The organism is Mycoplasma sp. 4079 (genome assembly GCF_047785185.1).
Taxonomy (GTDB): Bacteria; Bacillota_I; Bacilli_A; order Mycoplasmatales; family Metamycoplasmataceae; genus Mycoplasmopsis.
This window is the reverse complement of the sequence record NZ_JBLNNG010000004.1, coordinates 1-57671: the sequence shown is the minus strand read 5'-3', so window position 1 is coordinate 57671 and position 57671 is coordinate 1. Positions and strand designations below refer to the sequence as shown.

Sequence of the window (57671 nt, the reverse complement as noted above, 5' to 3'; positions counted from 1 at the left end):
TGCAAAGCAAATTGGATCCATAACAATTTGTGAAACACCACTTTCTTCTTTTACATAAAACTTATAGACAATGTTTGAAAATGCGACATAAAATTCATGGTATCCCGGTTTAATTCTTGATTCAGTTACATTTGAAAAACTTGTTGGTCACATATTTCCAACTGGTTTGATTTCATTTGTTATATATGTATAGTGTGTATGTCCTGAAGTTGCATTAACTTCTGAGAAACTATTAACTTGGTTAATTGAATAGTGTAAATACTCATCTGAATGTCTTGGCTTTGAATCATCTTCAAAGTTAAATGATAATAAACCATAATCATAAAACACAGTGTTAAAGTAGTAAATGTATTGTAAGAAGATGTAAATGTTTTCAGATAGCAATTGCGACATTTGTTCTAATGCAGCAGCAAATTCAGGTTTTTGCACACCTTCGTTATCCTTTTTAAGTTTTAAAACTGTGTCTTTAAGTGTTGCTAATTTGCTTCTTAACTTAGTTAAATCTTCATTTGTGAAGTTATCTAATTTTTCTTTGTATTTAGGATCTAATGTAATGTTTTGTTCTTTTAAAAATTCATCAAATTTAGTTACTACGTAAGGTTTAGCTATTTTGTATTGATTGCCACCTGTTAAATCAATGCAAGCTACAGAACCAATTGGTAATGCCGAGAAACTAAGCAAAGAAAGTGAGAATAATAATTTTTTCATAATGAATGTTAATTAACATCTACAAATGTATATGTTAATTTTACCCCTCCATAATTGTCTATAAATAAAATTTCATTGGTGTTACCTTTGTTAGAGTTATCTACACCGAATGGAGCAAATAACTGCACATATTTGTTTAAATCAAAAATGTCTAATATATAGTCATTATTGATAATATTTGGAAATGTTTTTACATATCCGTGTAATTTAGGTTTGAGTAATTCAGGATTTTCTCAATCCTTTTCAATTCCAATTTCTAAGATAAATCCATTTTTAGATAACAAGTAATATAAATTATCAAGTGTTTCATCACTGTTTTTTGCATAAACATAATCAATGAATTGATTTGAACTTATTTTTGCATAGTTTGAATAAATTTTTTCAGGATCATTAGATGCGACATCTAAGTTTTCATTATCTAATAATGTTGATTTAATTAAATCAAATTGAGTAATTGTAAATAGTGCATATAGTCAATTTGTTGATAATAATTGATCTATTTGAGCAGTTGATTGTTTTACTATAAATGGTTTTATTCTTGAGAATGTTCCTCAATCAAATTCTCCTTGAATAAATGATTGAGTCATGTTGTTCCCGAATACAAATGCGTTTTTAATTTGCTGTTTGTAATCAGGATTGCTTAGTAATTCAAATTGTGAGTCAATGTAAGCTTGTTTTTGGGTTTCATCTTTATATACGATGTTAAGTAAGTTTCAAATTGAATCTTGTTTAATAAAGTTATTTCATTCAAGTTTTAAAGCATTTTCTTGTTCGCTAGTTTCATCTGTTTTCGATACTGTGCTAGGTGTAAAAGATAAAGTTGCTAAAGGTAAACTTAATGGTGATATCATTAAAATCTTTTTAAATAATTTACTAATTTTCATTAGTCCCCTTTCATAAGAAGAAAACATTAGCAGGTTCTCCGTAACTTAGATCTTTAACCATACTTTTTTCAAATTGAACTAATCCCGTTTCGTATCCGTGAATAAATCTTGAGTGAACAATATTAGAAATTAAATTAAGTGATATTTTGTTATTTTTTAAATCTCCAAAGTATCAGTTTAACGGTTCTAATTTTAAATTAGAAACAGGTTGCAAAATGTTGTTGATAGTAATTCTGAAAACTAGTTTATTTTTCTTTAAATAATAAACTCTAGCATCAGACATTTCGCCTGATTCATCACCTAATTTGATGTCGTCAATGTATGTGTTTGGTACGTTGTAGTTTTTGTATTCACTTTTTGTTTTTAATGATTGTTGGTATTCGTCTGATAGTGTATAACCGTTTCCGATTGGATCTAACAATCAAGATACGAATGTGAAGTCAAATTTATCTAAATTATTTAAGATAAAGTATCAGTTTTCCGAAATAAAATCTGAGAAACTATTAGCGAATTTTTCTTTTTTAGCAGGTGTATTATGTTCTTTAATTTCATTAATTTTTGCTGTTAATTCAGTTATTTTGTTTTCTGCTTCTGTTCTTTCATCACCTGAAAAGTAGACTAAGAGATCTTGTAGTCTGCTTTTTTCAGCAAGAGAATCATTTAATTCATCAGATCTAAATTCTTGTTTGTAACTTGTTGTTATTTCTTTGAATTTTTGAATGATTGATGATGTGTCTTGTTCTTGATTGTATACATATAAACTGCGTTCTCTTTGACTTTCTGGTTTGTAAACGTTGTTTAAAAGAGTTTCGATAATCTTTTTATGATTAACTTGCTGCAAGTTTTCAACTTTAGGGTTAATTTGTGTTGAGTTATCTATGTATGCTTCTAATTTATTTGAAGATGTGTAATTAGCACAAGAAATTGCGACTCCACTAATAAGAGGTAAACTAATTAAACTTAACATTTTTTTAATTTTAATCATTTTGTACTCCTACTAATGTGTATCTAATAATTTTCCAGTTATCTTGATTAATTTCTTCTAACGCTAAGTACAAGCTTTGAAAGTAATTGTATGAATTAAATAACATAATAAATTTAGCATAATCAAAGTTCTTATATACAAATGATAAATCTTCAACATTTATACTTTTACTGTATTCAATCTCATCATTTAATAGTTTATTGTGTGCAGCAACTAATTTGCTATGTAAATTATCAATTGTTGCATCAATGTTATCTGTAGAGACAACTTTTAATATTTCAGCAGATGCTTTTAAATGTGTTTTGCCTTCTTGTGAATATTTAAATACAGGTAGTATTAAATTTTCGTTTAGGACAATGTAAATCACATCTAAACTTTGAAGTGTTGAGTTGCTATCCAACTGAATATTTTTAACAACATATTTATTCAATTTGTAATTATGTAAATCAATATTTGACTTAATACCATCTTGCGTTGCTTTTGTGTATTTTGCTAATGTTAAATTCACACCATCATCATTTTTTTTATCTTTGAAACTTGATGGATAAAAGTTTAAATAGTAATTGAATTTATTTAGATTACTTAAGTATCAAAATCAGTTATCTCTAAATAGCATTTCTAATGTTTTTGATGCTTTTAACGTATCTTGAATTTGAGTGTTGTTTTCTAAAATTGGATTGTTTAATATTTGCGCATATACCAATGATGATTGAATTTCTTTAATAAATTCATCTGGAATATTGTTTTGTGCATTTATATATAAATTCAAATCTCTTGAATTATTTATAAATTCAGAAGATCCTAATTTCTTTAGAAATGCTTGATGTGGTCTTTTTTCTTTTGAAACTTGTGGAGTAGTGTTTTCTGTTTTATTAGTACAAGAGAGTGCTATTGTTGGTAAGAACAATAAAGGTGCAAGAAGCTTAATTTTGAATAATCTTTTCATAATAGATATCTTCAAGACTTCTATGTTTTTGTCCTGATGAAACCAATTTACCTTTATGAATAAGTGTGTATGAAGTTGCGTACTTATCAATCTCACTTAAAATGTGAGAACTGATAATTATTGTCTTACCTTGTTTATTTAATTCAGATAATATTTCAAACAATCTAAATCTAGCTGTTGGGTCTAAGTTAGCAGCAGGTTCATCAAGAATGATTAAATCAGGGTCATTTAATAATGCTTGAATTAATAAAACTTTTTTCTTTTGACCTGATGATAAGTTGTTAGGTTTGTTTTTCTTCAAATCAGAGATTTCAAACTTTTCTAAAAAGTTATTGATTTTGTCTTTTAATTGTTGTTTGTCTTTGTTTCCAAATAAAGAAACAATGTATAAATATTCAAATACATTTAATTCTTTAGGGAAAATTGCATTTTCAGGAACATAACCAAGTTTTGCTTTTGATTCAGGATTTGAGTTAATAATTCCATTAATGTAAATTTGTCCACTAAAGTTTGTGTATGAACCAATGATTGATTTGATTGTTGTTGTTTTCCCTGAACCATTTTCTCCAATAAATGCGTGGAAAGAACCTTTAGGTACTTCAAAACTTAAATCAAATACTCCTTTTTTCTCATTAGAGTTATGATTATAAATCTTTGTTAAATTTTGAACTTTAATACTTGTGTTATTCATTATTTATAATCCTTTCTAATGTATAAAAGTGTATTTGCAGCTAATAGAGAAGCTCCTAAGATTATTCAAATCACAACAAAGATTGATTTGTTAACAACTTTTTTGTTTCTTTGAATTGAATAAATTTGATCTGTTGTAGCAAATAAATAGTTATTTGATTTTGTTAAATCGTATCTGATGACAATTTGGTCATTGATGATTTGTTGTTTTGGTACATATGCTTCAAATCCACCGATTTGATAATTGTAATCATCTAATCTAACTTTGAATTGAGATGGCGCATATGTATCTGTGTAGTCATCATTTACTAAAAGAGCATTTAAGTAAATTGAATCATTGTAAGTAAAGTAAATGTAGTAAATAAGTGATGAATATAAATAAATTTGTTTTTCAACTTTTGATTTAACTAATTTATTTTTAATAGCATTTTCATCAAGAACATTTGTGTTGTTATCAATTAAATTGTTTAATTCAGAGTTCTCATCATTTAAGTTTCTTTGAATATCGCTTAAGATGAAGTTTTTAATTGAAACTAAATCATTGTTTTTTACATATTCTTGTAATTCTTCTGAATTAAATAATTGAGCAAAGTATTTGTTTGTAAAACTATTAAATACATTTGATTTTAATAGTTGTTGTATGTTTTCTCATTTTAGTTTTCCGACTAAGTTTTCAGATGTAACAAAGTTGTATTTGTCTTCTGGGTAAATAATGTTAAAGTCTGAAGCGCCATCTCTTACATAGATGATATCTGTGTTGATGATATTTGTAATAGATGATTGATTTTTAAGTGCACCTGGAACTATATATTGTTCTTTACCTTCACTTATTTGATACTTACGTAGGTTCGGTTGTTTCTCGAGAATATATGAATATACTTGAGAATCAGTGTTCTTGTAATATAAGTAATCACTTAAATTATTAGTGTTCTGATTATTTAGTTTATTAAATATATCTTCATTATTAATGTTGAATATTTCTAACATTTGATAAGGAATTGCTAAATAAGAATAAACACTTCACGAAGTAGATGAGTTTTTTGAAATCTCGTATGCCTCTGATAAGTATGCATCTTGTTTTTGACTAAAACTCGTTGCATCATATCCGTTAGGAATGATGTAGTAATTATCTTTATTGTTATCTAAATAAAAGTAATTAGTATTTGAATCATTACCTGATGGTTGATTAGGGTTTTTAGAATTTAAATAGTAAGCAAAGTTATTAGCTGTTGATGTTGAGTTTGATGAGATAAATCCTCCAGCTAAAAACATCGGAATACTGAATAACAGTGGAACTGTTATAGCAATCTTTGAATTAAGTTTATAGCTTATTAACGAAGCAATTGAACCAAAGAAGATAAATGCTAAAAATATTGTGATTAGCGTGATAAATACGAATGCTACAAAGTAACTAGCATCTAATTTTAAAGTTAATCCTAATATTAAATTAAATAAAGAACAAAATAATGCTCAATATAACCCCATTAATAAAAACATTAACATTTTACTTATAAAAATAGTTTTTCTGGATATGGGCTTAGAAAATGTAATTATTTCTAAACCTTCTTCCTCTAAATCTTTATATAAGTTAATTGACTTTAATGAAGAAAAGAAGATAGTTATAAATAACAATCCAAAACTAGCACAATAAATAACTAGCGATTTGTTTTGTATATTCAAAATTGAAATAATAATTGAAAGAACAATCATTATTGTTCCAACTAAAGCAGGTAAGATTCAACTGCTTTTTTTCTTTAAAATTACCTTATGAAGAAAGTAGACATAGTTTTTTATTTGTGTCATTATTAACTCCTTTTTGCACTTTCATATTACTTTAATATTATTAATAATTTGATAATATTATACATTAATTAAATAACCTGATGGTTATATTCTTTATATTTTTTTTAAAAATAAATAGGTAAAATATATCTTATGAACGATGATTTAAGAATAAGCAGAATAAAAGAGAAGATTAAAAAAACTCCACATAAGAGTGGAATTTACTTATGAAAAAACGAATTAGATCAAGTCATTTACATCGGTAAAGCTATTGATTTAAACAATAGATTAAATCAATATTTAAACAATTCAATTAACTCTTATAAGACATACAAAATGATTGATGAAATCTATGATTTTGATTTTGTTACATACAATACAGATCAAGAAGCTTTTTTAGCCGAAAAGAACTATATTGAAAAATATCAGCCCAAATATAACATCAAGTTACTTGATGATAAGAGATATCCATATTTAAAATTGAATATAAATACTAAAGACCAATTGGAAATATACAGAAACTATGTATATTCTAAAACAACAGATACAACATTTTCATATGGTCCTTTTTCAAATCAACACGAGTTTAAACATTTGTTAAAGGTTTTAACTAGATTCTTTATGTATGAAAATGGATTACCAATTAAAAATCAAGCTTATTCTGTGTCAAAATACAAATTTGACAAAATCATTGAAATTTTAAAATTTCAAAATAATGACTTTTTAGATAAATTAATTTCTTTAAGAGATAAAGCAAGTGAAAATTGAGATTTTGAACTTGCTAAAGAATATAATGATTCTTATCATTTATTGAAAAGAATCAAAGATACACAATTAGTTGAACTTCAAAACATCAAAAACATTGATGTGCATACATTCATTGTTAAAGATGAACACATATCTATACAAAGTTTATTTTATAGATATGGAGTCCAAACTGCACACAATAATGAAATCAATAAATTAAATAACTATTACATTGAAAATGTAATTGATTATGTATCTGATTATTTAGAAAGATACTATTCAGATAAAGATTATCCAGATCACATTATTCTACAAAGTGAATATGAACAAATTCAACTTAATACAAAACTGAATAATAAAATCATCTTTCCCAAAAAAGGATTATTCTTAGAAATCTTGAATTTATCATTGTTAAATAACAATGAATATTTAAAGATTAATATTAATGATGCAATTTTAAAAGAAGAAATCAATATTAAAACTCAAAAAGAATTAGAAAATATTTTAAATGCTGAAAATAAAATTAAAAATATTTATTTGTTTGATAATTCACATTGATATTTAGAAAATCCAATAGGAGTTTCAGTTTGCTTTTCAAGCGGTAAAAAAATTCATGAGAATTATAGATTTTTTAATCATGAAGAAGAATTTAAACAAATGAGCAAACATTCTGATTTAGAACTTATGTATCTAACTGTTTTTAAATTTGTTAAAACGTTTGCAAAACCTTTAAATATTGACGAAAATGATATTTTTATTGTTGATGGTTCGTTTGAACAATTAAAAGAAGCAAAATATGCATTAAAAGAATTAGAATTTGAAAATATAAAAGTTTTTGGTCTTGTTAAAAATTCAAAACACAAAACTGAAAAATTGATTAATGATAAAAATCAAATAATTAATATTTCACAAGATGCTTTATTTTTGTTTACAAGAATGCAAAATGAAGTTGACAGGTATGCTAAAAGTAAAATGAAACATAAATATTTAAATAAATTCAGAGAATCAGATTTAAACTCAATACCAGGGATTGGTGATGCAACTGTCAAAAAACTTCTAGATTATTTTAAGACATTTGAAAATGTTAAAAATGCATCAATAGAAGAATTAAACAACGTTATTGATAAAAAGAAATCTAAAATTATTTTCGAAACATATTCAAAATAAAATGTTTAAGTTTTAAAATGGGTCACGAAATATGGATTGTCCATATTTTGTGACCCATTTTACTTTTTTAATCTTTTTATAAAATTTTATAAATACTAAAATTTAATTGTATAGACAAAGGAGAGAAAATGAAACTATTACCGTCTAATATTTCAAGACATTTAGAAACAATGTTCGCAAATGATATTAACCAAATCATTGCTTTGATTAACAATTGGTGGTTAATTAATTACAACCAACCGTTTGGTTTAATTGAAATGGATGCCATTAGATTTGGTAATAGTATTAGTCTAAAGAAAGAAACCACCGAAGAAAAATGATATAACGGATGTTTAATTAATTGAGGACTAAAAGCGATATTGAGATTAGTTTTTGATTTACAAACAACTAAACCCATTGCACTTGATAATGCTAACCGCATTCTTAATACTAACCTTTTTAGCACAACTTATTATCGTATTCTTGAAGAATTAAGGAGATTAAAAAGAAACAATTATGAAATATAAAGGTTATTCTAAACAATTAGTTTAAGTAATAATAGTTTTGTCTTTTTATTTATGAATTAAATTCATTACAGTAATTATGAGATTTATTAATTAACATTTTTATTTATAAATATTTATTAATTGTTGTTAATTAATTAAAAAACGCTTATTTTAACGATTAAAAATAAAAACATTATAATTTGCCTATGAAAAAATTTAAAAGAAAACTATTTTGTGCAATTGCCCCATTATCGGTTATTCCTACAGCATTGCTAGCTTCATGTGCGAAAAAAACAAAAGATCCTTGAACAAATAACACAAATTCAAAAAATTTAACTGAATTACAAAATAGTTCATCAAAAATTAAATTATTAAATCCAGAAGTTGCCCCAGGAGCTGATTTTAGAGATTTTTATGCTGATTTAAAAGACTCGGCAGATAATTCATATCCAACGGTTGTTCTTTCTAGAAACGCATCACAAGTATTTTTATCATCATTTATGCAAATTGTTGGTCATTTAAACGCGGCCAACAATGAAAAACAACCTTACAACGATGTTGTTTATTTAATTGATCAAGATGTTTGGGACATTGACAAAACTAATGAAAATTCAGAAAGTCAAAGGTTTAATTTTAAGTATTTATTAAACAAATTTACACCTGTACTAAATACAGAAACAGGCGAAATGAATGTTAAAGATGGAAAATTATTGGTTTTAGACAACTTGAAATATGCAACTAACAATCAAAAAGATAAAGCTTATTCAGTAACACCAACAACTTTAGAAGAATTAACAACTTATTTACAACCATATCTAGAAGCTGGAATTGATAAATTTGATTTTTATATACCTGATGTATCTTTAATAGCTTTATCGGATGAAGATCGCGTTGTTGTAAGAGATTGAATTTTTAAACATGCCAATAAAATAGTTATTTTGAGTGATGGTAATTCTCAACCCTATGATTTTATTGAGAATTATTATTTAAATTTTGCTCTAAAAGCAGGTAAATCATACACTCAAGCAGAATTGCTTAAACACTGAAATGATTTACAAGCAGATGAATATATTAAAATGCCTATTGATTGTCGTTATTTCTTTACTTTACAAGAGAAAGTTAAAATTTACAACTTAGAAAACACATACATTAATGCTTTTAATCAAAGATTGGAAAACGCAGGTAAAGCTTGAGCCAAATTAAACATTAAGTCATATCCAATTAATCCATTTATGTATAAGGATTACATGCAATTTGCCGAAAACATTGATTATCAAGGTGACTTCGAACGCTTAAATCAAATTTATAGCAAGAGCTTTTTAGATCTTATTGTTGAAGGCAAAAACAATTATTCTCCAAACAAAAAGAATTTAATCTTTATGGGTTCTTCATTATTTAAAAAAATGACAAAGGCTGAAGATTGAATCAAAATGAAAATGCTTACAATGAAGTCAAGGCTTATTTCGCCAAAATTAAAGTGTTATATCCTGCAGATCAATATAATTACTTCTTTAAATTGCATCCAAGTTATAGTGCTCAAGATGCTGTTGAATACATTAAATTGCTCGTTGGCGAAAAAGAATATGCTAATACAATTACATTAAATCCTACAATTGCTTGAGAAAATATGTTGGCAATTGATTATCATAACATTGAAAAGGGCACATCAGTATTATTTGATCGAAATAATAATTCAAGAACTCAATTATATGGCTTACAAGGTACAACAACAGTGCTTTTAACCACAATGACATTCCTAAAACAAACATTCGGTTGAGATTTAGAAAAAATGAAAAGCTTTGTCAATATACAAAACTTCCCATTAGCAAATACCTTTAACATTTTATCTCGTGATACTTATTATACTGACCACAAAAAAGGTTATCAAGCTAACATATCTAAAATGGATCAAGTTTATAAATACTTTGTTGACACTGGTGCTTTCTACCCGAAAAATGAATGAATTGATATGGATACTTTTCTTGCAAAAACCAATCTTAATTAACCTAAAAAACATATAAAAAAGACAAAATTATTTAAACCAGAACACAAAATATGGACAAAACTGTATTTAAACTGGGACACGAAATATGGACAATCCATATTTCGTGTTTTTTGTATAGGAGAATATATGAGACAACTTAATCAGCATGAATGACTTGAACTTTTTTCAGATTATGATGATTTTAAAAAGGGTCTAATGTCAAAAAATAATTTTAAAAACAATTTTGTTTTTTGTCAATTCACATTGACCACAAAACTAAATTTATTGTAAATTACAATTTGTCCAAAATAAATGATTTAGATTTAGTTATGAAATACATGTCAAAATAAAATTAAACAAACAATGAATAGCACATTTAGACCATTGTTTCCAATATTTAACTAAAGATTATTTGCAAACAATATCTAAAAATAATGGCATTGTTTCAATGGAGAGAGTTAGCAACTCGCCATACAACATAGAAGCAGAATATTTATTTTCGATTTTAGAATCTGAATGTTTAAAACTAATTTATATAACCAAGATAACTTTTGATGATCTTAGCAAAATAATTAATGAGTTTATTTTTGATACATCAACGAAAGTATTCAATCAAAATCAGATTGAAAAACACCCCGACAACGTTGAGATGATATTATGTCTAATTAACCCTTCTATCCACCTTTAGTGTGTCTGTTTATTTATTTTGTTTAGAATTTTCACAAGAGGCAACAAATTCCACAAGAATTAACGTCATATCTGAAATTGATTTAATTTTCAAAAAAGTTTGAATTTTTTCATAATTCTCTTAGTAATTCTGATACAATTGACACTTATATTACATATATACATATATATATATATATAGAATAGGAGATATGTATGAAAAATAAAGCATTAAAAAGGAGCCTTTTAATTATTCCTGCATCAGTACCATTAGCAGGACTTGTTTTGACTCTTTCATCGACTACAAGCTCAACCAATGTGACAAGTAAAACTACTTCAGGCACTAATTGAACTTTTGATAAAGTTAATATTGATTTACAGGATAATCTTTGAAAGAACTATAATTCACTTCCAACTTCAAATCATAATGCCAGATATGCACCATATAGATATATAAATATTTTTAATTCAAACGGTAATCAGAATTTCAACGACACCAATGCTAATTGACAATATCGAGCAGTTGGAGATTCATGATTTAGATTATTTGATGCCTCAAATCCAGGTTTTCCAAACAACGTAAATGTTTCCGATTGAACAGGTACTAATTATGCAACAGAAAGTGGAACACTTTATTCTTGACAAGTAGATGGTTTTAGAGACAAAGGTGTAGATCATGGACCGTGATGAAATGGGAATGGATATAATCCAAGTACTGATACCAAAAGATTTAAAATAGGTTACAACTTAGTTAATAAACCATTACATGGTTCTGCAACTCAAGGTGCGCAATCAACATTCTATACAGGAGCATTTTATTTTTCAAATGATATGAAAATAGCAAGTGATATTAAAATTCACTTGTATATTAAAGTTGATGATAGAAATAATTCAAATGTTTTACAACAAAAAACTTATACTATCAAATTAAAAGAAGAAAAAAATGCTAACTTATCTGATTATGATATTTCACCTTGAATTGGAAAAGTACAAAGAGTAAATAAAGATCCTCTTCGTGCTTCTCAAGCTGGAGATACTTTAGAAGCATGATTAACTAATTATGCATACTTGCCTTATTACAAAAACACTCCAACATCATATACAAATGGGTTGAGTGCTGATTTGCTTAGTCAAAAAAGAACTTGAGACAATTATAGATCTTCAGATAAGCATAACGGAATGTATGATATTTTAGTATCTACTCCAACCAATATGTCAGATATTAGATCAAGAGGATTTCAGTTATCAAATAGCAGTGGTTCATATGTAAATTTTGGTTTATTCCAAAAAAATCTTATTAATAATGATAGACCGGCTGACATTATATATAACAATCAAGGTGGTTTATTTGTCTTCAATATAGAAATGGATAAAAAGCTTGATTATTTAGTTGCCGGAGCAGTAGCAGAAGTAGAATTTGAGCCATATAATGATGTGGCTAACGCAAGCACTACAACATTTTTTGGTAATACCGGTTCATCAACAACCAATAAATCTTTCTTTGGATCAGCTGAATATCGTCAAAAAGATGATGACGATAATCAAAGAATTGTTTCTGGATTTTGAAAAATAGCTGATAGATCTGAATCTCAACGTAAAAAATTCTATACTTTAGAACTTGTTGATTCAGAACTTGGTTCTGATCTTTATGATCCTAAGAGTGATGCATTTCCGGAAACGACTTTAAGAATTGCTGAAAATGGAAATTCAAATATTAATTATGAGATTAATAAAGATGGAATTAATAGAAACAAAAAAACAATTAGTACCAAAAGTGTTTATCAAGATACAAAAGCAGTAAATAGTAGAAATTCTTTACGTTTAACAAGTACAATTAATAGTAGAGATGCTAAAAAATGAAAAGTTAAAAACGGCAGTTCATTAACCGCTAGCCCATTACCATCAAGTAGATTTGATAGTGATGGAATTGAATTCAATCCAATTACTTATACATATACTGATCTTGAATTAGCTAAGAAATATGTTGATAATAAACAATGATTAAACAAAGGTCAAAAAGATTATTTAAAAATGGTATTAGATAATGAATCAGGATTTGAAGCAAGTAAGCAATATTCAGATAGTACTATTTTAACTAAATGAAAAGAGAAAATTGATACTCTTGATAAACAACAAGAAACAATTGAAAAAAAATATAAAGAAATTCGTGATTTCCCTCTTAGTAATGATGTTTATGATTCAACTTACAATGAAAATATAACTAACAAAATCATTTATGCTTTAGCTACAAAATCATCTAAAGATTCTTTAGATTCAATAATAAGTAGAAACATTAACAAAATTAATTTCCGTTCAACTGAATACAATACCGAAACTGGTGCAATCGATAGAACTACTTCTACAGAATATTCAATTTCTACTCCAAGTGGTGCATCATATAATAATTTAAAAACTTCAATGGATTCAGTCTACAATGCACTTAATAATTATTTAACTGCTGTAATAAATAGTGGTAAAACTGAAATTGAAAAATATTTTGCAAAATTAGCAGATTATCCAATTACTGAACAAAATTCTTCAACTTATAGTGGAAATTACAATAAAGCTAAAAACCTTATTATCAATACAATTAAAGCTCAAGTTAAAAACCTTAGTTTAAAAAGCCAACTAAATCCATTTGCTAATTTAGATGCTACAAACGAGCAAATTAAAGCAATTATTGAGTTAATTAGTAAAGTTAATAAATTAAATAAAGACAAAAATTCAGTTAAGTCACAAATTGAAATTTATAAACAATCAGAAAATGACTTTAATAATTTAGGTTCTTTTGAATTTGCAAGTTCTAAAAGTCAGATTGATTTAAAAGCTCTTGATGCATTTGATAAAAACTTAAAAAATGCTTCTGATAAAACTATTCAAAATATTTTTGAATCAACTGATATTCTTACTAAGTTTTATAATGATAATAATGACATTTTTGCTAAACAATGAATAGAAAAAGCAAAAGGTCTTGATGGTGCAATTAATGAATTTAATACCGAAATAGATAATTTTAACTATTTAGATGCAAATCAAAAAACAACTGCTAAAAATGATTTAAAAAGTGCTTTGAGTACATTCAATATTTTTTCTTATAATGAAAATACAGTCACACTTAGTGTAAATAGTGAATTTATTAAAAAAATAAACGGACAAATGGCTAGTGCTTTTGTGACTGCAAAAACAACAGCTAAAACTCAAATTTCAGCATTAAATGAATTAATAGAAACAGAACAAAATAAAGTTAAACAAGAAATAGAAAATGCCACTCTTTACAAAGACAATTATGATGCAAATCAACCATTTACTGACAAAATTTTAATAGGTTCAGACAAAAATATTAAAGCAATTGTAGAAAAATGAACTGATATTAATAATGAAAGAGGCAGAATTAAAGACTATACTGCTACTTTTGATTATCCAAATAAAAATATTGAACCTACAACTGCTGACAAAAAATTAGTTTCTCAACTAAGCATTTCTCCTGATGCCGGTGGTTTAGAAACTGAAGTTATTTCTATTAGCGGTAATAATGACACAGGAACTTTAACTGTTACTTATAGAGTAGTAAAATCAAGTGATAAAACTAATGTTTATACTCAAGATAAAACCTATGATATTACTGGTTTTGCTAATGAAGAAAATAGAGTTAATAAATTAAATGCTACTCCAGATTATAAAGATGCGAGTGAAAAACCAAATATTCAAGCTTCATCTGTTGTAAAAAGAGATAATAATACTGAAGATATTGCTTGAGTATTGCCAACAAAAACACAAATTTATGCAGATAGTGTTAGATATCTTGGTTATAACGATATAACCGGAAAAATTAAAATTGCATATAAATTACAGTCAACTGTTAATGCAAGTGCAATTTCTGATGAAAAAACTGCAGAAATTACTGGTTTTGAAACAGAATCTACTAGATTAAATAATTTAGTCAAACAAGACACAGATACTAATCAAAATACAATTCTTAACATCACTGCAGACCCTATTAAACGTGCTTCAGATTCAACTTTAAATACTGATTACACAATTGCTTTAGCAGATAATTATGGAACTACTAATCAAGTTGAATTAACTGATTTATCATCTCCTACACCAAATGATACTGATGGTTCAGTTTCATATACATATAAATTAAAAACTACAAGAACTAAAGAAGATTTAGTAACAATTACTGATGAAGCACTTGACAACAATGATATTTATAGTGATGTTTCAGCATTGCAAACAAGAACTGGCTTTTTAACTCAAGCTGAATATGAAAAAAATCAAAAAGATGCAAAGAAAAAAGCAATTGATAATCATCAATATTTAAATGATGCACAAAAAACAGCACTTAAAAATAAAATTGATCAAGCTAATCTAAATCAATTAGATCAAATTGCACAAGATGCAAGTGATTTAAATGAAGCAATGGAAGCTTACAACGATGCAACTAATAATATTGAAACAATTAAAGAAGGCACAGATTATACTCAAGCAGATAATAATAATAAGAGTGCTTTAGATAACGCAGTAAATCAACAAAAAACCGATGTTGATAAAACTAAAGGATCTAATTTATCATTAGAAGAAGTTAAAAAGAGAACTAAAGCAATTCAAGACGCAATTAGTAATTTAAATGGTGATGAAAAATTACAAGAAGCTAAAGATGAAGCGATTAGAAAAATTAATTCTGATTATTCATCATTAACTGATAAACAAAAAGAAAAAGCAATTGCTTTAATTAATGAACAAACAACAATTGATGGTGTTACTAGTCAAGATGCAGCTAATAGTGCATTAAATTCTTCAATGGAAACCTTGAACGATTACATAGCAGATCAAGATGCTGTAACAGCAGGCAATAATTATACTTATACTACTAACGCCTTAAGAGAAGCCTATGATGGAAATCCAACTAAAGATGGTAATCAAAAAGGTGGAGTGATTAAAGAAGCAGAAGATTTAGTAGCTGCTTTAAATACTGAAAATAATTCTGATTTAATGAATAAAGAAACAATTGATGCTTTAAACAAAAAAATTAAAAGCGCAATTGATGCTTTAAACGGTCAACAACGTTATGATGAAGAAGTTGCAAGATTAAATGATTTATCTCTTGCTTTAGCTAAAGTTAAAGATGCAAATCGAGCTACAGATACAGCGAGTGAAATTACAACTGATGAAATTGAATTTAACGATTCTACAATCCCTGCAGATGTTAAACCAGTTGATTTAGTTATTTCAAATCCAAATGAATTAACAGGTAAATTAGACTTAAGTTACAAATATCAATCAACTAAAGAAAATCTTGAAAATGTTAAATCAACCAAAGTTTATACATTAAATAACAATAATGCCTTAAGCACTTTAACTGAACAAGAAAGAGTGGACGCTATTTTAGCTGATTCAAACATTCCATTTACTATTAATGAAAATGATACTAACGCAATTAACAGAAATCAATTGGCAAGTGAAGTTGCTAAAGAAGCTATTAAAGCGTTTAACAACCCGGCAGACTTAAATGTTGAAGGTTATTTAAACAGCATTGAATTATCTCCAAACAATGATAATGGTACATTAGATATAAAATTCAAAATTGCTTCAACCAAAGCAATATTGAATTCAAATAATGATCCACAAAATCCAGTAGTTGTTTCAACTAACACAAGAACAATTACTTTAACAGGCTTTAAAACAACTTTACAAGTTGAAAAAGAAAAAGTTACCCAATACATTAATAACAATGTTCCTGAAGAACAAAAACAAGCTTTATTAGATGAATTAGCAAACGCTAATACTCTTGATGAAGTAGCTAAAGTTCAACTTAAAGCAGAAATTGAAAAAGCTATTGCAGATGCAACAAATAATTACCCTTATTTAAACAACAATCAATTAGATGCTTATAAAGCAGATTTAAAATCAGCTACTTCAACTGAAGCAATTCAAGCTCGTAGCACAACAGCGAACACATTAAATGCTAAAATGAAAGAATTAAGTGATGCTGTTAAAGCTGAATTAACTGCTTTAACCAATAAAGTTGTTGAAGATAATCAAAACAACGATGCTAAAACAGCTATTGTTTATACTTTAGCAGATGCTGATAAAAAACAAGATTATGATAATGCTCTATCAACAGCTCAAGAATTACTTAGTGAAACTGATGGTGCTAACTCAGAATTGAGTGCTGTTGAAACAGTATTAAGTAATTTACAAACTGCTTATAGTGAGTTAAATGGTGATCAAAACCAAAATGCATTAAACGAAAGAATTGATGCTTTAAACAATTTAACTGATGATCAAAAAGCACAATTAAAAGAAAATATTGCTAACGCCGACGCTCAAGCAGATGCTGAAACTATTGTAGAAGCAGCAGAAACATTAGATGCCAAAATTGCCGATGTTAAAGAACAATTAGACGAATTAAATGATTACAAAAACAATGATGTTTATAAATTAGATAAAGAAAATAAAGACGCTTATGATACAGCACTTAAAAATCTTCAAAATGCTTTAGATGAATTAAGCAACAAAGACTTAACTTCTGTAAGCGCTGACGATCTTAACAGTGAAGCTACTAATTTAGACGCCAAAGTAAATGAAGCAAATCAAGCTAAAGGCCTATTAGATGGTATTAGAAGCGATCTTAAAGATAAATTAAACAATTTTGATAACTTAACTCCTGACAACAAGCAAGCATTAATCAATTTAATTAATGCCGATGACAAAGAGTTAAGTGCTGAGAAAGTGGCTGATTATCTAAACCAAGCATTAAACTTAACTAAAACTAACATTAATGATGAAATAGACAAATTAACACATTTAACACAAGCAGAAAAACAAGCTTATAAAGATACCGTTAAAGAGGCTGAATTAAACACTGCAGACGGTGAAAAATATGACAAAAATATTAATGACATCTTAACCCAAGCCAAAGCTGATGATGAGGCCAAAAAAGCTTTAATTAAAGCTATTAATGACAAGCAATATTTAAACGATGCTCAAAAAGCGGCTTTAATTGACAAAGTTTATAAAACTCCATTAGCTGAACTTAATGAATTTGAAAAAGATGCTAAATCATTAGATGACGCAATGAAAACATATAGCGAAATTGCCTCTGTTGATAAAGATAGCATCAAATATAAAGAAGCATTCGAAGATAGACAAGCCGAATACAACAATCAAATTACTAATCGTGACAATGCTTTAAATAAAGTTGATGGTGCTAATTTATCATTAGACCAAGTTAATGAAGCAATCAAAAAATTAAATAAAGCAATCAACGATTTAAACGGTGAAGAAAGATTACAAAGAGCTAAAAATGAAGCGATTGCTAAAATCAATGGTGATAATCCAACTTACACTGATTTAACAGATGCTCAAAAAACAGCTTTAATTAATCAAATCAATGCTCAAACATCAATTGCCGATGTTAATACAGTTGATGCTAAGAACAAGCAAATTAACGATTTAACCAAAATGCTTAAAGACAATATTGATGGTGAAAGTGGTATTAAAGACTCAATTCATTACACAGGTTCAGAACATGATGTAAAAGGGAATTATGACGAAGCCATTGATGCAGCTAAAGAATTATTAGCTAAATTAAATCAGCCAAATTCAGATACTAATAATATTGTTGATTTAGATAGAATTAAAAACCAAAACCAAGCAGTTCATGATGCAATTGCTGCCTTAAATGGTGAACAAAACATTAAAAAACGTAGAGAAGAAGCTTTAGCTAAATTAGAAGAATTAGAACACATTAATAATTTACAAAAAGCAGGTTTAACTACTCAAATCGATAATGCAACATCACCAGAAGAAATTGACGAAATTGTTGCTAATGCAACTAATTTAAATGACCAAATGGGCTTATTGAAAGAGGAATTAGCAAATCAAGCACCAGTTAAAGACACACCTAAATACTTAAATGCTGATGAAGATCCTCGCAATAAATATGATGATTTATTAAATGAAGCTACATTTTTAGTTGACAAAGAAAATGGTGGTGCTCAACTAAGTCCAGAAGCAGTTGCTGACTTAATTAATAACATCAAAGTTGCTGAACAAGCTCTAGATGGTAATGAGAAATTTGATGAAGTAAAACAACAAATTATTGCTGATATCGATGCTTTAGAACATTTAAATGATGCTCAAAAAGCAGCTCTTAAAGAATCATTAAATGAGAAAAAATTAATTGCCGACCTTAAACAAGTTGGGGAAGATGCTAAACTTCTTGATAACGCAATGGCTGAAATTAAAGCTAAAGCTCAAGAAATAGCTAATGATTTAGCCCAAGAAGGTAATTATAAATATGTAGCAGCAACAGAAGAGCCAAAAACAAATTATGATAATGTTAAAGGCAAAGTTGATGCGTTAGTTGCTCCTAGTGGTAATAACTTAAACTTGAAAGAAGTTCAAGACTTACAAAAAGCCTTAATAGCGGCTGAAAAAGCACTTGATGGAGAAACTAACTATGATTACTTTAGAAATAAAGCAATTGAAAAAATTCAAAGCAATCCTAATTTAACAGATGAAGAAAAAACAGCCTTAATTGACCAATTAAATAATGTTGAATCTCCTAACGACAATGAAGCAATTACTAAAGAAGAATTTTTAAATAATTTAGACAAAATTGTTAATAAAACAAAATTAATTGAAACAATTAAGAATGATGACAATTTAACTCCAGAACAAAAAGCAGACTTGATTGATGACATTGTTAAAGCAGATTCAACACAAGCAAACTATGATGATGTGCTTGGTAAAATCAAAGCTAAAGAAGATGCATATAAAACATTAAATAATGACGATTCATTAACAGAAGACGATAAGGCTAAATTAAGCGAAAACATAGCCAACATCGAGCCTAATAGTCCTAAATTTAATGAAGAGTTAAACAATGAAAAAATCAAACAAGATGCTATTAAAGAAATTAGAAACGATAATAATTTACCTGAAACAACAAAGAACAATTTAGCTAATGAAATTGCTGAATTAGAAAATAAACAAGCTAAACCAGCATTAAATCACCAAATTGATAAGGTTAAAGAAAAACAAAAATTAATAGACGAAATTCAAGCTTCAAATCTACCAAATGAACAAAAAGAAGCTTTAATTAATGAAATAAATTCATTCAAAGGAAACGATGACAAAGCTCCAGTAATTCTTGACAAAATTCGTGATCAATTCAATAAATTGAAAGAAATTCAAGAAGATCCAAACTTAAGCCAAGAAGACAAAGCTCAATTAGTTGAAGATGTTTTAGCTAACGATCCAAAAGACGAAAAATACAATGAAATAGCTAAAAACATTAACAAGAAACAAGAAGCAATTGATCAAATTAGACAAAATCCAAACTTGACACAAGAACAAAAAAATTCAATTTCTCAAAACATTACAGAATTAGATGAAACAAGCGAAGAATTTACTAATAAATTAGCCAATGAAAAAGCTAGATTAGACTTAATTGATCAATTACATCAAGAAGCTAAAGACAACAAAATTTCTGATGAAACCAGAGATAAATTAATTAGCGAAACACTGGATTTAGTTAAAGATTCAAGCTTTGTAAATAACTTAAATAATGTTAAAGTTAAAGACAAATTAATTCAACAAGTTAAAGAGAGCGACGTGCTTAATGACACAACCAAAACAACATTAATCAATAACATTTTAGATAATAATGCTACAAGCACAGAATTTGATAATAAACATAATCAAATTGCTCAATTATATGTTGATGCTGAAGAATTGGCTAAAGCTAAAAATGATTTAGTAGATTTAACGAAATCTAAGAAATTTGAAAAATTATCTAAAGATAAACAAGATGCAATTAATAAAGCAATTGCCGATTCAGATGAAATTTTAAATAATCTTAACTCTTATAACAATGAAGATGTAGTTAAACAAACAACTATTGATAAAAAATTAAAAGCAACATCGCCAATCTTAATCTGACCATACTTTGTAGCTGCTTCATTTGTATCTTGATTAATTGGTATGTTAATCTTTGTATTTGGTAGAAAGAAAAAATAAGAAGTTAATTAACAATTAATAAACAATCAAAATCAATCAGTACTAGATAAAATAGTGCTGATTTTTTTGTATTTTTTTAAAAACCAAAAAATTTCACAAAAATCACTTAAAAATTTAATAAATGTGAAACTTTAAGGGTGAAAATATGTAAAAAATTACATTTTTTGTAAAAAAAAAAAAAAAGTTGCCTCAAATATGATTTTTATGCTATATATAAGTATATTTAATATGAATATTTGACTTATAAAAAAGAATAAAATAAGTGCTTTTCTAGCTTAAAAATTGATGTTTTTAGCTTCTTTAAGTATTTGTTGAAAAAGGAAATTTTATGAATTTAAAAAACAAGAAAAAATGAATTCTTTTACCATTAAGCGCAGGAGTTACAGCTCCACTTGCTTTACTTACAACAGTAAGTGCATCTGCAAATAATGAACCCCGTGAAGTGAGTTTATCACCAACAGGTAGATGAGATGAGGGTATTCAAAATTGAACAGGTAGAGAGAATATAGGAACATTCCATCCAAGTCAGACAGATTATGTATGAGAAGATTGTGATGAATATGGAACATACTATTATAAACATTGATCATGGAGTCACATAAAAGAGTTTCCTGAGTCCAAAGTAAGAGAATCTATGCAAATAGATAAAGTCGTAAATGAAGATGGTACAATTGATTGGACACTTCAGTATTTTAAACCTTTTGGTTTCGTAGAAATAGAAGGTATTGATAGTGAACAAAAAGCATATTTTGCTTTCTTTCTTACTAAAGACATACAATTAAGTTCACCTGTCGAAATTAAGAGATTCGAAAAAGATGGTTCTGATAGACTAATCACTAGTTCAGTTACGTTACAACCAGGACATGAATTATCTTCAAGTCAATTAAAACAAGTTGGTCTTGGTGGTTCTTGACATCACTATGGTACAAATGATGAACTAACTAGATCTTCACTGGCTAAAGTTGAGTGATATAACCTTCAGAATAAACCAAGCGATAGTTCTAATCATAGGGATAATCTTCTATTTTCGACATGAAATACAAACGATATTAATGATCCAGGTGGTAAATTTATTGATGGTAAGAAAACATCAATTAGAGATTTTACTTACGATTATGAATTTCAAACCGCTGGATGAGATCATTCAAAATATGAGATTAAATTTAAAACAGCACCTATTCCAGGGGCACAAAAAGGTTATTTTTCAGGAGTTATGACATCTGAAAGATCACGGCAAGATGATGGTACGTACTCTAGAGTTCTTTTAAATGGTGTTAGAAAGAAAGAAACAAAGAAATTTGAAAGATATCCTGTTATTGTAGAACAAGTGTTTGAGGACATTTATGACACTACAAATATACCTGCAACCAATTCAACATTAACAAAGACTATTACATCTCCAGTGGATTGATCATATAAAACATTCACTAAAGATGTTCAAATTCCTGCGCAAAGATTAACTCCAACATCAGGTAATGCATCTTATACAGTGAAAAATGAATATTTAATAAATGATATTATTCCTGCTAGTTTAAATGGACTTTCAAATGAGCAGAAAGCGAACTCTATTTCATTTAATCCTACTGCAATACCTGGATTTGATATTGTTTCAACAAATAAGAATGTATATAGAAAAAAACTTAATAATTCATTTCTAGAAGATGCTGTAGTAGTGCAAATTGTATACAGAAAAAAAGCCGATAAAACAAAACTTGAAGAAGAAATTAATTGTTCGAAAGGCGATTTCTTTAATCAGCATCCATATCTTGATGCAGATAATGATTTAAAAAATGCTTACAATGCAGCTTTAACAGAAGCTAAAAAAGTATTTGAAAATGCTAGTGCAAGACAACCTCAAGTTAACGCGGCATATCAAAGTTTAAATCAAGCAAGATTGAAATTAAATGGAAAGATAAACTTCGATAATTTCAAAGAGAAAGCTAGAAAAGTCCTTTTTGAAAGTAATCCTACTTGAGAAGAAGATGGAACTACTGTATCATTAATACCTCTAAATAAATTATTGACACTTCAAAGAGATAAAGCTTGAAATTTAATTAGTAATGCAAAAAGTATTTCAGATGCTACTCCTATTCGAACTTGAGCAGAAGAGCTTAATGATTTAAGAAAAGAATTAGAGCTATCTAAGGATATTAAAGAAAACCAAGATAATAATAATCATAGTAATTACACAGAAGCTACAACAGGTGCAAAAGAACCGAGTGATAATAAAAAAGATAATTTTGATAAAGCGATCAAAGTTGCTGAAAACTTAAAAGATATTTCAACCTACTCATCAGAATCTATTAATACAATTAAATCTGCTAAAGATGCATTAGTAAAAACTCGTAAAGCACTTAACGGATTTGATAATGTGAATGCTGCTAAAGCTGCTGCTCAACAAACTATTAATTCACTTCCAAACTTGAGTGGAACAGAAAAAAATAATGCTAATAATCAAGTTGAAAGTCAATCTACAATTGCTGGCGTTAATGATAAATTATTTGAAGCACAAAAACTTGATGCTAAAAATAAAATTCATCAATTAAGTAACTTGACAAATACTCAAAGAGATGCTGCTAAACGTTTAATTGACTCAAAATCATCTAAAGATCAAATTGATGCCATTGTTAATAATGCAACATCTGTCAATAATGAAGTTCCAAAACTTACTGCTGCTAAAGCAATTGAAACAAATAATGAAATAAGATATACAGAAGCATCACCGACTCCAAATAAATCAAACTTTGATAATGCTATTTCAGCATTAAATGATTTAACTACATATACAGACTTTGATACAGCATATCCAAACTTACAAACTAGGTTAACTGATTTATCGAATGCAACAGATAATCTTAATGGAGTTACAAATTTAAACACAGCTAAAACAAATGCTATTGCTGCAGTTAAAGGTTTAAATTTAAGTGACACACAAAAAGATGAAGCTGAAAAACAAATTAATCAACAAACAACAATTAATTCAGTTAATGCAGTGAAAACAAATGTTGAAGGTTTATCAAATGCTAGAGCTAAATATGATGAAGCTCTTGCAGAAAAAGCTAAACCAAACTATATTGAAGCAACACCGAATCCAAATAAATCAAACTTGGATAATGCATTTGAAGCTCTTAATGGAGTAAAAGATAATACAAACTTTACTACTCCAATTAGTGATTTAAGCACTTTAGTTTCAAATATGACTAGTGCTATTCGTGATTTAAATGGAAATACAAATTTATCTACATCTAAATCAAACGCTTTAATTGAAATTGGCAAATTGACTTTCTTATCACCATCTCAAACACAACTTGCTAAAAGTCAAGTAAATGAGGCAGATACAAACTCAAGCGCTAAAGTTGATGAAATTGTTTCAAATGCAAGAAAATTAAATGCTGCACGTGAACAATTACAAATTGCTAATAACAATCATCTTAATCAACCTAACCATACAGAAGCCTCAACAACACCAAAAAATAAAAAAGTTGCTTTTGAATCAGCAAGAAATGCTGTTGATGCTATAAAAGATACAAGCGACTTTAAAACTGCTATTCCAAATATTGATAGCTTAACTACTGATTTACAAAATGCTATTAGAAATCTAGATGGAACTACAAACTTAAATAATGCAAAAACAGCTGCTAAAAATACTATTGATGGATTTAGCTCTGACACGTGAACTACAACACAAAAACAAACTGCTAAAAATGAAATTGATTCACAAAATACAATTGCTAGTGTTAATGATAAATTATTAGAAGCACAAAAACAATATGCTTTTGATCAAATTGATAATTTAACAAACTTATCAAAAGAGCAAAAACTTAAAGCAAAAGAATTAATTAGTTCAAAATCAACAAATGAAGAATTTAAAGATTTAGTAGCAGCATATAAATTAGTCAATAGTGCTCTTGCTATTCTTAATGATGCTAAAACAGCAAAGAATTCACCTAAATATACAGAAGCTTCAACAACACCAACAAACCTAAAAACAGCTTTTGATACATCATTAGGTAAAATAAATGCTTACAACTTAGAAACAGAGACAAACTTTGAATCACTTGTAAACAAAACAACACAAAGTCAATTTAATGCAGCTGCAATTGACCTTAAGAGAAAAACAACTGCTCTTGATGGGGATACAAACTTAGCAAAAGCTAAAGAGAATGCTATCAGAGATATCCAGTCATATACTAAATTAGATGAACAATCACAAAGAAATCTTGCAATAGCTACTGTAGAAAAAGAAGCAACAAACACAATTGCTAAAGTACAATCAATTAAAGCTAATGCTGAAAAACTTAATGCTGCTTTAGCTGCATTAGAAACTGCAAATGCTCAATGACAAACACCAAACCATTTACAAGCAGATACAGACATAAAAAAAGCATATGAAACTGCCAGAGGAAAAGTAGATGCAATTAAATCACAAAATAATTTCGAATATGAAACACCAAATATCCAAACATTAACAAGTGATTTAAATACTAAAACAGCTGCTCTTAACGGAAATGATAGATTAACAAAAGCTAAAGAAGCTGCTATTGCTAAAATCAATAATGCTGCTCAAACACCTCATTTATTAGAGGTTCAAAAAACAAAAGCTATTGAAGCTATTAATAATGCACAAACTTTCGCATTAATAGATTCTATTTCAGCAAATGTAAGAGATTTAAATAATGCTATTGGTCAGCTTAAGAATAATGAAGCTGTTAAACAAACAGATGATTACAAACAATCTGAAGACGATCCACAAAGAAACTTTGATTCAGTTGTTGGAGAATTAGAATCTTGAAAATCAGTAACAGAGTTTACACAACCAACTCCTAACTTATCTACAGATTTACAAAGATTAAAAACTACAAGAGAAGCTCTTAATGGAGATGAAAGATTACAAACTGCAAGACAAGAAGCGCTTGCTGCTATTGATGCTGCATCACACTTAACTGAAGAACAAATTACAGCTGCAAGAAATGCTGTTAATGGTTCAAATGTAGTTGCAACAATTGATGCTATTAAAGCAAATGTAAAAAATCTTGACGCTGCTAAAGCTCAATTAAAAAGAGCATTAGAAGCAGAAAAAACCGCAAACTATAAACAAGCTTCAGATGATAAAAAGCAATCATTTATTAATGCTAAAAATGCAGTTAACAACATTAAAGATCAAACAGACTTTACTCAACCAGTTAATGCTCAATTAGCTAAAAACTTAGAAAATGCTATTGCAAGTCTTAATGGTCAAGGTAGATTAACCACAGCTCAAATAGCAGCTAAAACCGCTATTGAAGGAATGTCTAATTTATCAGATGCTCAAAAAACAGCTGCTAAAGCCGCTGTTCAAGCTGCAGATAATCTTGGCTCAATCGAATCAATTAAAAACAATGCATCTAAATTAAATGATGCTTTAGGTGTTTTAAAAGAGGCTGTCGCAACAGAAACTACACCAAACTACACACAAGCTTCAAATCAACAAGCATTTGATGATGCTAAAAAAGCAGTTGCTGCATATAGCAATCACACTGACTTTAACAATCCAATTTCAAATATTGATAATTTAAAACAAGCATTAACTAATGCTAAAGGTGCTCTTGATGGAGAAGAAAGACTTAGAACTGAAAGAGCAAAAGCTAAATCTATTATTGATAATTTACAAAACATAACATCAACTCAAGTAACAGCTGCCAACAATTTAGTTGCAAATTCAAATGATTTAGAACAAATAAAAGGTATTGCTAAAAATGCTCAAGATATTGATTCTGCTTTAGCACAAGCTAAAGAAGATGCTAAAGTTAAACAACAAGTTAAATATACAGAAGCAAAAGGAAGTTTACAAACTGCATTTGACAATGCGCTTGATAAAGTTACTGACTTAAAACAAAAAGTTGACTTCCAAAATGCAGACGAACAGTTAAAAACTAAATTAACAAACTTAACTAATGCTAAAAATGCTCTTAATGGAGAAACAGAACTTCAAAGTAAAAAAGATGCTGCTAAAGCTCAAATTGATAAGTTATCTCCATTAGATGAACAAATCAAAAACAAAATTAAAGATCAAATTCAAAAAGCTGCAAATTCACAAGTTGTAGAAAGCATTAAAAATAATGCTAATGACTTAAAAGAATTAGCACAAAAACTTGAAGAAGCTAAAGAAATTATTAATTCTCCAAAATACACACAATCAACACCTGAGGAGCAACAACAATTCAATGACGCTAAAAAAGCGATTGAAAATGCTATTGCTGCAAAATCAGATGGAACACAACAAGTTGATAATAAACAAGAATTAATTAATAATTTAAATAACGCAAAAGATGGTTTATCTGGAGCAAACAAATTAAAAGATGCTCAAGATGCTGCTCTTAGAGAAATTGAAAACTTACAATACTTATCAAAAACTCAAAAAGATAAAGCAAAACAATTAGTAAATGCTGCTACAACAGTTCAAGAAGCAAAAGACATTGCTACAAACGCAACAAATGTCAATGCTGCTATCGAACAAATTCAAAGATTTAATGACGTTAAATCAAAACCACAATTCACAGAAGCATCAACAACACCTACAGATAAAAAACAAGCTGCTCAAACAGCGTTTGATAACTTATCAGATGTTGAAACAGTAACAGACTTTACAACAAGTCCTATTGCTGACATCGCAGAGAAAACAGAAGCTCTTAAAAACGCAATCAACTCACTTGATGGTCAACAAAACTTAGATGACGCAAAAGTCGCTGCTAAAGCTAAAATCGAAGGATTACAACACTTATCAGAAACTCAAAAAGATAAAGCAAAACAATTAGTAAATGCTGCTATAACAGTTCAAGAAGCAAAAGACATTGCAACAAACGCAACAAACGTTGATGTTGCTATCGAACAAGTTCAAAGATTTAATGATGTTAAATCAAAACCACAATTTACAGAAGCTGATTCAGATAAAAAACAAGCTGCTCAAACAGCGTTTGATAAATTACCAGGTGTTGAATCAATTATGGACTTTAGAACAAGTCAAATTGATCAAATTACAAACAAAACAGAAGAACTTAAAAACGCAATTGATTCACTCGATGGTCAGCGAAACTTAGATGCTGCAAAAGTCGCTGCTAAAGCTGAAATAGAAGGATTAGTAAACTTATCAGATACACAAAAACAAGCTGCTAAAGTTGAAGTTGAGAAAAAACAAACAATTGCCGATGTTCAAGCAACTCTTGAAAATGCTAAAAAGTTAAATGTTGCTAAAGGAGCATTAAACGCAGCAAATGAAGTTGAAAAAACAAAAGCATACATTGATGCTTCAAAAACTGCTAAAGATGCATTTAATGATGCAAAAGACAAAGTTAATGCAATTAAAGATGTTGAAGACTTCTCACAACCTATTGCAAACATCGACACATTAACATCTAACTTAAATAATTCAATCAGCAACTTAGATGGAGCTAGAAACTTAAAAGAAGCTCAGGATGATGCTATTGCTAAGATTGATGCTTTAGTAAACTTAACAACAGATCAAAAAGTCGCTGCTAAGGATGCAATCAGAAACGCTACAACTAAAGATCAAGTAGCTAACGTGCTTTCAAATGCTCAAAAAGTTGATAAAGCTATCGCTAAATCAAATGAAGCTGCTGATAAACAAAACACACCAGCTTATGTAGAAGCTTCAGATGAACCAAAAGAAAACTTTAACAAAGCTAAAGAAGCACTTGATGCAATCAAGAACACAACAAACTTTGAAGTATTAAGTAATGATCCTGATGCACTTATTAGTGCTTTAGATGCTAAATCTGAATTGCTTGATGGTTTAGCTAACTTAGCGACAGCAAAAGAAGAAGCTAAGAAAACAGTTGATGGAATTGAAGGATTATCTCAAGGTAAAAAAGATTTAATTAAAGCTGCTATTGAAGATGAATCAACAAATTCAAGACAATTAATTGATCAAATCCTTGATAATGCTGCTAAATTAAAAGAATTAGTTGATGCATTAGATGATGCTAAATCAAAACAAACAACTCCTGATTACACAGAAGCTGATAAAGATAGACAAACTGCATTTGCTAATGCTAAAGACGCTATCAAAGATGCTATTGCAAGCTTTACAGATCCAAAGCAACCAATTGCTAACGCAGATAACTTATTATCAGATATGACATTAGCAACTGGAAAATTAAATGGAGATCATAAATTAGCTACAGCTAAAACTGAAGCAATTAAAGAAATTGATAAATTAACCAACTTATCAAAAACTCAAAAAGATGCCGCTAAAGATTCAATTAAATCTGAAGACACGAACACACTTGCAAAAGTACAAGACATTATTAATAATGCAAAATTATTAAACAATGCATTAGCTACACTTAAATCAGCTAACGAAAAATTAGATAAAGTGGATTACACACAAGCTTCAGATGCTGCTAAAGATGCATTTGATAAAGCTAAAGACGCTGTAAATGCAATCAAAGATACAATGAACTTTGAAAACAAAGTACAAGACATTGAATTATTAACAAGCAAATTAGCAAATGCTATTAGTAACCTTGATGGTAAAGATAGATTAGCTAAAGCTAAAGAAAAAGCTAATAAAGATATTGATGCATTACAAAACATCTCAGAAACACAAAAAGATGCTGCTAAAGCTAAAGTTGAAAAACAAAACACAATTGACAATGTAAATAACATTGTTTCAAATACAGAAGCAGTTGATGCTGCTCTAGGAACAATTAAAGACATTGCTCCAGTTAAAGAAAAAGCTCAATTCAAAGAAGCTGATGCAGACAAACAAAATGCATTAACTACAGCATTAGATAATTTAAATTCATTAGAAAGTAAAGAAGACTTCGAGAACGCTGTAGAAAACTTACAATATAAAGTGCAAACTCTTAAAGATGCTCACAAAGCATTGAATGGAGATTCAAACTTAACAAAAGCACAAGCAGATGCTATTGATGCTATTGATAAGTTAAGTTACTTATCAGAAGCGCAAAAAGATACTGCTAAAGCTGATATTAATGCTAAAGAAGCTATTGTAGATGTAAATAACATTGTAAACAATGCTACTTTAATGAATAATGCTTTAGAAGCTCTAGATAAAGCTTCTAAAGCACAAAAAACACTTGCTTACACAGAAGCTTCAGACCAACCAAAAGCTAACTTTGATGCGGCTAAAGCTAATGTAGAAGCAATTAAAGATATTACTAACTTTAATCAGTCAGTAGATAATATCGTTGATTTAACAAATAAATTAAACAATGCAACTGCTGCTCTTGATGGAAGTGCAAGCTTAGACGCTGCTAAAGAAGAAGCTCTTAAAGAAGTTGCTAAACTTTTATACTTATCAGATGAACCAAATTCATCAGATTCAGAAAAATCCAAAGCTTCTGAAGCTATTAAAAACGCTACAGATGCTGAATCATTAGAAAAAGCTATTGAAGATGCTAAAGCTTTAAACAAAGCTAACTACGATAAAAAAGTAGATGAATTAAATGATTTAACAAACCAATACTTACAAAGCACATATGGAACAGATGCTTCAAACAAACATAGGGAAAATGTTGTTAAAGCAATTAATGAATTTAATTCAAAAGCATTCTCAGATGCAAATGGAGAAGCTGCTATTGCTAAAGCTCAAAACTTACTTGATTTAGTTGATTCAATCACAACAAACAAATCAAGAAATAATTTTGAAGCATTAGCTGACGCTTCAGACCTTGCTAATATCGATACTTTAGCAAACGCTGTAATTAAACACAATTACTTTGAAACATCTACAAAAACTAAGAATAAACTTAACTCAACAGACGTTAAGAACATTAAACAATTAGTTTCTAAGGCTGGAGATATTCAAGGATTAAACGTGCTTACAACAGCTATTAATAAAGCATTAAAAGACAACTCACCAATGGTGGTTTGACTATACTTTATAGCAGCTTCAGTTGCAACTTGATTAATTGGTATGTTAATCTTTGTATTCGGTAGAAAGAAATAAGAAGTTAATAAACAATCAAAATCAATCAGTACTAGATAAAGATAGTGCTGATTTTTTTGCATTTTTTAAAAACCAAAAAATTTCATAAATGTGAAACCACCCCAACAACATTGAGGTGTTATTATGTCTAATTAACCTTTCTGTCCACTTTTAGTGTCCCTGTTTATTTCTTTTGTTTAGAATTTTCACAAGAAGCAACAAATGTCACAGGAATTAATGTCATACCTGAAATTGATATAATTTTCAAAAAAGTTTTAATGTTTTCATAATTCTACAATTAATATATAATGAATCTATATATATATATATATATATTACAGAATAGTTATATATATAGAATAGGAGATATGTATGAAAAACAAAGCATTTAAAAAGGGTCTTTTAATTGTGCCTGCATCAGCACCATTAATAGGACTTACTTTGACTCTTTCAGCAAATCATTCAAAACAAGATGTGAATGTTGCAATCAATAATGATAATTATGTGTTTGATAAAGTTAATTCTAATATTTCAGATGATATTTGAACAGGTTATGATAATTATAGTAATGGCACAGTCCATAGGTGATACAACTCTTTAGATGCAAATGGAGTAACTAATTTAAGCCAAACTGGAAATAATAAGCTTAAATGAAGTGCAACTGGCGATGCATGGTATAGATTATTCGATGCTTCAACCCCAGGTTTACCATCAAATATTAATCAAACTAATTGAAACGGTGAGGGTTTTGCTAATGAAATTGGTAATATGTATTCTTGAGAAAGAGATGGTGCTTCATCATCATTACCTGATAACACTGGTTCTTGATGAAATGGAAATGGATATAATCCATTAACTAATACTAAAAAAGTTAAAGTTGGTGTTAACTTAACTAATGCTGATACAAATAATGACTTTTTTACTGCTGGAATTTACTTTTCTGACGATATTAGATTAGTTGGTGATATCAAGATTCACTTATTTGTTAAAGAAGATAGTAGCAGTGTTAATATTGATCAAACTGAAGGTAAATTAACTACATATACTATAAATATCAATGATAATCCAAAAGCCAATATTGGCAAAATGGAAATAAGCCCATGAATAGGTAAAACGCAACAATTAACTAGCGCAGATAAATCAGTTAGTACAACCATAAATGGTAAGTCAAAAATGGCTTACATTAGTGACTATGCTTATTTACCATATTATGATCATATTCCTGATGAGTACAAAAATAATATGTCAGATGTAAATAAAAATCAAAGAAACTGATGACAAAACACTAGACAACAAGGAAGTAATGAACTTTATGATGTTTTAATTAGAGGTTATACTCCACAAGCGGTAAGAAATTCTAAATTTACTTTCACAACCGATAAATACAATAAAGTTGCTTTTGGTTTATTTCAACACTCAATAATTAGGGATAAGACTCCTGTTATTACTAAAAATAATATAACTCAAAATCAAGGAGGTTTATTTGTTTTTAGAGTTAATACAAGTACATCACATAATGAAATTGTTGCAGGAGCTGTAGTTGAATTAGAAATGAAACCATTCAATAATTCAACTGAACCTTTTAATCAATTATATGCTGGTAATACTGGTTCAACCACTGAAAAGAAAACATATTTTGGAGTTTCAGAATATAGAAATTTAAATAATAGAGATGAACACAAGGTTATTGGTGGATTTATTAAAATGGCTGATCGGAAACAGTCATATTTAAAGAAATTTAATACTGAAGAAAAAATTCAAAATGATCTTGAATTTTACGATCAAGTAACTGATGGAATTCCACAAGCTAATTTATCTATTTCTGAAAACGGAAATAGTGCTTTTGCATACAATATAGATAAAAATGGTGTTTCTTATGACAATAAAAATGTAATTAGAACCAGAAATATTTATCAAGATTATAAAAAATACAATAACTTGGATAATTTACGTCTAAATGCTTCTTTTGTTCCAGGTACAGATACCAAAAAATGAAGAATGATTACTAAATCCTCAACTGCTTCTGCGTCAACTACTTTTGGAAGAGAGTATCTTGATTTTGCACCGATTGAATACACATTTACAGATTTAGAATATCTTAAAAGATATATTCAATCTAAAAAATGATTAACTAAAGGTGAAAAAGATGCTTTAACTAGATATGTTGAAGCTGATACTTCTTTTAATGTTGATAATGAATTTACAGATACAGATGCTAAAAATAGTTGAAAAAACAAAATTGATACAATTGATGATTTACAAAAATCAATAGAAGAAAAATATAAAGAGGTTTGTGAATTTCCACTTAATACTGAAATTTATGATAGTGATTGAAATACAATTGCCACAAACAAAATGCTTTATGCTTTAGCTGATATCTCAGTTAAAGAAAGTTTAGAAGATTTTATTGACACAAATTCTAGCATTATTAAACTTAAATCTGATGAATATAATGATGATCCAAAAGCACAAGATAGAAGTAATTCAAGTAAATATAGTACATTAGAATCATTTGATTTTTTAAGTCGAATTTTACAAACAATTAAAAAAGTTTTAGGCGATAGACTTGATGCAATTCTAACTTCTGGTAAAAATAATTTAAATTCTCTATATAGCAAATTGAATGATTACGAAATTACAAAAGCTAATTCTCAAACTTATTCAACAAATAATACAAGAGCAACTAATTTGTTAACTAATAATCTTATTCAAAATGTTATTAATACTTTAACAACTGAAGAACAAGTTAAAACATTTGACTCAACAAAATCAAAGCCTTATGAATCTAATATTAAGAATGTTTTAGATACTATTGCAAATTTAAATTCTCTTGTCACAGAAAAAAATAATTTAAAAACTCAAATTTTAGAGCAACAAAAACCTCAAAATGATTTTAAAAATTATGCTGTTTTTACAAAATCAACCAATTCTATTAATTTAAATTCTTTTGATACTTTTGATGCAAATTTAAAAGATGCAAATAATAAGACAATTCCAAACATTTTTGAATCAACTAGCATGTTAACCACTTTTTACACTAATGGAAAAAATACTTTACAACAAAATTGAATCAATAAATTAACTGGTGATGAACTTAATGGAGCTGTTGAAGAATTTAAAAAAGAAATCAACAATTTTACTTTCTTAAATGGAAATGAAACTATTGGTGAAAAATTCTATATCATTAATTCTCTAGAAGGAAAATTGGGATGAAAAGGTCCTTTTACCTATAATGCTCAAACTAAAACTTTAGCAATTAATGCAAATTATTATTCAATTATTAATGATGAAATGCAAATTGCATTTGATATGGCAATAGAAAATGCCAAAGATCAAATTAATAGTCTTACTTATTTAAGTAAAGATGAAAAAGATAATGTTAAACAATTAATTGGACAAGCTCAATTGTATAAAGATACTTATGTAGCTGATGAAGACTATTCTAATAAAGTTCTAATCGGTTCAGATAAAAATATCAAAACTATTGTCGATAAATGAACTGATATTAATAATGAACGTGAAAAAATTAAAGATTATAGTGCTACTTTTGGTTATCCAGATAAAAACATTAAACCTTCAACTGCAAAACAAGGTTTAATTACTACTGATAGTATTGATCCTAATAAGCAAGGGGTAGAAACTAAAATTATTGGTATTAAAGCTGATGATAATGCTGGTACTTTAGTAGTTACTTATAAAATTCTTAAATCAAGTGATAAAGACAACATCTATACAGAAAATAAAACTTATAAAATTACTGGTTTTAGTGATGAACAATCAAGAATTGAAACTTTAAGCGCTACTCCAGAATATAAAGATCCGAGTCAAAAATCAAATATTCAAGCCTCAACTGTGGTAAAAGCAAATAAAGCAAATATTGATATTGTTTGACAATTACCAACTAATACAAAAATTTATGAAAATAGTGTTAAGTATCTTGGTTATAACGATATAACTGGCAAAATTAAAATTGCTTATAAATTGCAATCTAACAAAGATGTTAATGCAATTTCAACAGAAAAGACTGCAGAAATAACTGGTTTTCAAAATGAGGTAACTAGATTAAATAATTTAGTAAATCAAGATTCTAATGCAAATAAAATTACTAATATAAAAATTGTTTCTAATCCAATTAAACGTGCTTCAGATTCAACATTAAATACTGATTATAATGTTAATTTAATTGATTCTAATTTTGCTAATGCTAATAAAATTAGTTTAACAAATGTGAATCAAACTTCAACTGATGATGATTCTGGTTCAGTTACTTATACATATAAATTTAAGACTACAAGATTAGCGAGTGATCTTGTAACAATTGAAGGGCAAACTGTAAATAATAACAATATTTATAGTAATGTAACTAATCCTCAAACTAGAGCTGGTTTCTTAACTCAAGCTCAATATGAACAAAATCAAAAAGATGCAAAGAAAAAAGCAATTGATAATTATCAATATTTAAATGATGCACAAAAAAATGCTATTAAAGAAGCGATCCAAAATGCTTCAATTGATCAATTAGACCAAAAAGTTTCTGATGCAAATGATTTAAATAATGCAATGAAAGCTTACATTGACGCAACTAATAATATTGAAACAATTAAAAAAGGCACAAATTATACTCAAGCAGACAATCAAAGTGCTTTAGATGATGCAGTAAATCAACAAAAAACTGATGTTGATAAGACTAAAGGATCTAATTTATCATTAGAAGAAGTTAAAAAGAGAACTAAAGCAATTCAAGATGCAATTAGTAATTTAAACGGTGAAGAAAGATTACAAGAAGCTAAAGAAAAAGCAATTGCTAAAGTTAATTCCGATTATTCATCATTAACTGATAAACAAAAAGAAAAAGCAATTGCTTTAATTAATGCTAAAAATACCATTGCAGATGTTAACAGTCAAGATGCAACTAATAATGCGTTAAATTCATCAATGAAAACCTTGCGTGATTACATCACGAAACAAAATACTGTTGTAACAGGTGGCGATTATATTTACACAACAAATGATTTAAGATCTGCTTATGATGGTAATCCTGTTAAAAATAATGGTCAAAAAGGTGGCGCAATTAAAAAAGCAGAAGATTTATTAACTGCTTTAAATACTAAAAATAATTCTGACTTGATGAATAAAACTAATGTTGACTCAATGAATACTGAAATTCAAAATGCAATTAATAATTTAAATGGTCAACAACGTTATAATGATGAATTAACTAGATTAAATTCATTACAAACTGCAACTGCCAAAGTTAAAGATAATTCAAAAAATACTAAAACTGCTAGTGAAATTACTAAAGATGATGTTGAATTTAACGATTCTACAATCCCTGCAGATGTTAAACCAGTTGATTGAGTTATTTCAAATCGAAATGAACTAACAGGTAAATTAGACTTAAGTTACAAATATCAATCAACTAAGGAAAATCTTGAAAGTATCCAATCAAGTAAAACTTATATTTTAAATAATGATAATGCCTTAAGCACTTTAACTGAACAAGAAAGAGTAGATGCTATTTTAGCTGATTCAAATAATTCATTTACTATTGATGAAAGTGATACTAACGCAATTGATAGAAATCAATTGCCAAGTGAAGTTGCTAAAAAAGCTATTAAAGCGTTTAACAACCCAGCAAACTTAGATGTTGAAGGTTATTTAAACAGTATTCAGTTATCGCCAAACAATGATAATGGTACATTAGATATAACATTCAAAATTGCTTCTACCAAAGCAATATTGAATTCAAATAATGACCCACAAAATCCAGCGGTTGTTTCAACTAACACAAGAAAAATTACTTTAACAGGCTTTAAAACTACTTTACAAGCTGAAAAAGAAAAAGTTGCCCAATACATTAATAACAATGTTCCTGAAGCAAAAAAACAAACTTTATTAGATGAATTAGAAAAAGCCAATAATCTTAATGAAGTAGCTAAAGTTCAAGTTAAAGCAGAAATTGAAAAAGCTATTGCTGATGCAACAAATAATTACCCTTATTTAAATAACAATCAATTAGACGCTTATAAAGCAGATTTAAAATCAGCTACTTCAACTGAAGCAATTCAAACTCGTAGTGCAACAGCAAGCACATTAAATGCCAAAATGAATGAATTAAGTGATGCTGTTAAAGCTGAATTAACCGCTTTAACTAAAAAGGCAGTTGAAGATGATCAAAACAATGATGCTAAAACAGCTATTGTTTATACTTTAGCAGATGCTAATAAAAAACAAGCTTATGATAATGCTTTATCAGCAGCTCAAGAATTACTTAATAAAACTAATGGCGCTAACTCAGAATTAAGTGCTGTTGAAACAGTATTAAGCAATTTACAAACTGCTTATGGTGAGTTAAATGGTGATCAAAACCAAAATGCATTAAATCAAAGAATTGATGATTTAAACAATTTAACACCTAAACAAAAACAAGCTATCAAAGATAAAATTGATGGAGCCGCTAATAAAGAAGAAGCAAACAAAATTAATGAAGCAGCTAAAAACTTAGATAAAGCTATTGTTGATCTTAAAGCTAAAATATCTGAAGCTGAAGGCAAAAAAGATAAACTTGAATATACAGGTGATACAACGGGTAACCAAGCTAAATTTGACCAAGCAATTCAAGATGCTAAAAAAGCCTTAGAAGGCTATGAAACAGCTGATTTAAGTAATTTAAACAAAGATCAAATTGCTGAAAAAACCGGTGAAATTAACACTCAAACGTCAACCTTAAATGATGCAATTGATGCCTTAGATGGATTTAGAAACAAATTCAAAGAAGATCTTAATAATTGAGAATTATTAGATGCTAGTCAAATTAAAACTTTACAGGGCAAAGTTGATAATTTACAAAAACAACCAACACAAGAAGAAAAATCAAGCATCCTTCAAGAAGGATTAAGTTTAAGTAAAACCAAAGCGTCAAACAAAATTAATAATAATTATGCAAATCTTTCAAATGATGAAATTACTGAATTAGTAAGAAAAGTTAATAATGCTGCACTTGATGAAACTCAAGGTCGCAAATATGACGCTGCTGTTAAAGCGATAATTCAAGAAGCTGAACAATTAAATCAAAATAAACAAGCAGCTATTAACGCAATCAATGATTTAAGTGATTTAACCCCAAATCAAAAAGCCGTATTTGAAAATCAAGTTAAATCATCGCCAACATCACAAGCTTCAACTGTTCAAGAAACTGCTACAGCTTTAAATACTGCCATTTTAGAAGCTAAGAATGTTGTAAAAGAACAAATTCAAAAATTAGCAAAAGATGACAGATTAACCTATGAAACAGCTAAATCAGCAAATAAAGTTGCTGACAAATATAGATTAGCAGATGCTGCTTTAAAAGAAACTTACGATGAAAAATTACAGGCTTTAAATGATTTAATTGTTAAAGATAATGCTTCAAAAACAGAAATTGATAATGCTAAAACAGAATTAATTTCTGCTTATAATGCACTTAATGGTGAAGAAAACAAAAACAAAAAAGCTAAAGCAGTTGATAAACTTGATAATTTATCAAAAGATCAAAAAGATAAAATTAAAGACTTATTAAATAATGCTACTGATGAAGAAGCTGCACAAAAAATCTTAGAAAAAGCTCAAAAATTAAACTTAGATCTTGGTGACTTAGAAAAACAAATTACTTCTACAGAAGCTAAAGTTGCAACAAGTATTTATACCAACGATGTCCAAGATAGAAAAGAAACTGTTGATCAAGCCTTGAAAAATGCTAAAGATAAATTAGCAGAATTAAAAGCTAAAGATTTAAGCAATGCAACTGCTGATTCATTAAATGGTTTAGCTAATGAAGCAAACCAAAGTAAAGAAGCCTTAAAAACTGCTGATGAAGTCCTTGATGGAAATAGAGAAGTATTAAGAAATGACATTAAGAATCATTTCCCAAGTCTAAACGAAAACCAAAAAGGCTTATTGAAAGCTGAAATCGAAAAATTACCAAAAGTTCCAACACAAGAAGAAACACAAGCTGTTTATAACAAGGCTCTTAAATATGCACAAACCAATGCCAAAGATGAATTAGCTAAACTGGATAATTTAACTAAAGCTGAAAAAGATACATATATTGCTAAAATTGATGCTGCCACATTAGATAAGACAAATGAAGATTTTGCTATTAATGTTAAAAATCTTTTAGATCAAGCCAAAACTGATGAAACAGCTAAAGCAAAAGCTATTGGAACAATTAATAAATTAACTAACTTAAATCCAGCTCAAAAATCATTCTTAACTGAAAAAGTCAAAAATAACCAGGCAAGTGAAGTTAATAATATTGTTGAAAAAGCTAAAGCAATTAATGACAAAATGAAAGCTTACAAAGATATTGCCGAAGTTGACAAAACAAGTGTTGATTATGTTGAAGCTGACGAAGATCGTCAAGTTAAATACAATAATCAAGTAGCAATTAGAGCTGAAGATTTAGGTGATAATGGAACTAATTTAAGTGTTGAGCAAATTGATACTAAAATCACTGAACTAAATAATGCAATCAACGGATTAAACGGTGATGAAAAAGTTGCTCAAGCTAAAGAAAACGCTATTGCTAAAATTAAAGGTGAAAACCCAATTTATAACAATTTAACCGATCAACAAAAAGATGAAGCAATTGCTAAAATTAATGAGCAAAATTCAGTTGCCGATGTAAATACAGTTGATGCAAATAATGCTTTGGTTAATGGTACAATGGCTACACTTGATCAATACTTAAACAACGAATCTAAGATTAAAAACGATATTAATTACACAGGTTCAGAAGAAGATTTAAGAGAAGCATATGACGATGCTATTCAAGCTTTAAAAGACTATGAAACAGCTTTAAACGAACCGAGCGATGATACAAAAGACATCTTAAGCAATGACAAGATTGCAGAAAAAATCAATGCGGTTCATGAAGCAATTAATAACTTAAATGGTAAAGAACACATTAAAACAGTTAGAGCTGAAGAAATTGCTAAAATTAATGCTTTAGAAAACATTAATGATGCTCAAAAATTAGCTTTAATTGCTAAAGTTGATAAGGCTACAACTCCTGAAGATGTTAGAGCTGTAACTGAAGAAGCGCAAGCATTAGATGGAAAAATGGCTGAGCTTAAACAAGCAGTTGTCGACAATCAAGACATACCTAATAGTGTTGATTACAAAAATGCAACTGAAGAAAAAATGCGTGAATTTGATAAAGCGTTTAATGATGCAAGTAATTTAGCTGATAAAGAAAACGGAAGCGCTGAATTAAGTGTTGACAACATAGATTCATTAATTGAAAAATTAAATGTTGCCGCTCAAAACCTTGACGGTGATGAAAAAATCAATAACAAAAAAGCTGAAGCAAAAAACTTAATTAATAGCCTTGAACATCTTAATGACGCTCAAAAAACAGCTTTAATTGAAGAAGTTGATAAAGCTAAATTGTTAGCTAATGTTGACAAAGTGGTTGATAAAGCTCAAACATTGAACAATGCTATGGGTCAATTAAAAGAAACAGCTAAGGCAATTAATGATGAATTAACTCAACCAGATAATCCTAAATATGTTGCAGCTTCTCAAGAACCAAAAGCTAACTATGATGAAGCTAAAACCAAAGTTGATGAATTAATCAGTAAACAAGGTACTAATGAAGACGTTGCTAAAGTATTAGAATTAGAAAAAGCATTAATTGATGCGAAAAATGCTCTTGATGGTGATAAAAACTTTGAATATGCTAAACAAAAAGCGATTGAAAAAGTTCATGAAAATAACAACTTAACTCCTGCTGAAAAACAAGCTTTAATAGATCAAGTTAAAGACTTAGCTATTCCTTCTAATTCAGATAATGCTGATGAAGTTCAAAACTTCAAAGACAATTTAGATAAAATCGTTAATAAAGCAGACTTAATTAATGATGTTAAAAATAATCCTAATTTAACACCTGAACAAAAAGCAGATTTAATCGACGATATTGAAAAAGCTAATGTTGATGATAAATTAAACAGCAAAGCTAACAAAAATTCATATAGTGATACATTAGACAAGATTAAAGCTAAAGAAAAAGCTTATGAAAGAATTAACGCTACTGATGACTCTCAATTAAACGCTGAAGATAAAGCAAAATTAAGTGATAATATCAGTCAATTAGACCCTAGAGATAAAACATTTGCTGATCAATTAGCTAATGAAGAACTTAAAGAAAATAAAATCAAAGAAATAAGAAGCAATCCTAATTTAACTGATGAACAAAAAGCACAATTAATTGATGAAGTTGCTAACTTAAACAATAAACAAGATGATTTAGAAAATCAAATTGCTAACATTGACCAAAAAGCTGAACTAATTGAAAAAATTCAAACTAATGAACACATTAGCGATGAAGACAAAAACAAATTAGTAAATGAAGTAATTAATGTGCCTCATGATGACAGTAAATTAACTGATAAATTAAATAACATTGAATCTAAATTGAATTTAATTGACCAAATTAAACAAAACCCTAATTTAGATGAAAATGCTAAAGAAGCTTTAATTGATCAAGTTCATAACTTAGCAAAAGATTCAGATAATTTTGCTACTGAAGCAGATAATATTTCAACTAAAGTTAAAGCAATTGAACAAATTAAAGCAAATGATGAGTTAACTAAAGAAAATAAAGCAAATCTAGTTAATGAAATTATTGACTTAGATAACAATCAAACCAAATCAAGTCTTGATCATCAAATTAGTAATGTTGATAAAAAAGCAAATCTTTACGAACAAATTAACCAATCAGACTTACCACAAGCTCAAAAAGATGCATTAATTGCTGAATTAGACCCAATTAATGCTAATAGCGAAAATGCTTTAGTAAGCTTTGACAACATCAAAGATCAATTAAATAAATTAAGTAAAATTAATAATGATCAAACTTTAAGTGACAATGATAAAGCTAAATTAGTTGAAGATGTTTTAGCTAACAATCCAACTGAACAAAACTACAATGAAATAGCTAAAAACATTGACAAGAAACAAGAAGCAATTGATCAAGTTAGACAAAATCCTAACTTGACACAAGATCAAAAAGATTCAATTTCTCAAAACATTAGAGAATTAGATGAAACAAGCGAAGAATTTACTAATAAATTAGACAATGAAAAAGCTAGATTAGAATTAATTGATCAATTACATCAAGAAGCTAAAGACAACAAAATTTCTGACGAAACTAGAGATAAATTAATTAGCGAAACACTCAATTTAGTTAATGATTCAAGCTTTATAAATAACTTAAATAACGTTAAAGTTAAAGACAAATTAATTCAACAAGTTAAAGCGAGCGACGTGCTTAATGACAAAACCAAAGCAACATTAATCAATAACATTTTAGATAATAATGCTACAAGCGAAGAATTTGATAATAAACATAATCAAATTACTCAATTATATGTTGATGCTGAAGAATTAGCTAAAGCTAAAAATGATTTAGTGGATTTAACCGAATCTAAGAAATTTGAAAAATTAACTAAATATCAAAAAGATGCAATTAATAAAGCAATTGCTGATTCAGATGAAATTTTAAATAATCTTAACTCTCATAACAACGAAGATGTAGTTAAACAAACAACTATTGATAAAAAAATAAAAGAAATATCGCCAATCTTAATCTGACCATACTTTGTAGCTACTTCAGTAGCAACTTGATTAATTGGTATGTTAATCTTTATATTCGGTAGAAAGAAAAAATAAGAAGTTAATTAGCAATTAATAAACAATCAAAATCAATCAGTACTAGATAAAAATAGTGCTGATTTTTTTGTATTTTTTGTAAAAACCAAAAAATTTCATAAATGTAAAACCACCTCAACAACATTGAGGTGTTATTATGTCTAATTAACCCTTCTTTCCACTTTCAGTGCCCCAGTTCATTTCTTTTGTTTAGAATCTTCACAAGAATTAATTTCATACCTAAAATTAATGCAATTTTCAAAACGTTTTGTTTTTTTTATAATTCTTCTATAAGCTCTTCTATAAGATGTATAATACATCCATATACATATACATATATATAATGATTTCATATGTATTTCGAAATCATTAATAATAACTTGCATGAGTTGAGTTATTTTTATGTTTATTTTAATGTGTATATATTTATATTTAATTAAAACAATTAACAGGAGACTTCATTTATGAAGAAAAAAAATATATTTACGCTTTTAAGCGCTACCCTTTCTTCATCTATACTTTTAATTTCTTCAGTTCCTATCTATATGGGTAAAGATACTAATGATACTAAATATGACAGTTTCTTTTATGAAGATACTGACATTTATTCTAATACAAGATATAGTCAATATGGTTCATATGACAATGGAAACGGGTATCAATTCTATGGATATAAAGGAACTCAAAATTTAGTAACTATTGGTGATCCATCAGTAACTGATAATAGAAATCCTAATTTCTTAAATACAAATTATTTTGACAGATTTACTAAAAGAGGTAATTGGGTTGATGATAAATCATTAAATGGTAGACGTAGAAAATGAAAATTAATTTTTCATAAAGATCAACCAGCTAATTTTAGAGAAAACAGATATTTAGGTGGTTTTTATTTTTCTCAAGACATGATTTTAGCGGATAATTCATTCGTTAAATTTTCATTTTATCCAGCTGATATTAATGCTATTGATTATGCAAATGTTTCAACAAAGGAAATTCCGGTTTCATGAACTAAATTACCAACCAATAAAAGTGATTACACTTTTATTAATCCGCTTTATTCTCAAAATCCTTACTTTGAAGATAAGTGACAAAACATTGTTAACTGAGTAAATCCAGAAAATACTTCTACAGCTGGAGCAGCCGGATATAACAATAATAGCGAAATTAGATTAAGAGGATTGTGAACTAATTCTGCCTACCCTTGAACAGCAGAAGAACAAGCAACTGCTGAAAAAAATGGTTTAACTCGTGATAGCCGCTCAAATATTGCTAATAGATTAATTAACGACCAAGTTACTACCCTTGGAAAAGGAACACCTGGTTTCTATCATAAATCTATTAAAAAAATTAATAAATTTGAAAATGGTGAAGTAGCAAGACAATTAATAAATGATGGCTTGTATGATGAAGATTTATTAAATAATGAAGGTATTGGTTTTTGAAATTTATTAGAAAAAAATGCTGGATATATGTTTAGTTTTTTCATTGATGCACCAAATGCTAGAAATAGGGGGTGATCAAACAACGTTGTAGTTGTTGAATTTGAAACAGTTGATAATCCTAATTTTAAATGAAATGGCAACACTTCTGTTCCAACCTTTTTAGGTGGAGCTTACACTCTTTTTGATGTTGGATTTAACTCTGGTTTTGAAGGTGAATCTGGATTTATCATAAGAAGTGAAAAAACTAAATCAACTGAATACAAATTTAGAATCAAAGAAACAGTTAATTCATCTGAAGCTAACATATATTTACCTAAATCATTTAAAAGAAGAGAAGATGATGAAATTGATAATAAATTGTATGAAGTAGGTCTTTATTACACTAATAAAGATGGAACAGAAATTAAATTACTTGATTTAGATAGAACAAAATACAATAACATAAATAATGCAAGAGAATATTATAGTGAATACACTTTAAATTCACCACTTAATAATATTGATCCAAGCACTTTCAAAATTAAAGCAAAAATTAAAGACACTAATTTCCAAAATCAATGAAATATTGCAGAAGCAAAACTTGCTAACACAACTAAAGATTCTCAAGGTTTTTATGTTTTTAATGATTTAGCCTATACTCCTCTTATTACTGATAGATTAAGGATTGAACAAATGTTACAAACAGATTTCCCTAATTTATCAGGTTGAGTTAGTGAATTAGTTCAAAAATTTATTAATAATGAATTTAAAAATAGGGGTGAAAATAAGAATGAAAGTGATGTTTGATTTGATGATCATAACACCAGAAGTACACCTGATGATAAAAAGTATGTATACACTTTTATTAAATTATTGAGATTTATGATTCCTACGATTCAATTTGCTTCAGAAGTTGATGAAATTTATTATTCTGATGCAAATAAAGGATTATCTAGCGATGAAAACAAATTAATTTCTCAATTAAATTTTGCTTATTCTTCTACTCAAAATTTAAAAGAAATGGTTGAAAAACTTCATGAATTTTTATCTAGTGGAAAAAATGCCTTAAAAAGCGATCAGCCTCTGCCACAAGGGCAAAAAACTGCTACTGATTGAGGTATTAAATTAAATGGAATTTTAGGTAAAGATCACCAAACCTATGATCAAGAAGTGGCGAAATTAGATGGATACAAAGTTGCTAATGACAAAACAATTAGTGGTAAGATTAATGATCTTGCAACTAGTGAGTTTAGTCAAAATTATCCTGAAGCATACAAAAGTTTAACTCAAGCTGAAAAAGATAATTTAGTTAAATTATTTAAAGAAAAAGCAATTGACATTATCAATAATCAGTTTAAATTAACTGCAACTAATGGTGGTATTGATAACTTAATTGAAACCAATTCAAATACCAATTTAGAAACATTGAAGCAATTCCAAGCAGAAGTTGCTGATGCAATTTTGAAGCGTAAATATTTAAATGATTATGTAACTTGAATTAACAATAATTTAAAAAATGCCGATGGAAGTTGAAAAGAAACTGTTTCTGAAAATACTCTTAGTTCTCATGAAGATGGTGAAAAATACAATAAATTTATTGATGCTTTTGACAATGCAGAATACCAAAAAATCTTTTTAAATGATCCAAGTAAAGGTTTTTTAACTGATTATGCTAAGTTTAACAACTTTAAAACTAAATTGGATAATGGGCTTAATTTATTAACTGAAAGTTTAAATGCTTTAGATGGTAACAAAAATCAAGCTCAAAAAGCAGTTGATTCATTTATTTTTGTTGAAAGCACTGAAACTGAAAGACAAGAATTTGCTGCTTTATTAGAAAGATTACAAAATAACTATGAAGGTAATAATGGAGCAGTTAAAGACGCTGTTTGAAGCACAAATAATAGTGAATTAGCAGAACAAATTAATAAAATTTTTGCTAAAGCTAAAACTAATTCAATTGCTAAATTAAATAAATTAACTAATTTAACCGAAAATGAGAAGACAGAATTTTCAAGATTAATCAATGAAGCACAACTTAATCCAATTAGCAAGGAATTTACTCAATTTGGTAATGATGCAAATTTAAAACTAATTTATGATAAAGCAGCATTAATTGATCATATTCGTTCATTAACTAATTTAACTGCTAAGCAAAAACAAGCTTTAATTGATCAAATAAATATTGCAGATAGTAATGATAGTAATTATGTAAATCCTAAAAATTATGAAACATTTAAAACAAATGCAACTAATTTAAATACACAAATGAAAGCATTAAAAGATTACTATGATAAATTGCCTGATTCACTTAAACCAAATAATAATGGTGAAATTACTGATGAACTTTATGTTTATGAAAAAACTCAAACCGAAAAAGAAAATTATAAAAACTATATTAAGCAAACCGAGGCAGTAATTGATGATTCTGCTACTAAAACAATTACTAATAGTACAGAAATTGAAACTTTATTAAGAAATCTTGAAGATGCCAAATCTAAATTAGATGGTTCTAGTTCATATTTACCAAGACAAAATGAATTAAAACATATGACAGTTGAATTAAAACAACAATTGTTAAAAGAAATTGATACTACAATTACTAATGAAAATGATAAAGAAAATCAATTTAAAAAAGTTCAAGCCTTAGACCTAGCAATTGGTAAAGAATTAAATAAAATTAACCAATGACAAACTAATTATGTGGTAGATACTAATGTCGGTTATAAAAATGCTATTGAATCACTCAAAAAAGATGCCGATAGTTTAACTACAAAATTAACTACTGCATTTAATTCAAATTTAGCAGATGGTAATCAAAATAAAGATAAATTCAATCAAGTTGAACAAGAAGATCCAAATAATTACAGTGGACTTTATACTAAAGCTTTTGCTAACTTTAAAGCTTTAAAAGAAGAATTAAGCAATCTTAAATCTAAACTTGATGAAAGTAATCGTTTATATAACTTAGCTATCAATCACACTAATAATAATCCAGAATTATTTGCTACTAATGTAGCTAAAAATTATGCTAATGATCAAAGTCCTTTTACTGTGGAAATCGATGATAATCAACCAGATGCCGTTATTCAAAATATACAAGTAGTTGCTGCTAATGATGTTGATGGTAAACTTGAAATTACTTATGAAATAGTTTCAACTAAAGCCAAGTTAACTGATGTTAAAACTAAAGTGCAAACTTACGTTTTTAAAGCAGATACTCAAGATAATTATCAAACTGAAAAACAAAGATTAAATACTATTGCTAATAGTATTAATGAAGATAAAAGTAAAATTAGTCTTAATTTTACAGCTGCCAATGAATTAGCTAATTCAGAAACTGCTAAAAATAAAGCTAATTATTCATATTCAAATGCAACAAATGAAGAATTAACTTTCGATATCACAAACATTAATCAAGAATCTGATTTTGGTAGAAGTACTTTAAACTTCACTTTAACTTCAACTAAATCTAAAGAAGATTTATTCTGAAGACAAGATAATAATTTAGATAATATCACTTATACAGTGCCAAAATCTGATGCTAATAGCGTAACAATCACCGGATTTAAAAATGGTGAAAAAACTAGATTAGATGGCTTAAGTGGTTATAGTATTGATAGAAGTGATAAATCTAAAATTTTAGCTTCTAAAGTTACCATAGAAGATTTAGATAGCAGTAAGTGAAGTTGAAGTCCAGAAATTGATGGCCAATATACTTTTGCTGAAAAAAGAATTGTAGGCTACAATGATGTTACTGGACAAATTAAACTTGGCTTTAAATTGCAATCAACTAAACCTGGCTTAGAGAAAGTAAAATCAGAAGAAAAATTTGTTACTATTTCTGGTTTTAAAACTGAATTAGATAGAATTAATGAATTAATTAAAGATACTTGAGTGGTCCAAATTGTTGATAAAAAACGTGGCGAAGAACATTCAAACAAGTTACCTTCTGAATTAAACTCAGATGATTTCACAACTAAAATTGCTGATAATTTAGTTAATCAAAATGTAACAATTAGTCCCGAACTATATATCTATCCAAATGATACAAAGGGAGAAGCTCATGTTTGTTTTAAAATAATTTCAGCCAGAACCGATTTAATCTCAGTAAATTGAGAACCTGTTGAAGAAAATCCGAAACCTATTATTTCTAAGTGATCAAATTATGTACTTCTTACTGCATATCGAACCACAAAATACAAAGAAGTTGATCGTTTAAATGATATAAACGTTACTTATACAAATAAAAATGCACAACTTATGCCTTCTGAAATTTCTGCTGCTAACATTAATAGTGCTTTAGCTGTAACTTTACCTGAGAATAGCGAAGCTGAAGTGGTTGAATTAGCTATTACTGATCAAGATGATCGAAGTGGTAGTTTAACTATTTCATATAAATTAAGATCAACTAAAGAAAATTTAACTAAAGCAGAAACTGCAGTTAAAACTTATACTTTTAAATCAGAAACTAAGGATAAATATAAAACTGAGCAAGAAAGAATTGATGCTCTTAGTTATCAACCTACTTTAAGTGAAAATGTTAAATTAAATAAAACTGCTTCTGAAATAAAACCAAGCGATATTGTTTTTGCTACAAGCGAAACAGATGAAGCTTATGAAGTTAAAATTGTTTCAAATTCTATTAATGATAAAACCGGAGCATTTACTGTTGAATACAAGATTAAATCAAAAAGAACTAGTTTAGATGATATTGTTTCTACTGAGGTAAGAACTGCTACTTTTAATACTTTAACTGAAAGTAAAAGATTAGACAAAGTAATCAATGACAACACAATCTCTAAAGAAATTACTTATGCTGGGCAAAAAGCTAAAAATAAAGTTTTAGCTTCAGAAGTAAATGAAGATATGTTGAGTCCAAACCAAAAATTATTAAGTGATTCAAAAGCTAAAATCGCAATTACTAATGTAAAAGTAGATCCAAACAATAATCAACAAGTAATTGTTACTTATAATTTAACTTCTACTAAAGATAATTTAGGTGACGTTACTTCAAGTGTAACTAAAGAAATTACTATTGGTGGTTTTCAAAGTCCAATTGAAAGAGAAAAGGAAATTATTGATGCCTATACCAATGCTGAATTTGTCGGTTTAGGTGATGCAACTAAATTAGCTTCTACTTTCAATGATGCTTCTAAGCATAATGATATTAACTTAACTTTCAAAACTCCAGACAATCACGCTAACGAAAGAATTAGTATCACTAATACTAATGTAATTGGTTATAATGATGTAATTGGGGCTTTAAAAGTTCAATTTAAAGTTATTAGTAACAAAAACGGTCAAGATGTAGTTTCAGAACCAAAAGAAATTATTATTAATAATTATTTAACTGAAAAAGGTAGATTAAATAATTTACGTCAAGAGATGTATAATCAAAATATTAATGTTGATTATCCACAAAAATCATTATCAATACCTTCAAAAGCAGTAGATGATAATGATGATTTAAGTAATTTCTACTATACTCAAAGCAATGAAAATAAAGCTGAATTAATTAATGTTTCTAAAGAAAGTGTAGATGATGCTGCAGGAACTGTTAATATTAAAGCCGAACTTAGATCAACCAAAACTCAAGCTGAATTAATTTCTAATTGAGAAGTTGATCCTAATGCTCCTTTTGTAACACCTGTTTCAGATAATACTGATTTAGGTTCTATTAGTGTATCTGGTTTCAGAACTAAGGCAGAGCAAGATAAAATTGATCGTGAAGCAGAAAAAACACGTTTAAATAATTTGACTGTTGCATTAGATTATGAAAACAAAACTACAACTTTACCTTCAAGTACAGTTATTGAAAAAGTAATTAAAACTATTAAAGAAACTAATCCAGAAGCTAGAGTTGTAATTGATAATATTGATGCAAGAAATGAAATTGAAGGTTCTATTAGAATCCAATACCATTTAGTTTCTGAAAAAAGCGATGAAATTTATAAAGATGTAATTTCAGATAATAAATACGCACAAATTAAAGGCTTTAAAACTGAGCAAATGCGTCTTGATGAAATTATTCAAAACTTAGCAATTGAAGCTGGAATTAAAAATATTGCAAACGACCAATATGATAAATGAACGGCATCACAATTATTAAAAGACTTAATTTTAAATAAATTAGCAACTAATAAAGATACAAGTTATAACTTAAAAGTAGTAGATAAATCAGCTAATGATAACACAGGTGAAATTAGTTATACTTGACAAATTATTTCTAATAGAGGTACAGTTAATTCACAAAACTTGAATGCTGTAACTTCAAGCAAACAATATAATAAATCAGGTACTTTAAGTGGCTTTAAAACTTTAGCGCAAAAAGAAAAAGAAAGATTAGATTCTATTGATTTTAGTGACAAAGCTGAAAATGGTGTTCTTTATCGTATTGATTATCCAAATAAAGCAAATGAACAAGCTTCAAGTTTAACAAATGCAACCACTAATTGAACTTGAGATACATTAAATAAAGATAATTATGAATTTGTTAATCAAAAAATTGTTGGTTACAATGATTTAACTGGTGAAATTCGTTTAAGTTTCCAAATTAGATCAACTAAACCAGACTTTGCTTCTGTGGTTTCTAATACTAAAGAAATTATTATTAGTGGATTTGAAACAGAATTACAAAGATTAAATAAATTAGTTGACACAAATCCATATAATATTTCATTAAATAACACTGTTAATAAAGAAACTCAAAAAGCTTCAACATTAAATAAAGATAATTTTAGTGCTTCAATTAAAGAAAATGCCGACAATACAAGCGATCATAGCTCTGATTTACTTCTAACAGATGCAAATGATAATACTGGTCAAATTGGAGTTAAATACAAATTAATTTCAAATAGACAAGTAAATACTGATCAAACTGATTTGAAAAAATTAGTAAGCAATTGAAAAGAAACATTCAAAGAACAACAAGTAATTTCTAAAGAATCAACTCCTGTTAATTTTGCTGGCTTCTTAACAAATACTGAAGAAGAGAAAAGAAGAATTGAAGACTTCTTACCGAAAATTGTGCTTGATTTTACAAATCGTGATCAATACTTACCTCTTTATAATAAAAATGATGTAATTGATTCAAAAGTAATTGTTAAATTAAAGAATAATGAAACTTTAGAACAAAATCAAATTAAAGTTAAAGAAAATTCATTAACTATTACTGAACGTGATGATCGTGAAGGATATATCAAAGTAAGTTATACCTTGCAATCAACTAAACCAGGTTTAGAAGGTGCAGAAATTGTTGTTAATGAAACAAGAAGTGCTAATACTAATAAATTAAGCGGTTTCAAAACTGAATTACAAAGATTAGAAGGTTTAGTTTTTGATTTTAATAATAGTGTTAGTGATAAAAATCAAAAACAAGCTTCAGATACTGAAATTACTATCGGTAATTTAAATAAAAATGACGTTAAAACCACAAATATTACAATTAGTAATAAAACTCGTGATGATAGAAATGGTACTTTAAGCGGTACTTATAGCATTTATTCAACAAGAGACGGTTTAAATGACATTCATGTTGATGATAAAGAATTCACTATTAACGGATTTTTAACTGAAAAAGAAAGAATTAATAATTTATTAGCAGATGATACAATTCAATCTCATGTTGAATATAAATTAGATAATCAAGCTGAAATTTTACCTTCAGAATTATTAGCTAATAAAGATGAAGTATTAAATAATTTAAGCACATATTTTGATATGAACTTAGATAATGAAGCGATTAATCAAGTTAATTTAAAAATTATTGAATTAAGTGCTGATGATACCGATGGTTCAATTACCTTTAAATATAAAATTGCTTCAACTAAAGAAAACTTAACTGATATTGAATCAGAACAATCTAAAACTATTACTTTAAGTGGTTTCTTAACTGAATTAGACAAGTATAAAAAAGAAGCTAAGAAAACTATTGATGCATTACAAAACATCTCAGAAACACAAAAAGATGCTGCTAAAGCTAAAGTTGAAAAACAAAATACAATTGACAATGTAAATAACATTGTTTCAAATACAACAGCAGTTGATGCTGCTCTAGGGACAATTAAAGACATTACCCCAGTTAAAGAAAAAGTTCAATTCAAAGAAGCTGATGCAGACAAACAAAATGCATTAACTACAGCATTAGATAATTTAAATTCATTAGAAAGTAAAGAAGACTTTGAAAACGCTGTAGAAAACTTACAAGATAAAGTGCAAACTCTTAAAGATGTTTACAAAGCATTAAATGGAGATTCAAACTTAGCAAAAGCTAAAGCAGATGCTATTGCTACTATTGATAAGTTAAGTTACTTATCAAAAGCACAAAAAGATACTGCTAAAGCTGATATTAATGCTAAAGAAGCTATTGTAGATGTAAATAACATTGTAAACAGTGCTACTTTAATGAATAATGCTAAAGAAGCTCTAGATAAAGCTTCTAAAGCACAAAAAACAATTGCTTATACAAAAGCTTCAGAACAACCAAAAGCTAACTTTGATGCAGCTAAAGCTAATGTAGAAGCAATTAAAGATATTACTAACTTTAATAAGCCAGTAGACAACATCGTTGATTTAACAAATAAATTAAACGATGCAACTGCTACACTTGATGGAAGCGCAAACTTAGATGCTGCTAAAGAAGAAGCTCTTAAAGAACTTGATAAACTTTCATACTTATCAGATGAACCATATTCATCAGATTCAGAAAAATTTAAAGCTTCTGAAGCTATTAAAAACGCTACATCAAGTGAAGAACTACAAAAAGCTATTGAAGATGCTAAAGCTTTAAACAAAGCTAACTACGATAAAAAAGTAGATGAATTAAACGATTTAACAAACCAATACTTACAAAGTACATATGGAACAGATGCTTCAAACAAACATAGAGAAAATGTTGTTAAAGCAATTAATGAATTTAATTCAAAAGCATTCTCAGATGCAAATGGAGAAGCTGCTATTGCTAAAGCTCAAAACTTACTTGATTTAGTTGATTCAATCACAACAAACAAATCAAGAAATAACTTTGAAGAGTTAGCTGACGCTTCAGACCTTGCTAATATCGATACTTTAGCAAACGCTGTAATTAAACACAATTACTTTGAAACATCTACAAAAGCTAAGAAAAAACTTAACTCAACAGACCTTAAAAATATTAAACAATTAATTTCTAAGGCCGGAGATATTGATGGATTAAATGTGCTTACAACAGCTATTACTAAAGCATTAAAAGATAACTCACCAATCTTAATCTGACCATACTTTGTAGCTGCTTCAGTAGCAACTTGATTAATTGGTATGTTAATCTTTGTATTTGGTAGAAAAAAATAAGAAATTAACTAACGATTAATAAACAATCAAAATCAATCAGTACTAGATAAAAATAGTGCTGATTTTTTTACATTTTAAAAAATATAAAAATTTCATAAAAGTGAAACTTTAAGAGTGAAAATATGTAAAAAATTACACTTTTTTGCAAAAAAAAAAAAAAAAGATGCCTCAAAGATGATTTTATGCTAATATAAACGTAGTTAATATGAATATTTAACTTATAAAATAGAATAAAATAAGTGCTTTTCTAGCTTAAAAATTAATATTTTTAGCTTCCTTAAGTAATTATTAAAAAAGGAAATTTTATGAACTTAAAAAACAAGAAAAAATGAATTCTTTTACCTTTAAGTGCAGCAGTTACAGCTCCACTTGCTTTACTTACAACAGTAAGTGCAACAACTGAAACTGTAACAACTACAAATCCTGAAAGAGGTAAAGCCGGTGAAGGGATTCTAAATTGAAATAATAGTTGGACATATGATAGTATTCAAGCTCCAAATCTAAAAGAATATGCTTGAGATGATTCAACTGACACAGGTACATATAATTGAAATTACTCTGGTTGAGTTTGACGAAATGAAGAAAGAACGCGTCCAGATTCATATTTAAACAGATCAATTGGTATAACTAAAACACCGAAAGCTAATGATGAAATTAGCTGAACTTTAGATTTCTTTAAAGAATTTGCTCTTATAGGAGAAGATGGTAATAAAGAGGACGAGCAACACTCATATTTTATGTTTGCACTTACTGATGATTTAAAGATTAAGGATGGTTCAAAAATCAAAATAACACGTCAATCACGAGATGATTGAGGAAGAATCAGTACATTAGAAAAATCTTGAATTTCAGGTCAAGATCCTAGTCAAGCACTTAGCGATAATGGTGTTGATCTTAAATGATATGCAAATGCCAAGAACAAAGCTCAAACCTGAGAGGAAATTTTATATTGAGCTGAAGTATGAAGTGTAAAAACTAATCCTTATGTTAAAGGTGGAAATAATCCAAAACTTTTAGGTGGAGAAAATATTAAATCATATAGCGAAATAGCAGATAGATATGATAGCTTCGCCGGACAATTTGAAGATGGTTTAAAAACTTATAACAAAGATTTTACTTCTGGTTGAATTTTTCAAACAAGAAGTTCTAGTAGATATAAATTCACAATTGAATTTACAACTGAATCAAAACCAAATGTAGCAAAAGGTGCATTCTCAGGGGTTTTCCAATCAGTTTCATCAAGACAACTCTCAGGAAAATATGTTGATGTTATCTTAAGAGGAGAAAGAGCTAAAAAAGAAAAACAATTTGATAACTATCCGGTTGTTATCAAACAAACATTTAATGGAATTGATTCGGATACACAAATACCTGCTTCAAGTGCAGTCTTAACAAAAACTATAACAGCACCAGTTTATAATTCAGGTTCATTATATTCAAAAGTTGTTACATTCCCTGAAACTACTGTAACTTCTACTAATAATACAAGAGAACAAAGATTCTTAATTAAGGACATTGTTAACGCTGATCCTAACAATAACTATGCAAAAAAAACAGACAACACTCAAAGAGGAAATAGTGTTGATTATACACCACCTCAAATTGAGGGTTACACAATGACCTTCCGAAAAAATATTAATGGTCGTTTTTCTGTTGACAATAATGGGGTGTTTTCTAAATTTTCAAATGTTGTCGAATATGACGTAGTTTATACAAAAAACAAAGTAGCTGATAAATCAGCACTTCAACAAGAGTGTGATTTGGCAACACCAGAATTTTATGCAAAAAATCCATATACTGACTCTTTAGCAGGTTTTCAAACAAAATATCGTGAACAGCTTTCTGCAGCTAAAGCAGTGTTAAATGATAATAATGCAACACAAGAGCAAGTTAATACTGCTTTAAGAGAATTGCAAAGTGCTAGAAATGATTTAAATGGACAAAAATTAGTTGATGCAGTTAAAGAACAAGCACTCGCTATAGTTAACGACCCTAGTTCATTTTTATCAAAAACTCAAAAAGCTGAAGCCAGAAAACAAATTGCAGCAGCAGAATTTTTATCTACTGCAACAACTATTAAGAACAATATTGAACAAATCAATAACTTAAGAAAAATAATAAAATTATCTAATGATGCATTAACAACTCCTAACTATACAGAAGCTAGAAAAGAACCAAATAAAGATGAATTTAATCAAGCATTGACTTATGCAAAAACTTATGAAAATATAAATAACTTCAATGAAGTTCAAAGGGAAGTAGTAGCTGCAAAAAACAGATTAACTTCTGCATATAATAAACTTGATGGTGAAACAAGATTAAAAGAATCTCAAAGAAATGCTAATGCTGATATCAATGTATTAACTAACTTATCAGAGACTGAGAAAGAAGCAGCTAAAACTGAAGTTGAAAAGCAAACAACTATCGCTAATGTTGCTAACAAATTATTAGAAGCTCAAAAACAAGATGTTAAAAATAAAATTGATCAATTAACAAACTTATCAGACGCTCAAAAAACTGCTGCTAAAGATTTAATTAAATCTGAAGGAACAAACACACTTGCAAAAGTACAAAACATTGTTGATAATGCAAAATTATTAAACAATGCATTAGCTACATTAAAAGCTGCTAACGACAAATTAGATAAAGTTGATTACACACAAGCTTCAGATACTACTAAAGATGCATTTGATAAAGCTAAAGATGCTGTAAATGCAATTAAAGATACAATGAACTTTGAAAACAAAGTACAAGACATTGAATCATTAACAAACAAATTAGCAAATGTTATTAGTAACCTTGATGGTAAAGATAGATTAGCTAAAGCTAAAACTGATGCAATTAAAGAAATTGATAAATTAACCAACTTATCAGAAGCACAAAAAGATGCTGCTAAAGCTAATATTAATGCTAAAGAAGCTGTTGCAGATGTAAATAACATCGTAAACAATGCTACTTTAATGAATAATGCTAAAGAAGCTCTAGATAAAGCTTCTAAAGCACAAGAAACAATTGCTTACACAAAAGCTTCAGAACAACCAAAAGCTAACTTCGATACAGCTAAAGCTAATGTAGAAGCAATTAAAGATATTACTAACTTTGATAAGCCAGTAGACAACATCGTTGATTTAACAAATAAATTAAACAATGCAACTGCTGCTCTTGATGGAAGATCAAACCTAGATGTTGGTAAAGAAAAAGCTCTTAAAGAAATTTCTAAACTTCCATACTTATCAGATGAACCATATTCATCAGATTCAGAAAAATTCAAAGCTTCTGAAGCAATTAGAAACGCTACAGATATTGAAACATTAGCAAAAGCTATTGAAGACGCTAAAGCTTTAAATAAATCTAACTATGATAAAAAAGTAGATGAATTAAATGATTTAACGAACCAATACTTACAAAGTACATATGGAACAGATGCTTCAAACAAACATAGAGAAAATGTTGTTAAAGCAATTAATGAATTTAATTCAAAAGCATTCTCAGATGCAAATGGAGAAGCTGCTATTGCTAAATCTCAAAACTTACTTGATTTAGTTGATTCAATTACAGCAAACAAATCAAGAAACAACTTTAAATCATTAACTGACGCTTCAGATCTTGCTAATATCGATACTTTAGCAAATGCTGTAATTAAACACAATTACTTTGAAACATCTACAAAAGCTAAGAATAAACTTAACTTAACAGACCTTAAAAACATTAAACAATTAGTTTCTAAAGTTGGAGATATTAAAGGATTAAATGTGCTTACAACAGCTATTACTAAAGCATTAAAAAACAACTCACCAATGGTGATTTGACCATACATTATGGCTGCTTCAGTAGCAACTTGATTATTAGGAGCTGCTATCTTTATCTTTGGTAAGAAAAAATAATTGTTAATTAATAATTAACAAGAAAATCAGTCGATTAATCAGCACCAAATTTGCTTGGTGCTGATTTTTTTGTACATTTTTTGCAATTAAACTAGCATAAGAAAAGTAGACAGTTCTTTATTTCCCGAGTTTCCAAGTTTGACCTTTTTTTAAGGGTCGTTTTTTAATCCATATATCTATAGATATATGAAGCAAAAGAAATTTTATTTTTTTACTTACATTACACACATAAAATGGTATAATAAAGAATATGAAATACAACTTATGCAGAAAAAAACAAAACGGAAAATACTATTTAGTCTTAGCAATTTCAAAAGGTTTTAAAA

Annotated in this window: 15 protein-coding genes (1 of these 15 running past the window's edge); 9 read left to right on the top strand and 6 right to left on the bottom strand. The window is 28.1% G+C overall.

Features of this window, described 5'->3' with window-relative positions; all coding sequences use genetic code 4:
- The 6 genes in view from ACMZI9_RS01290 to ACMZI9_RS01265 are tightly spaced (at most 8 nt apart) and all read right to left on the bottom strand, a layout consistent with a single transcriptional unit that may run on beyond the window.
- Positions 1 to 708: the 5' portion of a hypothetical protein gene (locus tag ACMZI9_RS01290; protein ID WP_323176583.1), read on the bottom strand. Its footprint begins 162 nt before the window's first position; the window shows 708 of its 870 coding nt (coding positions 1-708); the start codon lies at positions 706 to 708; its stop codon lies beyond the left edge, outside the window.
- 8 nt (positions 709 to 716) lie between these two features.
- Positions 717 to 1592, bottom strand: a complete 876-nt coding sequence (locus tag ACMZI9_RS01285) for an aromatic motif membrane protein (RefSeq protein WP_323176584.1) — start codon at positions 1590 to 1592, stop codon at positions 717 to 719.
- Positions 1582 to 2577 carry an aromatic motif membrane protein gene (locus ACMZI9_RS01280; protein WP_416099079.1) on the bottom strand — a complete coding sequence of 332 codons (996 nt, stop codon included), beginning with the start codon at positions 2575 to 2577 and terminating at the stop codon, positions 1582 to 1584. Before ACMZI9_RS01280 ends, ACMZI9_RS01285 begins: the two co-directional genes overlap by 11 nt.
- Entirely contained in the window at positions 2570 to 3523 is a 954-nt protein-coding gene (locus tag ACMZI9_RS01275) for an aromatic motif membrane protein (RefSeq protein ID WP_416099078.1), read from the bottom strand. The genes ACMZI9_RS01280 and ACMZI9_RS01275 overlap by 8 nt, the downstream gene beginning before the upstream one ends.
- Complete coding sequence (locus ACMZI9_RS01270) at positions 3501 to 4214, bottom strand: ABC transporter ATP-binding protein (RefSeq protein ID WP_323680129.1); 714 nt, start codon at positions 4212 to 4214, stop codon at positions 3501 to 3503. Before ACMZI9_RS01270 ends, ACMZI9_RS01275 begins: the two co-directional genes overlap by 23 nt.
- A complete protein-coding gene (locus ACMZI9_RS01265) occupies positions 4214 to 6016 on the bottom strand; it encodes a hypothetical protein (protein WP_416099077.1) in 1803 nt (600 codons plus the stop codon). The genes ACMZI9_RS01270 and ACMZI9_RS01265 overlap by 1 nt, the downstream gene beginning before the upstream one ends.
- Positions 6017 to 6148: 132 nt before the next feature.
- Between ACMZI9_RS01265 and ACMZI9_RS01260 the strand changes: the two genes are divergently transcribed.
- The 9 genes from ACMZI9_RS01260 (at position 6149) to ACMZI9_RS01220 (ending at position 57345) form a co-directional block, all read left to right on the top strand.
- A complete protein-coding gene (locus tag ACMZI9_RS01260; protein WP_323680127.1) occupies positions 6149 to 7909 on the top strand; it encodes a GIY-YIG nuclease family protein in 1761 nt (586 codons plus the stop codon).
- Positions 7910 to 8037: 128 nt separating this feature from the next.
- Positions 8038 to 8415, top strand: a complete 378-nt coding sequence (locus tag ACMZI9_RS01255; RefSeq protein WP_323680126.1) for a hypothetical protein — start codon at positions 8038 to 8040, stop codon at positions 8413 to 8415.
- A 185-nt stretch (positions 8416 to 8600) separates the two neighbouring features.
- Entirely contained in the window at positions 8601 to 9998 is a 1398-nt protein-coding gene (locus ACMZI9_RS01250; protein ID WP_323680125.1) for a hypothetical protein, read from the top strand.
- Positions 9956 to 10399 (top strand): hypothetical protein, encoded by a 444-nt coding sequence (locus tag ACMZI9_RS01245; protein ID WP_323680124.1) that lies wholly within the window; start codon positions 9956 to 9958, stop codon positions 10397 to 10399. Before ACMZI9_RS01250 ends, ACMZI9_RS01245 begins: the two co-directional genes overlap by 43 nt.
- An 861-nt stretch (positions 10400 to 11260) precedes the next feature.
- Positions 11261 to 21073 (top strand): hypothetical protein, encoded by a 9813-nt coding sequence (locus ACMZI9_RS01240; RefSeq protein ID WP_323680123.1) that lies wholly within the window; start codon positions 11261 to 11263, stop codon positions 21071 to 21073.
- Positions 21074 to 21401: 328 nt separating this feature from the next.
- On the top strand, positions 21402 to 31043 hold the full coding sequence (locus ACMZI9_RS01235; protein ID WP_416099076.1) for a hypothetical protein: 9642 nt from the start codon (positions 21402 to 21404) through the stop codon (positions 31041 to 31043).
- A 351-nt stretch (positions 31044 to 31394) separates the two neighbouring features.
- Positions 31395 to 42731 carry a lipoprotein 17-related variable surface protein gene (locus ACMZI9_RS01230; RefSeq protein WP_416099075.1) on the top strand — a complete coding sequence of 3779 codons (11337 nt, stop codon included), beginning with the start codon at positions 31395 to 31397 and terminating at the stop codon, positions 42729 to 42731.
- 443 nt (positions 42732 to 43174) lie between these two features.
- Positions 43175 to 53461 (top strand): lipoprotein 17-related variable surface protein, encoded by a 10287-nt coding sequence (locus tag ACMZI9_RS01225; RefSeq protein ID WP_416099074.1) that lies wholly within the window; start codon positions 43175 to 43177, stop codon positions 53459 to 53461.
- Between the two features lie 305 nt (positions 53462 to 53766).
- On the top strand, positions 53767 to 57345 hold the full coding sequence (locus ACMZI9_RS01220) for a hypothetical protein (protein ID WP_416099073.1): 3579 nt from the start codon (positions 53767 to 53769) through the stop codon (positions 57343 to 57345).
- Positions 57346 to 57671: the final 326 nt, after the last annotated feature.